This is a genomic window from Marinomonas sp. GJ51-14 (assembly GCF_055808695.1).
In genome coordinates this window covers 3,666,173-3,723,843 of sequence record NZ_CM147879.1, presented here as the reverse complement: position 1 = coordinate 3,723,843, position 57,671 = coordinate 3,666,173, and the positions used below count along the sequence as shown (strand labels likewise).

General features: G+C 39.6%; 52 protein-coding genes and 2 pseudogenes (2 of these 54 running past the window's edge). 27 read left to right on the top strand and 27 right to left on the bottom strand.

Annotated features, from left to right (window positions below; translation table 11 throughout):
• The 18 genes from sufB to AC0L3Y_RS17870 form a co-directional block, all read left to right on the top strand.
• On the top strand, nucleotides 1-229 hold the 3' end of the coding sequence (sufB, locus tag AC0L3Y_RS17955; RefSeq protein ID WP_473467193.1) for a Fe-S cluster assembly protein SufB. Its footprint begins 1,208 nt before the window's first position; only the last 229 of its 1,437 coding nucleotides appear in the window; its start codon lies beyond the left edge, outside the window; its stop codon occupies nucleotides 227-229.
• Nucleotides 230-243: 14 nt separating this feature from the next.
• Nucleotides 244-1,029, top strand: a complete 786-nt coding sequence (gene sufC / locus AC0L3Y_RS17950; RefSeq protein ID WP_473467190.1) for a Fe-S cluster assembly ATPase SufC — start codon at nucleotides 244-246, stop codon at nucleotides 1,027-1,029.
• Nucleotides 1,030-1,032: 3 nt separating this feature from the next.
• The gene (gene sufD, locus AC0L3Y_RS17945) at nucleotides 1,033-2,292 is read left to right on the top strand and encodes a Fe-S cluster assembly protein SufD (RefSeq protein ID WP_473467187.1); all 1,260 of its coding nucleotides are present in this window, start codon (nucleotides 1,033-1,035) and stop codon (nucleotides 2,290-2,292) included.
• 11 nt (nucleotides 2,293-2,303) lie between these two features.
• A complete protein-coding gene (locus tag AC0L3Y_RS17940) occupies nucleotides 2,304-3,521 on the top strand; it encodes an aminotransferase class V-fold PLP-dependent enzyme (protein ID WP_473467184.1) in 1,218 nt (405 codons plus the stop codon).
• Between the two features lie 9 nt (nucleotides 3,522-3,530).
• On the top strand, nucleotides 3,531-3,881 hold the full coding sequence (locus tag AC0L3Y_RS17935) for a HesB/IscA family protein (protein WP_473467182.1): 351 nt from the start codon (nucleotides 3,531-3,533) through the stop codon (nucleotides 3,879-3,881).
• Nucleotides 3,882-3,887: 6 nt separating this feature from the next.
• Nucleotides 3,888-4,418, top strand: coding sequence for a putative Fe-S cluster assembly protein SufT (sufT, locus tag AC0L3Y_RS17930; protein WP_473467179.1), 531 nt, complete (start codon nucleotides 3,888-3,890; stop codon nucleotides 4,416-4,418).
• Between the two features lie 119 nt (nucleotides 4,419-4,537).
• A complete protein-coding gene (locus AC0L3Y_RS17925; RefSeq protein ID WP_473467177.1) occupies nucleotides 4,538-4,963 on the top strand; it encodes a SufE family protein in 426 nt (141 codons plus the stop codon).
• Nucleotides 4,964-5,080: 117 nt separating this feature from the next.
• Nucleotides 5,081-6,235: an IscS subfamily cysteine desulfurase gene (locus AC0L3Y_RS17920; RefSeq protein ID WP_473467175.1), complete on the top strand. Its 1,155-nt coding sequence runs from the start codon at nucleotides 5,081-5,083 to the stop codon at nucleotides 6,233-6,235.
• A 175-nt stretch (nucleotides 6,236-6,410) separates the two neighbouring features.
• Complete coding sequence (ndk, locus tag AC0L3Y_RS17915; protein WP_012069066.1) at nucleotides 6,411-6,818, top strand: nucleoside-diphosphate kinase; 408 nt, start codon at nucleotides 6,411-6,413, stop codon at nucleotides 6,816-6,818.
• 144 nt (nucleotides 6,819-6,962) lie between these two features.
• The gene (gene rlmN / locus AC0L3Y_RS17910; protein WP_473467173.1) at nucleotides 6,963-8,078 is read left to right on the top strand and encodes a dual-specificity RNA methyltransferase RlmN; all 1,116 of its coding nucleotides are present in this window, start codon (nucleotides 6,963-6,965) and stop codon (nucleotides 8,076-8,078) included.
• Between the two features lie 39 nt (nucleotides 8,079-8,117).
• Nucleotides 8,118-8,837 carry a hypothetical protein gene (locus tag AC0L3Y_RS17905; RefSeq protein WP_473467170.1) on the top strand — a complete coding sequence of 240 codons (720 nt, stop codon included), beginning with the start codon at nucleotides 8,118-8,120 and terminating at the stop codon, nucleotides 8,835-8,837.
• 1 nt (nucleotide 8,838) lies between these two features.
• Complete coding sequence (locus AC0L3Y_RS17900) at nucleotides 8,839-10,107, top strand: RodZ domain-containing protein (RefSeq protein ID WP_473467167.1); 1,269 nt, start codon at nucleotides 8,839-8,841, stop codon at nucleotides 10,105-10,107.
• 8 nt (nucleotides 10,108-10,115) lie between these two features.
• Nucleotides 10,116-11,228, top strand: coding sequence for a flavodoxin-dependent (E)-4-hydroxy-3-methylbut-2-enyl-diphosphate synthase (ispG, locus tag AC0L3Y_RS17895; RefSeq protein ID WP_473467164.1), 1,113 nt, complete (start codon nucleotides 10,116-10,118; stop codon nucleotides 11,226-11,228).
• A 9-nt stretch (nucleotides 11,229-11,237) separates the two neighbouring features.
• Nucleotides 11,238-12,512, top strand: a complete 1,275-nt coding sequence (gene hisS, locus AC0L3Y_RS17890; protein WP_473467160.1) for a histidine--tRNA ligase — start codon at nucleotides 11,238-11,240, stop codon at nucleotides 12,510-12,512.
• Nucleotides 12,513-12,623: 111 nt separating this feature from the next.
• Nucleotides 12,624-13,214: a tetratricopeptide repeat protein gene (locus tag AC0L3Y_RS17885; RefSeq protein WP_473470650.1), complete on the top strand. Its 591-nt coding sequence runs from the start codon at nucleotides 12,624-12,626 to the stop codon at nucleotides 13,212-13,214.
• A 2-nt stretch (nucleotides 13,215-13,216) separates the two neighbouring features.
• On the top strand, nucleotides 13,217-14,350 hold the full coding sequence (gene bamB, locus AC0L3Y_RS17880) for an outer membrane protein assembly factor BamB (RefSeq protein WP_473467158.1): 1,134 nt from the start codon (nucleotides 13,217-13,219) through the stop codon (nucleotides 14,348-14,350).
• 92 nt (nucleotides 14,351-14,442) lie between these two features.
• On the top strand, nucleotides 14,443-15,780 hold the full coding sequence (gene der / locus AC0L3Y_RS17875; RefSeq protein ID WP_473467155.1) for a ribosome biogenesis GTPase Der: 1,338 nt from the start codon (nucleotides 14,443-14,445) through the stop codon (nucleotides 15,778-15,780).
• 263 nt (nucleotides 15,781-16,043) lie between these two features.
• Nucleotides 16,044-16,667: a hypothetical protein gene (locus AC0L3Y_RS17870; protein ID WP_473467152.1), complete on the top strand. Its 624-nt coding sequence runs from the start codon at nucleotides 16,044-16,046 to the stop codon at nucleotides 16,665-16,667.
• Between the two features lie 87 nt (nucleotides 16,668-16,754).
• On the opposite strand, the gene AC0L3Y_RS17865 is transcribed toward AC0L3Y_RS17870, so the two are convergent.
• Both AC0L3Y_RS17865 and AC0L3Y_RS17860 read right to left on the bottom strand, forming a co-directional pair.
• Nucleotides 16,755-19,022, bottom strand: coding sequence for a YgiQ family radical SAM protein (locus AC0L3Y_RS17865; protein WP_473467151.1), 2,268 nt, complete (start codon nucleotides 19,020-19,022; stop codon nucleotides 16,755-16,757).
• A 125-nt stretch (nucleotides 19,023-19,147) separates the two neighbouring features.
• Nucleotides 19,148-19,786, bottom strand: a complete 639-nt coding sequence (locus AC0L3Y_RS17860) for a class I SAM-dependent methyltransferase (protein WP_473467149.1) — start codon at nucleotides 19,784-19,786, stop codon at nucleotides 19,148-19,150.
• A gap of 179 nt (nucleotides 19,787-19,965) precedes the next feature.
• Between AC0L3Y_RS17860 and AC0L3Y_RS17855 the strand changes: the two genes are divergently transcribed.
• Complete coding sequence (locus AC0L3Y_RS17855) at nucleotides 19,966-20,121, top strand: DUF2496 domain-containing protein (RefSeq protein WP_473467147.1); 156 nt, start codon at nucleotides 19,966-19,968, stop codon at nucleotides 20,119-20,121.
• 114 nt (nucleotides 20,122-20,235) lie between these two features.
• Here the strand turns inward: AC0L3Y_RS17855 and AC0L3Y_RS17850 are convergent, their stop codons facing one another.
• The 6 genes from AC0L3Y_RS17850 to AC0L3Y_RS17825 all read right to left on the bottom strand — a co-directional run bounded on the left by AC0L3Y_RS17850 (nucleotide 20,236) and on the right by AC0L3Y_RS17825 (nucleotide 29,677).
• The gene (locus AC0L3Y_RS17850) at nucleotides 20,236-21,732 is read right to left on the bottom strand and encodes a methyl-accepting chemotaxis protein (RefSeq protein WP_473467144.1); all 1,497 of its coding nucleotides are present in this window, start codon (nucleotides 21,730-21,732) and stop codon (nucleotides 20,236-20,238) included.
• Between the two features lie 467 nt (nucleotides 21,733-22,199).
• The gene (locus AC0L3Y_RS17845) at nucleotides 22,200-25,466 is read right to left on the bottom strand and encodes an efflux RND transporter permease subunit (protein WP_473467141.1); all 3,267 of its coding nucleotides are present in this window, start codon (nucleotides 25,464-25,466) and stop codon (nucleotides 22,200-22,202) included.
• The gene (locus AC0L3Y_RS17840) at nucleotides 25,463-26,680 is read right to left on the bottom strand and encodes an efflux RND transporter periplasmic adaptor subunit (protein WP_473467138.1); all 1,218 of its coding nucleotides are present in this window, start codon (nucleotides 26,678-26,680) and stop codon (nucleotides 25,463-25,465) included. Before AC0L3Y_RS17840 ends, AC0L3Y_RS17845 begins: the two co-directional genes overlap by 4 nt.
• A complete protein-coding gene (locus AC0L3Y_RS17835; protein ID WP_473467136.1) occupies nucleotides 26,677-28,056 on the bottom strand; it encodes a TolC family protein in 1,380 nt (459 codons plus the stop codon). The genes AC0L3Y_RS17840 and AC0L3Y_RS17835 overlap by 4 nt, the downstream gene beginning before the upstream one ends.
• A 200-nt stretch (nucleotides 28,057-28,256) precedes the next feature.
• The gene (locus AC0L3Y_RS17830; protein ID WP_473470648.1) at nucleotides 28,257-28,838 is read right to left on the bottom strand and encodes an aminotransferase-like domain-containing protein; all 582 of its coding nucleotides are present in this window, start codon (nucleotides 28,836-28,838) and stop codon (nucleotides 28,257-28,259) included.
• An 8-nt stretch (nucleotides 28,839-28,846) separates the two neighbouring features.
• Nucleotides 28,847-29,677: an aminotransferase-like domain-containing protein gene (locus AC0L3Y_RS17825; RefSeq protein WP_473467133.1), complete on the bottom strand. Its 831-nt coding sequence runs from the start codon at nucleotides 29,675-29,677 to the stop codon at nucleotides 28,847-28,849.
• A gap of 234 nt (nucleotides 29,678-29,911) precedes the next feature.
• On the opposite strand from AC0L3Y_RS17825, the gene AC0L3Y_RS17820 reads away from it, so the two are divergent.
• The 4 genes from AC0L3Y_RS17820 to AC0L3Y_RS17805 all read left to right on the top strand — a co-directional run bounded on the left by AC0L3Y_RS17820 (nucleotide 29,912) and on the right by AC0L3Y_RS17805 (nucleotide 31,792).
• Entirely contained in the window at nucleotides 29,912-30,109 is a 198-nt protein-coding gene (locus AC0L3Y_RS17820) for a DUF1127 domain-containing protein (protein ID WP_473467132.1), read from the top strand.
• A 4-nt stretch (nucleotides 30,110-30,113) separates the two neighbouring features.
• Nucleotides 30,114-30,725 carry a LysE family translocator gene (locus tag AC0L3Y_RS17815; RefSeq protein WP_473467130.1) on the top strand — a complete coding sequence of 204 codons (612 nt, stop codon included), beginning with the start codon at nucleotides 30,114-30,116 and terminating at the stop codon, nucleotides 30,723-30,725.
• Nucleotides 30,726-30,844: 119 nt separating this feature from the next.
• Nucleotides 30,845-31,198, top strand: a complete 354-nt coding sequence (locus AC0L3Y_RS17810) for a GIY-YIG nuclease family protein (protein ID WP_473467126.1) — start codon at nucleotides 30,845-30,847, stop codon at nucleotides 31,196-31,198.
• Between the two features lie 159 nt (nucleotides 31,199-31,357).
• Nucleotides 31,358-31,792, top strand: coding sequence for a VOC family protein (locus AC0L3Y_RS17805; RefSeq protein WP_473467124.1), 435 nt, complete (start codon nucleotides 31,358-31,360; stop codon nucleotides 31,790-31,792).
• Here the strand turns inward: AC0L3Y_RS17805 and AC0L3Y_RS17800 are convergent.
• From AC0L3Y_RS17800 to AC0L3Y_RS17780, 5 genes are all read right to left on the bottom strand, one after another.
• Entirely contained in the window at nucleotides 31,779-33,731 is a 1,953-nt protein-coding gene (locus AC0L3Y_RS17800) for a RecQ family ATP-dependent DNA helicase (protein ID WP_473467121.1), read from the bottom strand. The genes AC0L3Y_RS17805 and AC0L3Y_RS17800 overlap by 14 nt on opposite strands.
• Before the next feature lie 2 nt (nucleotides 33,732-33,733).
• Complete coding sequence (locus AC0L3Y_RS17795) at nucleotides 33,734-34,744, bottom strand: serine/threonine protein kinase (RefSeq protein WP_473467119.1); 1,011 nt, start codon at nucleotides 34,742-34,744, stop codon at nucleotides 33,734-33,736.
• 97 nt (nucleotides 34,745-34,841) lie between these two features.
• The gene (locus AC0L3Y_RS17790; RefSeq protein WP_473467117.1) at nucleotides 34,842-36,104 is read right to left on the bottom strand and encodes a response regulator; all 1,263 of its coding nucleotides are present in this window, start codon (nucleotides 36,102-36,104) and stop codon (nucleotides 34,842-34,844) included.
• A 282-nt stretch (nucleotides 36,105-36,386) separates the two neighbouring features.
• A complete protein-coding gene (locus tag AC0L3Y_RS17785; RefSeq protein WP_473467115.1) occupies nucleotides 36,387-37,151 on the bottom strand; it encodes a hypothetical protein in 765 nt (254 codons plus the stop codon).
• Nucleotides 37,120-37,599 carry a response regulator gene (locus AC0L3Y_RS17780; protein WP_473467112.1) on the bottom strand — a complete coding sequence of 160 codons (480 nt, stop codon included), beginning with the start codon at nucleotides 37,597-37,599 and terminating at the stop codon, nucleotides 37,120-37,122. The genes AC0L3Y_RS17785 and AC0L3Y_RS17780 overlap by 32 nt, the downstream gene beginning before the upstream one ends.
• A 322-nt stretch (nucleotides 37,600-37,921) precedes the next feature.
• Here AC0L3Y_RS17780 and AC0L3Y_RS17775 point away from each other — a divergent pair, with 322 nt between their 5' ends.
• The gene (locus AC0L3Y_RS17775; protein WP_473467109.1) at nucleotides 37,922-39,487 is read left to right on the top strand and encodes a methyl-accepting chemotaxis protein; all 1,566 of its coding nucleotides are present in this window, start codon (nucleotides 37,922-37,924) and stop codon (nucleotides 39,485-39,487) included.
• Between the two features lie 25 nt (nucleotides 39,488-39,512).
• Here AC0L3Y_RS17775 and glgX read toward each other — a convergent pair whose 3' ends face one another.
• From glgX to AC0L3Y_RS17750, 5 genes and pseudogenes are all read right to left on the bottom strand, one after another.
• Nucleotides 39,513-41,537 carry a glycogen debranching protein GlgX gene (glgX, locus tag AC0L3Y_RS17770; protein WP_473467107.1) on the bottom strand — a complete coding sequence of 675 codons (2,025 nt, stop codon included), beginning with the start codon at nucleotides 41,535-41,537 and terminating at the stop codon, nucleotides 39,513-39,515.
• 32 nt (nucleotides 41,538-41,569) lie between these two features.
• Nucleotides 41,570-43,768: a 1,4-alpha-glucan branching protein GlgB gene (gene glgB / locus AC0L3Y_RS17765; RefSeq protein ID WP_473467104.1), complete on the bottom strand. Its 2,199-nt coding sequence runs from the start codon at nucleotides 43,766-43,768 to the stop codon at nucleotides 41,570-41,572.
• A gap of 40 nt (nucleotides 43,769-43,808) precedes the next feature.
• Nucleotides 43,809-44,414, bottom strand: a pseudogene (locus tag AC0L3Y_RS17760) (glycoside hydrolase family 15 protein); the annotation flags it as partial.
• Nucleotides 44,333-46,945: a glycoside hydrolase family 15 protein gene (locus tag AC0L3Y_RS17755; RefSeq protein WP_473467102.1), complete on the bottom strand. Its 2,613-nt coding sequence runs from the start codon at nucleotides 46,943-46,945 to the stop codon at nucleotides 44,333-44,335. The pseudogene AC0L3Y_RS17760 and the gene AC0L3Y_RS17755, both read right to left, overlap by 82 nt.
• A gap of 287 nt (nucleotides 46,946-47,232) precedes the next feature.
• Entirely contained in the window at nucleotides 47,233-48,852 is a 1,620-nt protein-coding gene (locus AC0L3Y_RS17750) for a methyl-accepting chemotaxis protein (RefSeq protein WP_473467099.1), read from the bottom strand.
• 264 nt (nucleotides 48,853-49,116) lie between these two features.
• On the opposite strand from AC0L3Y_RS17750, the gene AC0L3Y_RS17745 reads away from it, so the two are divergent.
• Nucleotides 49,117-49,503 carry a YqaA family protein gene (locus AC0L3Y_RS17745; protein WP_473467095.1) on the top strand — a complete coding sequence of 129 codons (387 nt, stop codon included), beginning with the start codon at nucleotides 49,117-49,119 and terminating at the stop codon, nucleotides 49,501-49,503.
• Nucleotides 49,504-49,539: 36 nt separating this feature from the next.
• Nucleotides 49,540-50,331, top strand: coding sequence for an SPOR domain-containing protein (locus tag AC0L3Y_RS17740; RefSeq protein WP_473467093.1), 792 nt, complete (start codon nucleotides 49,540-49,542; stop codon nucleotides 50,329-50,331).
• Between the two features lie 73 nt (nucleotides 50,332-50,404).
• Here AC0L3Y_RS17740 and AC0L3Y_RS17735 read toward each other — a convergent pair whose 3' ends face one another.
• The 4 genes from AC0L3Y_RS17735 to AC0L3Y_RS17720 all read right to left on the bottom strand — a co-directional run bounded on the left by AC0L3Y_RS17735 (nucleotide 50,405) and on the right by AC0L3Y_RS17720 (nucleotide 51,490).
• Nucleotides 50,405-50,734, bottom strand: coding sequence for a hypothetical protein (locus AC0L3Y_RS17735; RefSeq protein WP_473467090.1), 330 nt, complete (start codon nucleotides 50,732-50,734; stop codon nucleotides 50,405-50,407).
• Nucleotides 50,706-50,984, bottom strand: a complete 279-nt coding sequence (locus AC0L3Y_RS17730; protein WP_473467088.1) for a hypothetical protein — start codon at nucleotides 50,982-50,984, stop codon at nucleotides 50,706-50,708. Before AC0L3Y_RS17730 ends, AC0L3Y_RS17735 begins: the two co-directional genes overlap by 29 nt.
• A 186-nt stretch (nucleotides 50,985-51,170) precedes the next feature.
• Complete coding sequence (locus tag AC0L3Y_RS17725) at nucleotides 51,171-51,329, bottom strand: hypothetical protein (RefSeq protein WP_473467087.1); 159 nt, start codon at nucleotides 51,327-51,329, stop codon at nucleotides 51,171-51,173.
• Complete coding sequence (locus AC0L3Y_RS17720) at nucleotides 51,323-51,490, bottom strand: Lrp/AsnC family transcriptional regulator (protein ID WP_473467084.1); 168 nt, start codon at nucleotides 51,488-51,490, stop codon at nucleotides 51,323-51,325. Before AC0L3Y_RS17720 ends, AC0L3Y_RS17725 begins: the two co-directional genes overlap by 7 nt.
• 275 nt (nucleotides 51,491-51,765) lie before the next feature.
• On the opposite strand from AC0L3Y_RS17720, the gene AC0L3Y_RS17715 reads away from it, so the two are divergent.
• Nucleotides 51,766-53,658, top strand: a complete 1,893-nt coding sequence (locus AC0L3Y_RS17715; RefSeq protein WP_473467081.1) for a methyl-accepting chemotaxis protein — start codon at nucleotides 51,766-51,768, stop codon at nucleotides 53,656-53,658.
• A gap of 114 nt (nucleotides 53,659-53,772) precedes the next feature.
• Here the strand turns inward: AC0L3Y_RS17715 and AC0L3Y_RS17710 are convergent, their stop codons facing one another.
• The 5 genes and pseudogenes from AC0L3Y_RS17710 to AC0L3Y_RS17690 form a co-directional block, all read right to left on the bottom strand.
• Nucleotides 53,773-55,125, bottom strand: coding sequence for a YdgA family protein (locus tag AC0L3Y_RS17710; RefSeq protein ID WP_473467079.1), 1,353 nt, complete (start codon nucleotides 55,123-55,125; stop codon nucleotides 53,773-53,775).
• 247 nt (nucleotides 55,126-55,372) lie between these two features.
• On the bottom strand, nucleotides 55,373-56,083 hold the full coding sequence (locus AC0L3Y_RS17705) for a TRAP transporter large permease subunit (protein ID WP_473467077.1): 711 nt from the start codon (nucleotides 56,081-56,083) through the stop codon (nucleotides 55,373-55,375).
• Between the two features lie 50 nt (nucleotides 56,084-56,133).
• Nucleotides 56,134-56,616: pseudogene (locus AC0L3Y_RS17700) on the bottom strand (TRAP transporter large permease subunit); the annotation flags it as partial.
• 26 nt (nucleotides 56,617-56,642) lie between these two features.
• Complete coding sequence (locus tag AC0L3Y_RS17695; RefSeq protein WP_473467075.1) at nucleotides 56,643-57,176, bottom strand: TRAP transporter small permease; 534 nt, start codon at nucleotides 57,174-57,176, stop codon at nucleotides 56,643-56,645.
• Between the two features lie 96 nt (nucleotides 57,177-57,272).
• A protein-coding gene (locus AC0L3Y_RS17690; RefSeq protein WP_473467072.1) for a TRAP transporter substrate-binding protein crosses the window boundary here: on the bottom strand, nucleotides 57,273-57,671 show its final stretch. The gene runs 591 nt beyond the window's last position; only the last 399 of its 990 coding nucleotides appear in the window; its start codon lies beyond the right edge, outside the window; its stop codon occupies nucleotides 57,273-57,275.

The window sequence follows — 57,671 nt, the reverse complement described above, 5'->3', positions numbered from 1 at the left end:
TTATGTAGAAAGCCGCAACCCATCTGCGATTATTGAACATGAAGCGACGACTTCTAAGGTCAGTGATGAGCAAATGTTTTTGTGCCGTCAGCGTGGTCTAGATCCTGAAAAAGCCGTTTCTATGATAGTGAATGGTTTTTGTAAGGAAGTATTTAAAGAATTACCAATGGAATTTGCTGTTGAAGCGGGCAAGTTACTAGAAATTAGCCTTGAAGGCTCTGTAGGTTAAAGGAATTGTTAAAGATGTCGAATAGCAAAAGTTTACTGACGATAAAAGATTTACACGCAAGCGTAGAAGAAAAGCAGATTCTCAAAGGATTAAGTTTAGATATTAAGCCTGGAGAAGTGCACGCTATTATGGGACCAAATGGTGCCGGTAAAAGTACTTTGGGTTATGTGTTATCTGGCCGTGATGGTTATAGCGTAGAAAGTGGTAGCGTTACGTTGAACGGTGAAGATTTGTTTGAAATGGAAACAGAAGAGCGTGCTCGTGCCGGCTTGTTTCTTGCTTTTCAATATCCCGTAGAAATCCCTGGTGTAAGTAATTTAGAGTTTTTAAAGGCCTCTGTTGATGCTCAACGTGAAGCGCGTGGTGAAGATGCGATTACATCCGCTGATTTCCTAAAAGAGGCAAAAGCAGCTTGTAAGCAAGTTAACTTGCCTATTTCGTTTCTTAAGCGTGGTGTGAATGAAGGTTTCTCTGGCGGCGAGAAAAAACGTAACGAGCTAATGCAGATGCTATTGCTGAAGCCGCAGCTTTGTATTCTTGACGAAACTGATTCAGGTTTGGATATTGATGCTTTGCAGGTCGTAGCAGAAGGCGTAAATAGCCAGCGTTCTGCAGAGCGTAGCTTTATTGTTGTGACTCATTACCAGCGTCTACTTGATTACATTAAACCAGATTTTGTTCATGTTTTGTCTGACGGTAAAATCGTGAAAAGTGGCGACGCGTCTCTTGCTCACGAATTAGAAGCGCAAGGTTATGCTTGGTTACAGAAAGAGCCAGCTGAAGATGAACTTGAGGGGTAATGCATGAGTGAATGGTTAGAAAGCGCCATTACTCGAGCGCAAGGTATTAATGATTGGCTCGCTCCAAAACGAGCGAATGCCGTTGAATTGCTATCAAACACCAACTGGCCAACACGTAAAACAGAAGCATGGCGTTATACACCACTTCGTTCTGTTGAGCGTTCTAGTGCAAAAGCCATTACGGATGTGGCTGGGTTGTCTCCTGTTGACGTGGCTGATTTATCGGCGATTGAGTTGGTTTTTGTAAATGGTAAGTTTGATGCTTCACAATTAAGCACAGTATTGCCTGAAGGTTTGTCTATTTCTTTAGGGCAAGATTTGGGTGATGCGCAAAAAGCACAAGCATTAGACGCATTTTCAAGTATTAAGCCTAAACGTCACTTGTTTGGTTTAGTAAATGATGCACTTGCACAAGATGTGGTTGTTGTTTCGCTTGCTGAAGGTGTTGAAATTACTCAACCTATTCGAATTAGTTCTTTATTAAGTCAAGGTGCAGAGTCTCATACTCGCGTTCAAGTGAGTTTGGCTGAAGGCTCTCGATTGGCTGTTATAGAAGATGTTCAAGCCTCTGGGGATACGTTAAATACCGCCTTTGTAGAATATGAGATAGCTAAAAAAGCACACCTTGAACACTATCGCTTTGCTTTGCAAATAGGTTCAAATGTTGCCATTGGTGGTAGTCATTTTAATCTACACGATCATGCAACGATGCATAGTACTATTGTTGGTTTTGGTAGTGATTTATCTCGTTTGGATACGGATATTATTCACGCTGGTGAATTTGCTGATGCCAAATTGAATGCTATGTACCTGTTAGATGGTAAAGAGCTTTTTGATCTTCATGCGACGGTTGAACATGCAATGCCAAACGGTACAACGGAGGAAAATGTTCGTTGTATTGTGGCTGACCACGCCCGTGCTGTTTTTAATGGTCGTATTCATATTCATCGTGATGCGCAGAAGACATTGGCTGAGCTGAATAACCGCAATTTATTGATGTCGAATACAGCAGAAATTAATACCAAGCCTGAGCTTGAAATTTATGCTGACGATGTGCGTTGTGCTCATGGTGCAACGGTGGCTCAAATTGATAAGCAAGCTTTGTATTATTTACAAACCCGTGGTGTGAGTCGTTCAAAGGCTCAGGTTATGCTCAACTTTGGTTTCATTAATGAGTTGATTGATTTAATGCCAAATGCGGCGTTAGCGGAGTGGATTCGTCCTATTATTCGTGAGCGTTTTGCGCAGATGGAAGTGAAGTAAGCGAGAGTCGAATGAGTTTTGATGTAGTAGCTATCCGTGATCAATTTCCTATTTTGAAACGTGAAATTGATGGTAAACCTTTGGTTTATTTAGACAATGCGGCAACGACACAAAAGCCACAGTGCGTTATTGATGTCTTGGTAGATTATTATACGACGTGTAATTCTAATGTGCATCGTGGGGCTCACCGTCTTGCGGATGAAGCTACTCGCCGTTTTGAAGCTGCGCGCGATATAGTGAAAGAATTTATCAATGCACCAAAGCGCGAAGAAGTTATTTGGACAAGCGGTACAACTGAGGGCATTAATATTGTTGCCAATGGATTGGGCTCATTGTTGTCACCGGGTGACGAAGTGATTGCAACAGGAATGGACCATCACGCTAATTTGGTGACATGGCAGCAAGCCTGCAAAGTATCTGGCGCTACTTTGAGAACGGTTCCTGTGACAGATGAAGGCGAATTAGATCAAGACGCCTATGATGTTATGCTGAATGAAAAAACCAAATTTGTAGCTTTTCCTCATGTATCAAATGCATTGGGAACGATTAATCCCGTTAAAGAAATGACCGCCAAGGCAAAACAGTTTGGCGCTTGGGTTTTAGTCGATGGCGCGCAAGGTGCGGCTCATGGTTGGGCTGATGTGCAAGAAATTGGTTGTGATTTTTATGTGTTTTCAGCTCATAAACTTTATGGACCAATGGGAATTGGCGTGCTTTGGGGGCGTGAATCTGTTCTTGAAAACTGGCCTGTTTGGCGGACTGGTGGAGAGATGATTTCCACGGTAACTTTAGAAGATGCAACTTGGAACGTTTTGCCTTATCGCTTTGAAGCTGGTACGCCTAATGTTGGCGATGCTATCGCAGCAGGAGAGGCTATTCGCTGGTTCAGTGCATTAGATCAAGAAGCGGTTGCAGCACATGAAAAAGCTTTGTTGGATCGTGCAACTGAGTTGGCTGAAGCATTTGAAGGCCTAACTATCATTGGTAGAGCGAAGAATAAAATAGGTGTTTTGAGTTTTGTTATGGATCACGGACATCCAGCAGATATTGGCTTCTTATTAGATCGTCAAGGAATTGCTGTTCGTACTGGTGACCATTGCGCACAACCGCTAATGGCTCGTTTTAATGTGCCGGGTACGGCGCGTGCGTCTTTTGCTATTTACAATACATTAGAAGAAGTTGACGCTTTGTTTGTTGCACTGAAAAAAGTGCGCACAATGTTGGCTTAGGAGGTTTCAATGACAGCAACAACCTTTGATCCTGTCTCTAGCGTGTCTTTAACCGCTTCTGCGCAGAAATATTTTGCCTCTAAATTGGTTAAGCAGCCAGGGAAATTGATTCGATTGAGTACTAAGGCAAGTGGCTGTACGGGCTTTGCTTATGTATTGGATATCGTAGATGGACCATCAGCAGAAGACACTGTGTTGTCTTTTGATAGCGTGACTTTGGCTGTGGATTCACAGTCGATTGCTATGCTTTCTGGAACAGAAATTGACTTGGTGCGTGAAGGCGTTAACGAAGTTGTGAAGTTTAATAACCCTAACGTTGTAGCTGAATGTGGCTGTGGCGAAAGCTTTAGTGTGAGTTAATCTTTCATGCAAAAAATGGTCGTAACACAGCGTGCTTGTCCTGCACGTCGAGTGCCAAGCGGTGAGCCGGTTAGCATTCCAGAAGGTCAATTTATTACTATTAATCAAAGTCTCGGTGGTAATTACACGGTAACGTGGCAAGGTAATATGCTGCGAATTGATGGTACTGACGCAGAAGCCATTGGTCAGCAGCCGGAAGTGTTGGAGTTTGCGGACTTAGGTTCAAGCGAAATTAATGAAGAGCAAGTTTGGCAAGCAATAGACACGGTTTTTGATCCGGAAATTCCAATTAGTTTGGTGTCTCTTGGTTTGGTATACAAGGTTGAATTAGATCAAGAAACTAAAACGGTATTGATTAACATGACATTGACTGCGCCAGGGTGTGGTATGGGGCCTGTGCTAGTCGGTGATGTGAAATACCGTGTAGCAAAAGTACCAAATGTTAAAAACGTTAAGGTTGAATTGGTGTTTGATCCTCCTTGGTCACGAGAAATGATGAGCGAAGAGGCACAGTTGGAAGCGGGTCTTTTCTTCTAACGCTGTTGTAACTAAGCCTTATGTCGCTAAGTGAAGTGGAATACAATAAGAAACGGCCTTGGTAGCTTGCTAAGTGCCGTTTTTCTATTTTTATGGTTTTAATTCAAAAGAGGGGTGTCATGTCCTTACCTAGTACAGAAGATATCGTAGATGATCTGTTGTTTTTCGATGATTGGGAAGACAAATACAAATACATAATTGATCTGGGTAAGTCTCTGCCTGCCTTCGATGATGACTGGCGTACACCTGAGCGTTTAGTGAAAGGTTGTCAGAGTAGTGTTTGGATTCAGCCTGGCAGTGAACAAGATGATTCTAAAGGTGAAGTTCTGATTTTTTCTGTAGACAGTGATGCCATTATTGTTCGTGGTTTACTGGGGCTTGTCTTGTCCGCTTTGAATCATAAAACACCCGAAGAAATTTTAGCCTTTGATATTTCTAGTTATTTTGCAGAACTGGATCTTGAACGCCACTTGAGCCCGACTCGTGGAAATGGTCTGCGTTCTATAGTTAATCGTATCAAGAGTATTGCGCAGGCTGCGGCTTAATTTGAATGTGCTGTTGATTATTTGAAATGATCTTTGTTGCCACAGATGTTGCTGTGCTTTAGATGTTTTTGTTACCTGATATGTTTTTTGTCTTAGACAGTTGTTGGAGCCTTGTACATGAATACCCCGGTTTATCTAGATAATTCTGCCACTACTGCAGTGGATCCAAGAGTTGCTGAAAAAATGATGGCATGTTTAACGCAAGACGGCAATTTTGGTAATCCAGCCTCTCGCTCACATCTTTTTGGCTGGCGAGCAGAGGAAGCAGTAGAAGAGGCTAGGTTGCAGGTGGCTAGTCTTATTGGTGCCGATTCTCGTGAGATTGTTTGGACGTCAGGAGCAACAGAAGCGAATAATCTCGCATTGAAGGGGGTTGCGCACGCTTATCGTCAAAAAGGTCGTCATATTATTACATCAATGATCGAGCATAAGGCAGTACTTGATCCTTGTAAGCAACTTGAAAAAGAAGGTTTTGAGGTGACTTATCTTCAACCTGATTTTCATGGTGTTATTTCTCCGGCTCAAGTGGCTGAAGCGCTTCGTGATGATACGATTCTTGTGTCTTTGATGCATGGTAATAATGAGTTGGGTGTTTTGACTGACATCGCTGCGATTGGCGAGTTGACATCTTCACGTCGAATTTTTCTACATGTTGATGCGGCGCAGACTACAGGTAAGGTGGCTATTGACGTTAATGCCATGAAAGTCGATTTAATGTCTTTAACAGCACACAAAACCTATGGGCCAAAAGGTATCGGTGCTTTGTATGTTCGGCGTTCTCCGAAAATAAAACTAGAAGCTCAAATCCATGGAGGTGGACATGAGCGTGGAATGCGTTCTGGGACGCTAGCGACACATCAAATTGTCGGTATGGGGGAAGCGTACCGTTTGGCGTCTGAAAATATGGCCACTGATTGTGCTCGTATATTGAAGCTTCGTGAGCGTTTATGGTCATCTTTGAGTGAGTTGTCTGATATTTACTTAAACGGTGATTCGGAATATCGTGTTGCTGGCGTCATTAATGTTGGCTTTGGTAATGTAGATGGTGAAGTGTTGTTGATGTCTTTGAGTGATATTGCGGTATCGTCAGGGTCGGCTTGTACCTCAGCAAGTTTAGAGCCATCTTATGTATTGCGTGCGCTCGGTTTAAAAGATGACTTAGCGCATAGTTCATTGCGTCTTTCAGTTGGACGTTTTACCACGGAAGAAGAGGTAGATTTTGCTGCAGAGACGATTAAGAATGCAGTGACTCGCCTTAGATCGATAGGCTAATAGGGGTAAAATCTTTTTTTATTCTATTCAGTGCAAATAATCTTGCTTGGAGCATACAATTTTTATCAATTGATGCGTATAATCCACGCGCTGAACTTTTATGTACCGGGCCATGGCTTTTATGGTTATTGCTATGCTAGTCATCGCCCTTTTAAATCTAATTTGGAGTTATATCATGGCGTTAGAACGCACTCTATCTATCATCAAACCTGATGCTGTTGCAAAAAACGTAATCGGTGAAATCTACACTCGTTTTGAACGTGCTGGTTTTAAAATTGTTGAAGCAAAAATGATTCAACTAGATGACGAATTGGCTGGCGGTTTCTACGCTGAGCACAAAGAACGTCCATTCTACAAAGACTTGGTTGCCTTCATGACTTCTGGTCCTGTTGTTGTTTCTGTTCTTGAAGGTGAAGGTGCTGTTCTTCGTCATCGTGAACTAATGGGCGCTACTAACCCTAAAGAAGCGGCTGCTGGTACTTTGCGTGCAGATTACGCAACATCTATTGATGCAAATGCTGTTCACGGTTCTGATTCTGTTGAATCTGCAACACGTGAAATTGCTTACTTCTTCGGTAAGTAATTGATCGGTAGGGCTTCTAGTCCATCCGAAATAGAGAAGGCGGGCGTTGGCCCGCTTTTTTGCAGAGGCTTCTGAAAAGACATTATCTTTTCAGAGGCTTTTTTCGTTTAAACTTAATGCTAAGAATAGCAAGCGATCTTGATTATGACAGACACAAAAAAAGTAAACCTGCTGGGCTTATCTCCAGAGAAATTGATTGAGTTCTTTGAGTCGATAGGAGAGAAAAAATTCAGAGCCACTCAGGTGCTTAAATGGATTCATCAAAAGGGCGCGGAGAGTTTTGATGAAATGACAGATGTCAGTAAGGCATTGCGGGCTAAATTAGAAACAATTTGCGAGATCCGTGGGCCAGAGGTTGTCTCCCAGAATATCTCCAAAGATGGCACTCGAAAATGGATTATCCGTACTGATGGCGGTAAAAACGATTGTGTCGAAACAGTCTTAATTCCTGATGGTGACCGTGCCACTTTATGTGTTTCTTCTCAGGTCGGTTGTTCTTTGGATTGCAGTTTTTGTTCAACGGGTAAGCAAGGCTTTAATCGTAACCTGACTCCAGCTGAGATTATTGGTCAAGTATGGATTGCTATTAAGTCGTTTGGTCCCATGGATCCTAATGGTCCTCGTCGCGTGACAAACGTCGTTATGATGGGGATGGGGGAACCATTAATGAACTTTGAACCTGTTGTTGATTCAATGATCCTGATGATGCACGACCATGCGTATGGTTTGTCTAAGCGTCGTGTGACATTGAGCACATCTGGAGTGGTTCCTAAAATCTATGAATTAGTAAAACGTACGGATGTTTCTTTAGCGATTTCTTTGCATGCACCCGATAATGCGTTGCGTGATGTATTGGTGCCAATTAATAAGAAATACCCAATTGCTGAGTTGCTTGAGTCTTGTCAGCATTATTTGGCTAATCTACCAGATAAGCGACACATCACTATCGAATATACGATGATGTCTGGTGTAAACGATAACGAAGATCAAGCGCATCAGCTGGCTGAGTTGCTTAAAGATCTAGAATGTAAGATCAATCTTATTCCATTTAACCCATTCCCACACTCAGGTTATGAGAAACCGTCGAATAATCGCGTTCGTCGTTTCCAGAAAATTTTAGCGGATGCGGGTTATACGGTCACGGTTCGAACGACACGTGGTGATGATATTGATGCAGCGTGTGGTCAGTTGGTTGGGGATTTCCATGATAAGACTCGTCGTAGTCAGAAATACATTGAGTTGAGAGAAGTGAAAAGCTAATTTAGGCTATTGATTTTTGTATGAGACAAGGATGTCCCTATGCGATTGTTGCTTTTTATATTGTGTGGTTTGCTTATAACGTCTTGCGCTTATCAAACTGTTCCATTTCAGTCTTCTGAAATGTCTGTGACTAAGCGATTGTCATTTATTCAGGCGAGACTCTTACTTGGGCAATGGTCGTTGGCTAAGAAGCAGCTTGATCAAATTAGTGAATTAGATCAAGGGCGAGAATATTGGCGGTTGTTAAGTTTATATTGGCTGAGTGCTGGTCAATATGATGAAGCAATTTCTGCTCATAAAAAAGCCCTATATCATTATCCTAACGATGACTTTATTTTGAATAATTACGGTGTCCTATTAGGTACGCAAAAACGTTGGGATGATGCTTGTGCAGCTTTTAAAAAAGCGGACGAAAATAGTTTGCCGCAGCGTCAAACGGTACAAATTAACCTTGCCAGATGTGCAATACGTCAAAATGACGTAAATTTAGCAACATTCTACCTAAAACAAGCAAAAGAAATTGCTGATTTGCCTCTGATTGGTTTGATGACAGAGCTCAATCTTGTTTTAATACAAGGTAGTAATGATAAAGCTCGCTTAATTCTTAATAATATCCAGGCTGGTAAAAAAATTGCGCGAGGATCTGTGCATTTTGATGAGTACAATTGTCTGTCGTGGCATTTAACTGCACGCGAGACTGACCCTACATTGCATTCATCTGCGAGTAATTTTATATGCCTGAATGGCTCAAGGTATTAACATGACAACTGAATTTCAAACTGATGCTTCTTTAAATAAAACTAGTACGAATACTAATGATAGCAATGAAGATCATATCGCCGATGATACTAGTGTAGACAGTGTTTCTAACGATACCAATACAGATAGTGTGAATGACGTGAGTATAAATGACGTCAATGTTGCGAGTGATATCTCTGACGCCGATCTAGGTGATGGCATTGCAGATGTTGGTTTAGTTGATGTTGTGACAAATGACATTGATACGGACAGCATTGATACAGATGCTACTGATGAGAATCTATCTGAAACAGAAACGATTGATATCGGCAGTAAATTAAAAGAAAAAAGAATAGAATTAGGGTTTGACGAAAGACATGTAGCCACTGAGCTAAAACTTCCAATTGATCAAGTGCGTGCTTTGGAAGCTAATAATTTTAGTTATTTCCGCTCGATCACTTTTGCACGTGGCTTTTTGAAAAGTTATTGTCGATTATTAGATCTAGATTATGTTGCCATGGTTGCTGCATTTGATAGTAAACGAGCCGATGCTGAGACAACCATTAAACCAGTTGATAAAGTTCATAAGCAAACGCACCTAGGTGATCCAATTGTTATCTTTATTTCAGTGGTTATTATTGCTGTTTTAGTCTTTTTGGTTTTCTGGTGGCCAACAACTCCTAGCGTAGCAACTTCAGAGGATGTTACTAATGACGTCGTTGAGACGGTTGTTGCAGCTGAAACAGCTGTAGAACCTGTAGTGGCTAATACAACACTAGAAGCGGAAAAAACTGTTCCATTAGAACCAGTGGATAGTGAAGTATCTGATACCCAAGAAGCAACCTCTTCTGCAGTTGCTATTGTTCCTTCTACAAAGGTTACTGAAGCTGATAATAAACCAGCAGAACAAAGTAAAGTAGTAACAGGTTTGTCTGCTGAAACAGTAGCTATTTTAAAAGAAGCTGGCGTAAGCCCTGATGAAGTAGTAAGAGCCACAAAAGTTGTGCCAGCTTCCGACTCTCCAGTTGAAGTGCCACAAACAGTGTCCTACCTAGATGAGGTTGAAATTGATTTTATCGAAGATTGTTGGGCTGAGATACGAGATGCATCTGGAACTATTTTGTTTTCAGGTGTGAAATCAGCTGGTAGCACCTTAGCGCTAACAGGTGATGCGCCATACCGCGTGGTATTAGGTTACGCCAGAGGTGTTTCATCTTTGAAATACAAGGGCGAGCAATTCGATTTTTCTCCTTTCACACGTAAAGATTTGGCTCGATTTGAGCTCAAGTAGAGACTCTTATGCATTTTGAATCACCTATTAAACGTCGTCATTCTCGTCAAATTATGGTCGGGAATGTTCCTGTTGGCGGTGGTGCGCCAATTAGTGTTCAGAGTATGACGAACACAGAAACTTGTGATGTGGATGCCACTGTTGCACAAATTCGTGCAATCGCTGACGCTGGAGCAGACATTGTTCGCGTTTCTATCCCGTCAATGGATGCTGCTGAAGCGTTTAAAAAAATACGAGAATCTGTTTCTATCCCCTTAGTGGCGGACATACATTTTGACTATAAAATTGCGCTTAAAGTAGCAGAGTACGGTGTTGATTGCTTGCGTATTAACCCTGGCAATATCGGTAATAAAGACCGTGTTCGTGCTGTAGTCGATTGTGCCCGAGATAAAAATATTCCAATTCGAATTGGTGTTAATGCTGGTTCACTGGAAAAAGATCTACAGAAAAAATACGGTGAGCCAACGCCTGACGCATTAGTTGAATCGGCTTTCCGTCAGATTCAATATTTTGATGAATTAGACTTTCATGAATACAAATTAAGTTTAAAAGCATCTGATATTTTTATGACTGTGGAAGCGTATCGAAAAATAGCCAGCCAAATAGATAACCCGTTGCATTTGGGGATCACAGAAGCAGGTGGTTTGCGTTCTGGTACGGTTAAATCTTCGATCGGCCTTGGCTTGTTATTGATGGATGGTATTGGTGACACCTTGCGCGTGTCGTTGGCAGCAGATCCAGTTCAAGAAATTAAAGTCGGTTGGGATATGCTGCGCAGCTTAAAGCTTCGTAATCGTGGGATTAACTTTATTGCTTGTCCAAGTTGTTCTCGTCAAAACTTTGATGTCATCAAGACTATGAATGAATTAGAAGAGCGTCTTGAGGATATTGTTATTCCAATGGACGTTGCTGTTATCGGCTGTATTGTTAATGGCCCTGGTGAAGCGAAAGAAGCTGACATAGGCTTGGCTGGTGGATCACCTAATAACCTTATTTATCAAGACGGCAAGCCAAACAGCAAAACGAAAAACGAAACGCTGGTTGATGATTTAGAAAAAATGATTCGTGATAAGGCTTCCCTAAAAGAACGGGAATTGGCCAATATCATTGTAAAAAATTAAGGATCCATTGTGGCTCGAAAAATTCAAGCGATTAGAGGAATGAATGACATTCTGCCTGATCAGTCTTCTGTTTGGTTATATCTCGAAAAAACAGTAGCAGATGTTGTTAAGTCTTATGGATATCAACAAATCCGCTTTCCTATCGTTGAAAGTACAGACTTGTTTAAACGTGGTGTTGGTGAAACAACCGATATCGTTGAAAAAGAAATGTATACCTTTGATGATCGTAATGGTGAGTCTTTAACCTTACGTCCAGAAGGAACAGCTAGTTGTGTGCGTGCAGCTGATCAAGCTGGGTTGTTATTCAATCAAGTCCAGCGTTTGTGGTATACCGGACCAATGTTTCGTTATGAACGTCCACAAAAAGGTCGTTATCGTCAATTTCATCAAATTGGTGTTGAATCCTTTGGTATTAGTTCTGCTGATATTGATGCTGAGCTGATTATTCTATCTGCCCGTCTGTGGAAACAGTTGGGGTTGTTAGATCATGTTGAATTGCAACTAAATACAATTGGTTTAGCATCTGAGCGTGAAGCCTTCAAAGCGGCGTTAGTTGAGTATTTAACAGAGTTTAAAGACCAATTAGATGAAGATAGTAAACGTCGTCTGACAACGAACCCATTACGTATATTAGATTCCAAAGATGAATCGACTCAGTCTGTATTAAAGGCGGCACCGAGTCTTGACGATTTTATTGGTGAGGAGTCTAAAGCCCATTTTGATCTTTTACAGGCGATTCTTAAAGCCAACAATGTTCCATATGTAATCAATCATCGCCTAGTTCGCGGTTTAGATTATTATGGAAAAACCGTATTCGAATGGGTGACAAGTCATCTAGGTTCTCAAGCGACAGTTTGTGCTGGTGGTCGATACGATGGTTTGGTTGAGCAGCTGGGTGGTAAAGCAACACCTGGAGTTGGCTTTGCGATGGGAATAGAACGTTTAGTACTTCTTCTTGAAACATTGGATTTGATTCCAAATAATGCAAAATTTTCCACTGATGTTTTTATCGTTAGTATGGGGGACGCAGCTGAACTTACTTCATTTGTCTTGGCTGAAAGTATCCGAGAGATTAATTCTGATCGTGTTGTATTGCGTCACTGTGGCGGTGGAAACTTTAAGAATCAAATGAAAAAAGCCGATAAGTCAGAAGCTCGATTTACTATTATTCTAGGCCAAGATGAAATTGATCAAGGTGTATGTCAGGTTAAAGATATGTCAACAGGTGAACAGCAAACTTGCTCTTTGGTTGATGTTCCTACTTATATCGATGAAAAACTATAATTTGATTTAATAGAGCGATGTTTTTAAATAATAAAACATTGCCTTGAACGAGGAAGTAAAAGTGTCTGAATTAAAGACTGAAGAAGAACAAATTGAAGCCTTTAAAGCTTGGTGGAAAAAAACGGCGTTAAGTTAATTATCGCTGTTGCTGTTGTTGCTGGTGGTTATTTTGGTTTTCAAGCATGGCAAACAAACCAGGCCAATCACATAAGTAGTGCGTCGGCGCTCTATCAAGATCTTGTTCAAGCTGCAGCAGATTTAAGTGATGAAGATAATCAAAAAACGGTTGTTTATAACGCTAATCTACTTACTGATGAATATAGTGATACAGGTTACGCCGTGTTTGGCCAACTATTTTTGGCTCGTGTAGATGCTGAAAAAGGCAATTACGATGAAGCGATCAAAGCATTAGATATTGCTATTCAAAAGACAGAAGACTCGGCTTTTATTGCAATTGCAAATTTGCGTGTTGCACGTTTAATGCTTCAAAAGGAAGACTATGAAGGTGCGATGACTCGTGTGGAGAAAGTTTCTGAAGAAGAGTTTATTTCACAACAACAAGAGCTAGTTGGAGACATTCTGTTAGCACAAGGTAAACGTGACGATGCTCGTATTGCTTATGAAAAAGCAAGTGAAGCATTAGGTGCAGGTGTTAATCATCCTTTACTCGATATTAAACTTAAAGACTTGGTGAAAGGCTAACTATGAGTAAGTCTCTTTTTGTTGTCGTATTATTTACTGTATTGATGATTCAAGGTTGTTCTAATGCTCGACCATCATTACCTAGCCCTCCTTCTATAGACAGTAAGGTTGACTTACATACGTCATGGAGGAAAGGTGTTGATGGTAATTTCGGTGAGTCTAGCGAACGCTTTAATTTAGTAGCAGAAAATGGTTCTTTATTTTTTGTGACAGAAGAAGGGACACTTTATGAGCTTGACCAAGAAAATGGAAAAGAAAAAAGAACACTTTCTACAGACTACAGACCAAGTGCCGGTGTAACTCGTAATGGCGATATTTTGTACTTTGGTACCTATGATGCTCAATTAGTTGCAGTATCTTTAGAAAGTCAGTCTGTATTGTGGGAAAAAACATTAAGCTCTGAAATATTGGCGGAAGCCTCTTATGCCGCCGGTAAATTAGCAGTACAAACTGCAGATGGATGGTTAAGAGTGCTCGATGCTGAAACGGGTGAAACCCTATGGCGAGCTAAAGAAGATTTGCCATCATTAACTGTACGTGGTACAAGCGCCCCCATTATTTCAAATGGTAAAGTTATCTCAGGTTCTGCTGATGGGCAGCTGAAAGCTTTTTCTTTACAAGATGGCAGTTTGTTGTGGTCTTATGAGGTAGGTAAACCTGAAGGTAGATATGAAATAGAGCGATTAAGTGATATTGATGGTCGTTTAGTTGCTAAAGACGGTGTTGTTTATTCTGTTGCTTATAATGGTACTCTGGCTGCGATTTCAATCGAAAGTGGTCGTCTATTATGGCAGCGTAATATATCAAGTTCAGTTGGAGTTGCTGTGAAAGGTGAGTTTTTGGCTGCTGTTGATATGAAAAGCAAAGTGATTCTTCTGAATGCCAAAAATGGCGCAGAAATATGGGAAAACGAAACACTTGTTGAGCGTGATTTAATTACGCCTGAGTTTTTCCGAGATTATGTGGCGGTTATAGACCGTGCTGGTTATGTTCATTTACTTGATTTAACCACTGGTGAAGTTGCGGCGCATAAAGTAGCTGATGACGAAGTTCCACCAGGTAGTCGTATGGTGACGAACGATAAGCAGTTGTTTATTCTTACGCCGAAATCTAATGTGACGGCATTAAGCTATTAAAGTCAGTTTTTGATTTCTTTTTAGCGATTTTTAGGGGCTGCCACTTCTTTAAGAGAGGTGGCAGCCGCTTTGTATTTTTTATAGGTAAAAAAATGATTCCAGTTATTGCATTGGTAGGTAGACCCAATGTTGGTAAATCAACACTTTTCAATCAATTTACGCGTTCTCGTGATGCTTTGGTAGCAGATTATCCAGGCCTTACTCGAGACCGAAAATATGGTGATGGAAAAATTGGTGAGCATGAATTTATCGTTATTGATACCGGTGGTATTAGTGGTGATGAGCAGGGTATTGATGAAAAAATGGCGCGCCAATCTTTGCTTGCTATTGAGGAAGCAGACTCTGTTTTATTCTTGGTAGACGGTCGACATGGCTTAAACCCAGCGGATGAAATGATTGCGAATCATTTACGTCGTGCTAATAAACCTGTTGCTCTTGTGGTAAATAAAACCGACGGTATTAATGAAGATATTGCATTGGCGGATTTTTATTCATTGGGGCTTGGTGAATTACATCCAATCGCCGCATCTCATGGTAAGGGCGTTCATGTCTTAATTGATAAGGTCATGTTGCCATTTGCTGAGCGAGTGGAAGAAGCTAAAAATCAAATTAGCTTAGAATCTCGAGGTATTCGAATTGGTGTTGTTGGTCGTCCAAATGTAGGTAAATCTACTTTGGTAAACCGTATGTTGGGTGAAGACCGCGTTGTAGTTTACGACATGCCAGGTACAACCCGTGATAGTGTTTATATTCCTTATGTACGTAATGACAAAGAATATACCTTGATTGATACTGCTGGTGTACGTCGTCGTAAACATGTTAAAGAGGCCGTTGAGAAATTCTCGATTGTCAAAACACTGCAAGCGATTCAAGATGCTAACGTGGTTATTGTAGTTATTGATTCCCATGAAGACTTGGTAGAGCAAGACCTTCATATGATTGGCTATGTGTTAGATGCTGGTCGTGGTGTAATTCTTGCGATTAATAAGTGGGATGGGCTGCAAAAGGATGAGCGTGAACACATTAAAAGCGAAGTTGAGCGTCGTTTAGGCTTTGTGCCTTACGCGAAAGTACATTACATTTCAGCTTTGCATGGTACAGGTGTTGGTGATCTATATGATACGATTCAAAGCACTTATGAGTCTTGTTACTCTAAATGGTCGACGAATCGTCTTACTCGCATACTGGAAGATTCTGTTTCGGAGCATCAACCACCAATGGTGAATAGTCGTCGAATCAAACTAAGATACGCACACCAGGGGGGATCGAATCCGCCGCGTATTGTGGTTCATGGTAATCAGACTGATGCTTTACCTGGTAGCTATAAACGTTATCTTGAGAATAAATTCAGAACGGTACTTAACATTACAGGTACACCAATTATTTTCGAATTCAAATCTTCTGAAAACCCATACGCACCGAAGAAATAGTCTTTTTTGTAAGGTTTTTAAGAATCAAGATCCCCAAACACCTTCTTTATTAGAAGTTTTCTGGGGATTTTTTTTGTTTTGGGTTTATGTCTTTTCCTATTGTTTGAAGAATAAACAATGGTTAAATTGCAATTAATGACACTTTAATTATATGTAGGATGCTTTCAGGACGAAGTAAGTAACAACCGTGTCATTACTCTGCGCTGTATCGTTTTTTTACTTTTTTTTCACTAAAATCTCGGCTTCATTAGTTGAGGTTCTTCATGTTTATTCTTCGTGGTCTGATTTATCTTTTTGCAGTAGCAGGTATTGCACAGCTTGTTTCTCTGGAAGGCTATCGTTCATTGACTCTTTCTGAATATAGTGAACATTCATTAACTGAGTATATGCAAGATGTAATGTCATTTTTAAGCTGTATGTTATTTCTGTATGCCGCTCATTTAGACGCTAAACTAAAAATAGCCTCAACTTTACTTGCTGCTTTATTGGGTATGATGTTTGTTCGTGAATCGGATTCTTTATTAGATCATTATGTATTTGATGGTGCGTGGCAAACTATTGTTTTATTGATTTTTTCCTGTGTTATGGTTTTTTTGATAGGTCGGTTTTCTAAGATTTATGCTTCTTTAAAAGAGTACTCTTTAGAGGTTAGCTTTGGGGTCTTCTTGGCTGGTTTTGTTACTTTGTTGGCCTTCTCAAGATTAATGGGAAGATCATCTTTTTGGCAAGCGGTTATGGGGGACTCTTATATGCGTATTGTAAAAAATATAGTAGAAGAGAGTATTGAGACCTTTGGCTATAGTTTGATTTTAATTGCAGCAATAGAATTGGTATTGGTTTGTCTAAAACGAAAAAAACAGGCCAACTTACTTGCCACAGATTGTTGATATTTTGCTTTAGATGAACAAAAAAACACTTCACGTTGTGAAAGCGCGAAGTGTTTTTTTATCTAGTCAGTATGTGATAACAGGTATTTAGCGAGATTTGATTTTTTGCTTACGGCGTTTAGCTGTGTTGCTATTCATTGGTGTGCCTGATGCTCTACCTGTTGCCGTTGTTGCACCATTATTTTTTTTCGCACGTGCTTTATCATTGGCTGTATTTTTAGCCATTGTCGGGCGATTTGATGTATGGGATGCACCTGTAGCTTGTCCCGGTTTAGCATTTTTAGGGCGTCGAGGTATTTGAATATCTTTGTCAGCAGATGGCACCAATTTATTTTCACCATTACCAATCAAGTCTGCGCGTCCCATTTGAATTAGAGTATTTCGTAGATCCTTCCAGTTACTTGCATCGTGATAACGTAAGAAGCCTTTTTGCACTGTACGCTGCTTTGCATCTTTTGGTGTATAGACATCTTCACTTTTATAGGTGACCGGCTTTAGTGGATTTTTACCTGAGTGATACATGGCCGTTGCAAGTGACATTGGTGATGGGTAAAAGGTTTGTACCTGATCAGGTTTAAAGTCGTTTGTTTTCAACCAAAGGGCAAGGTTCATCATATCTTCGTCAGAGCTGCCAGGGTGCGCAGCTATGAAATAGGGAATCAAATGCTGTTTTTTACCGGCTTCCTTGGAGTATTTATCAAACATACGTTTAAAGCGATCGTATGTCCCCATCCCAGGCTTCATCATTTTTGACAATGTACCTTGTTCAGAATGCTCAGGAGCGATTTTTAGTAACCCACCAACGTGATGGGTTACAAGCTCACGAACATACTCAGGATCTTCAACAGCAAGGTCATAGCGCAGTCCTGATGCGATAGAAACAGTATGAATACCTTCTACCGCTCGTGTTTTGCGATACAGTTGCGTTGTTGGGCTATGATCTGTGTTTAAGTTTGAGCAAATAGTTGGGTATACACAGGATAATTTACGGCATGAGGCTTGAACTTCATCGTCATTACAATTCAATGTATACATGTTTGACGTCGGCCCACCAAGATCAGAAATATGTCCTGTAAAACCCGGAACTTTTGCTTTTATATCTTCGATTTCACTCAAAATAGATTCATGGGAACGAGATTGAATGACTCTACCTTCATGCTCCGTGATCGAGCAAAAAGTACAGCCACCAAAACAACCACGCATGATATTTATCGATGTCTTGATCATGTCATAAGCCGGAATACGTGCTTTTTTGTATTTTGGGTGTGGCACTCGAGCATAAGGTAAATCGAATACGCCATCCATTTCTGGTGTTTCCAATGGAATTGGCGGTGGATTTACCCATATCTCTTTTTTACCGTGTTTTTGAATTAAAGCACGAGCGTTATGTGGGTTTGATTCAAGATGTAAAATACGTGAAGTGTGGGCGTATAAAACAGGATCTTTTGATACTTTTTCAAAAGATGGAAGACGGATGTAAGTTTTTTCTGGATCGAGCTTTTCACCACGACGCAATGGCGCAGGAATCACTCGAATCGGCATTGTGTCTGAATCTTCTTCGTCTTTCGTTTGGCACTTCCCTTCAGGGATGTACTCATAGGGACTGTAGATTTTTTCGACCTTGCCTGGCCAATCTACTCGTGTTGAATCTATTTCAGTGTAGCCACCTGGAGGTGTATCTCTGACAATAGTGGTACCACGAATATTTGTTAATTCGTTTAGGGTTTTACCCATTGCCATTTCATGAGTGACTTCAATAATCGCACGCTCAGCGTTGCCATAGAGAAGAATGTCTGCGGTAGAGTCGATCAGAACCGAACGACGTACTTCGTCACTCCAATAATCATATTGAGCGATACGACGTAAGCTGGCTTCGATACCACCAATCATCACCGGAATATCATGAAAGGCTTCTTTACAGCGTTGAGAGTAGACAATGACTGCACGGTCTGGGCGTTTTCCGCCAACACCATAAGGTGTATAAGCGTCATCATTACGTACTTTTAAATCAGCAGTGTAACGGTTAATTAGAGAATCCATATTCCCGGCTGTCACACCGAAGTACAGATTAGGACGACCAAGACGCATAAAATCGTCTGTGTTGCGCCAATCTGGTTGGTCAATAATACCCACGCGATAGCCTTGCGCTTCTAATAAGCGACCTAATACCGCCATACCAAAACTTGGGTGATCTACATAAGCATCACCCGAAACAATAATGACATCACAACTGTCCCAGCCAAGTGCGTCCATTTCTTCCCTAGTGGTTGGGAGAAAGGGTGAAACACCATAACATTCGGCCCAATACAGTGGATAAGAAAAGAGCTGTTTGGCGGTTTTATGTCGTTTGATCATTGTCTACTCTTGGTATCGTCATCACTACTGAACTTATATAAGCAGCAGATGATGGTGATACATGGTTTATCGATAAAAAATTGTGGCGCATTATCCCAGAAAAGCGTCTAGGTAGACAGTCTAATCTAGGGTTTGATATGCCAGACACTTTCTTCAAATATTGTATGTCCGCGTTCTTTATATCTAGGTATGGTTTGTGTAAGGTTTTCAGAGGCGATTTTTTGAATACTCTCTCCCCATAAAGAAGTTACCGCTTGCTCATCGACAGAGAAGGGCGGAGTTTGGTTCTCGCCATCGTGATAAAGTGAAATCAATAATACTGCAGCTGAAGGGGTTAAGCGTTCCAGTGTATGAGAAACATAAGTTGCACGTTTAGAGTCTGGCATAGCCACCATGGCAGCCCTATCATAACAGGCATCAAAATCGTTTTCGGTGAATTGAAAGTAATCACCTTCAATAATGCGAAGAGGTAAGCCTTTGACAGTATGGATTTTCAACTCATCTTCCTTATGGGTATCATAAGCCAAGTCGTTATCACCTAAGAATTGAATAACGGCTAAAGAAGAGAGCTCAATACCTGTTACTTGATAACCTTGTTCAGCTAACCAAATCATGTCATTTGATTTTCCGCATAAGGGAACCAGTACGCGGCTATTTTTCGGTAGCGTGGGCCAGAACTCAATAAGCTTAGGGTCGACACCTTCTTGATGAAAACCAATTCGTCCTGTTTGCCAGCGATCCAACCAAAATTCATTTGTAATCACGTTCACCTCGGTTTTTAAAAGTCGATTTAGTGCGCCATAATAATGATCAGTAATGTTAAGCCTAATATAGGGAGTCTTTTTATACTACCTAAGCCAGTATAGACTTGGGTAAAGCATTTTGAATGACTCTTATAACTAATTTTACACATTTATTACTTCATTTTTAGTACGGAATTATTATGTCTTTAGAGAATGCCCCCCAACATGTTCAGCTTGCAGTTGATCTGATTGAACTGCTTGAAACCAACAATATAAAGAGTAAGGTCGCGGTAGCCGCTTTGGAATTAGTATTAGCAGATTTTAAACTGAAACTTAAAACTGAAGAAGAGGGCTAATACCTAAGTTGATATATGTAAGTAAAAAATCGACCAGACTTCAAATAGGCTAGAGAAATATGGTCGATTTTATAATAGCCACGCAGCTACTATTTTAGAGGCATGGTAAGGTAGCTAAATTTTGAAAGAAGCGGCTTTTTCTTCATATTCTTGAGTGACTTTGTAGATGTCATCACTGCTTCGTATTAAATCTTCCATCAGTTCTGATAGTAGCTGAATAGCTTGAGCGTTTTGGCTAACCTTTTCACTGATGGAGAAAATAACTTGTTCTTGTTCGATAGTGTCTTGAGCTATACCTTGGCTGGACTCAGTGATCTTGCTAACGTCTTTTGCTCTTTTGAGTAAGCCATTAGAGATCTCTAAAGTATGCTCAACACTGACATTTGTTCTTTCTTTACCTGACTCCATAGAGCTAACGGTTTTACTTACGCTATCATTCAAATTTGCTAAGACTTTCTCTATCTCATCTGTAGATTGGCTTGAGCGCTGTGCCAATGTTCTAACTTCATCTGCTACAACTGCAAATCCTCGACCTGTTTCACCTGCTCTTGCTGCTTCGATTGCGGCATTTAAGGCAAGTAAGTTAGTTTGCTCTGAAATACTTCTAATAGAATGTAGGAGTTGAGTAATCGCCTCCACATCTGAAGTTAATGCTTGTAGAGAGTCTGAAATAGACGTGGTGTCTTTTGCTAGTAACTCCATGTCTTTCATAATGGTCAATGCTTGTTGGCTGTCTTGAATCGTATCCTGTTCTAATATGCGAACAATATCAGCAGACTGAGAGCTGTTTTCAGAGACCAATTTCATTGATGCAGATACTTTTTCAGATGCAGCAGCAGCATCTTGGGAACGGTGTTTACTTGCTTCTACGCTAGTACTGGCGTCTTTGGTGATATTGCTGATTTGATTACTATTATTAACCAATACTGTTGCGATATTTTGATAATCTGAAAATAAGCCAGACAATCGATCTAGTAAATTATTTAATGCAATTTCCCCATCGGAAATTGGCTTTTCTACACGAATAGACAAGTCGTTATTTTTGGATATTTCTTCAATGGCTGTGGCAATTTTTAGGTTAGACGAAGACTCTTTTATCATAAGACGTGACATATAAATCAATACAACGGCTTCTGAAATAGCAAAGGCACAATGTACTATCATCACGCCCATGTGATGAGGGCCTGCAAAAATCATAATCGGCATGTCACCAAGGTGTACGCCTGCCATCTGGACATACATAAAACCAATATGATAAATCGCAGTTGTCACAAGAGCCGCAATAATGGGTTGCCACTTTTGATAAAGTAAGAAAATTACCATAGAAGCAAAGATGTGAAAATGCATTTCAATCATGCCTAATTGGCTTTGTATTAGGGATGATGAAACAAGCATCATTAAAATGCCAGCTAAGATGGAGAAAACGATACTTCCTTTAAATAGGCTATAAGCCAATTGTGTCGCAACAAGTAAAATAGCCGAAGCAATGATAGTAAAAGAAAGTAACTGAGCGCCTATTAATCCACTGATTAATAGAACAGGTATTTGAGCGAGTAAAAAACGATAAATGAATAGGTCGTTTTTTAAATCGTGTTGCTTTGATAATGTCATTTTTGTTTCCATTTTTTAGCCATTAAGCGTCTTACAAAATAACTTTTAATTAAATGATTTTTACAGATCTATAGAGCCTAGTATTACGCACAAGTTCATTAATTGGATCAATTATATTGACCATTTTATCCATTCTTCAAGGACAATTTTCGGGAGTAATCATACGAATTGTAAGGGTATTGGCTGTGAAGTACCTAAATCATTGACCGTATGGTTAAAAAATTGAATAAAGTTTTTATGATGAATAAGGGCTTTATGTTTAAAAAAATATGTTTTGCTGCTTAAAATGAAAAGTGTCGCACTTTAAACTAGAATGCAAGGGTGAGGGGGGATACTGTAAAGAGGCTTAAGTTTAAATAAAAAAGCCTTTAGTGCATTTTAAAAATGAAATGACCCCCAATATTGATTGTCCAACTATTGCAGGTCATTTCGAAGAAATTAAAGGTTTTTTTTCATTTGATACTTTATTAATCCAAGTTTAGGTTCGTTAAATTTTGCTCTGTTTTTTTATTTTTAAGTTGACCTAAAAGGTTATGTACATCTTCTTTGATCATCAATAAAACAGGGATCAGTACTAGGGTGATCACTGTGGCAAACATGATCCCATAGGCTAAAGATACTGCTGCAGGAATCAGCATTTGTGCCTGCCTTGAGGTTTCCCAAAGAATAGGAATTAGACCCGCAAAGGTTGTAAAAGACGTCAACAAGACTGCACGCAATCGGCTACGGCAGGCAATACTGATAGCTTTTTTAACATGACTTGTTTCATGACGTAGGTCGTTAAATCGTGAAACCAATAATAAACTGTCATTTACGACAACACCGCTGAGGGCCAAAATACCATTTAACGAGAAAATACCTAGCGTTAAATCATTCATCCAATGGCCAAGCAAAGCACCGATAATACCGAATGGTATTGCCATCATGATGATCAGAGGTTGAGTATAAGACTTCAGTGGAATGGCTAATAGGCCATAAATAATCAATAGAGCGATCAGGAACATTTCAGACATAGAAGACTGAGTTTCAGCTCTTTGCTCTGCCTCACCAGAGAAGTACACTGACACGCCAGAAAATTGACGTTTCATTTGTGGTACGACAGCTTTTTCTAAGTATTCGACGACTTCAGTTGAAGACATTTCGTCTTTATCAACCTCAGCAGACAGATATAAAGAACGTTTACCATCAATACGAACAATGGTCGTTTCCGCTTCTTCTTGAGACAAAGTCGCAACTGAGGACAAAGGAATACGTGTACCATCGTCTAGCGAAATCTTGGTATTCATCACCGCAGAAGGGGATTCTTGTTGATCGTTAGGGTAACCTAAGCGAACTTCCACCTCTGCGTTATCTCTTTGGTATTCCTGTACAACTTGACCATCAAAGTTAGTCGATACTTGAGATGCAAGATCACTGGTTGAAAGTCCTAGTAAACGGCCTTGTTCACTAAGCTTCAATACCAAGCGAGATTCTGTTGGATCTGTGTTTTGCTCAATTCCTGTTACTGCAGGTAGTGTTTCCAGTTGTTTTAGTAACTCCAACATGGCGCCATTTAAAACACTAGAGTCATTACCTCTTAGTTCGATTCTTAATGCATCAACACTTTCTCTGGCACTTCGAATTCTTAGATTTTTGACTCCTTCAGGCATACCAGATAATTGCTGCCATTTAGTCGCAAATTGCGCTGATGTATATGGACGATCTGTAATTAACTCAATTCGAATATTGCCAGACTGATCATTACTTGACGTTACTTGAATGTTTTTAATTGCCACATCGCCTTTTGGTTGAGGCGCTTTTTTTATCGACGGACGGTCTGTTGATGCAGTTTTTGAACCTGCTGTATTGTTTTCATCAGCAGAAGCTGGTCTTTGTGGACGGCGACGTTCCCCAGTATCACTTCTTAGAGCGATATCAGCTTGGTAAGCAGCTTCTTCTAGTGTTAATAAAACACGACTGGTTTGACCATAGCTGACATCGTTGTTCATTGTCAGACTGCCTCGAACTGTGTCTCCTGGAATCTGTGGGAAAAAACTTATACGAATAGCGCCAGTAAAAGGCATAGACATAACAAGCAAAAATATTGCGATAAAGAATAAGCAAATTGCGTATCTATGATTAAGTGCAATGTCGATACTAGGTTTATAAATACGATCACTAAACCACTGTAATCCCTTATCTGCACCATGTTGAATCCAAGCCCAGCCTTTTGCTATAGGGTTTGTTCGAGTTGATTTGCGAGTATTAATATGTGCCAAGTGAGCTGGTAAAATGATCTTAGATTCGATCACCGATAAAACAAGACAAATGGCAACAACAATGGCAAATTGGGAATAAAGCTGCCCTAAGCGACCTTCAATATTGGATAATGCCCAAAAGGCTGCAACTGTAGTGAAGACACCAAATAATGTTGGAATCGCAACAATCATGGTGCCTTTTATAGTACTGCCTAAAGTATCTCCTTCTTTAGACCGTACTGTATAGATACTTTCCCCGACTACCACAGCGTCATCCACTACTATTCCTAAGGCCATAATAAAGCCAAAGGTGGTAAACATGTTTAAGGTTAGGCCAACGCTCTCTGTACCCATGAAAAATAGTGTGCCAAAGAAAATAAACGGCAAGCCCATGGCAACCCAAAACGCGACAGTAATGTTTAAGAAAATTGCCAGCAAAACAAACACTAAAAACACGCCAGTAATTGCGTTCTCGATCATTAATTCTAGGCGTTCATTAATTGATTCACTGCGATCATACCAAGTGCCTAAGGTGACATTTGGTGGCAATCGGTTACTGTCTTGCCATTCTTGAATCACTTCTTTCGCAGCAATAACTGAGTTGGAGATATCACTGGTGCCTTTGGTGAGAACTTGAATGGCTAAACTGTTCTGACGATTAAAGCGTGATAATACAAACTCATCCTCATCAAAGACATCTCGTATGTTAGCTATATCGCTAAGTAAAAGTTTGCCACCGTTCTCGTTCACCCTAATTGGGATTTGCAAAAATTGGCTTTTTATATAAGCCTGCTCAGACGCACTAATGCTGAGGTAAATATCTTCATTACGAAGTGTGGCAACCTTTGATGTAGAAGATTCTGCATTAATGGCACTAGCTATATCTGTTAATGTTAGGTCATAGGATTCCAACTTGTTTTTATCAACTTCAACCATCATGGTTGGATCTAACCAACCTGTAATGGACGTTGCGCTAATATTTTCATTAGCAAGAAGGTCTGACTCTAATTCGTCAGTTAATTTTTGCAAAGTTCGACGGTCTGCTTCCCCGTACAACTGAATCCAGATTGAATGTTCTTCTCGAACTGCTTTACTAACAACGGCAGGATCCGCATCGTCAGGGAATGAGGTGATTTGATCGACTTCATCTTTGACATCATCCATTAAAGTATCAATGTCATAACCGTCAATCATTTCTATACTAACACTGGTTGAGCTTGCGCTTGACGATGTCGTGATGTTCTTAATACCAGATGTTCCCTGTAATGCCTGCTCAATAGGTATGGCTATACCTTCTTCATTTTCTTTGGCTGAACCACTGTCGTTACTGACTGAAATGGCAACTCGATTCGGTGATAGGCTTGGAAAAGCTTCTTTATTAATCGATCCCATATTGACCACACCGAGGGTGATCATAAGTATTAATAATAAGTTTGCAGCAACTGGGTTATTCGCAAACCAAGGAATGATGCCTTTGTATTGATCGATAGGGCTCATGGATTATTGCCCTTTTTTACAGTGTCTGTAGCTTGATTTGTAGTTTCCTGTGTTATGGCTTTTATTGGAGCAACGAGAGTGCCTTTTATATAGCTGTTATAAGGTTGAACAACCACTTGGTAACTACCTTCTCTCATGTTTTCTGGTACCTGAATATAAACGTAATTTGAATCCACAAAGCGTGGCGTTGTTTCAAAGGTATTTAAACGCTTATCTTCGTCGATGTACCATATTTCACTTTTTTGACTTAGTGCGGTATTTGGTAAACGCCATAAGTTATCAAGCAGTTTACCTTTTAGACTAATGCCAACAAATGAGCCTGGAATAAGTTGAGGTGTTTGTTCTAATGGCTTATCTAAACCTATAGTAAGACTGCGCATTCGGGTGGATTCATCAATATGAAGTCCGACACTGAGGATTTTTCCTTGCCATGTAGCATTATCATCAACGCTGCTTATAGTGACTGGCCAGTTAGAGGTGAGTAGTGTTTTTGTGTCAGGTAGTTTTAACCAATCCGTGTTCGATAGGTCTATTTGTATCTCAGCACGCTCAACGCTGTAAAGTGTGCCAACATCACCTCCTGTACTTAGATAAGAGCCAGGAGAGATCATACGTTCCACGACTAATGCATCAAAAGGGGCAATCAGTTTTGTATTTTTTAAATCATTTTGTGCATTTTCTAATTCCGCTTTTGCTGCATCGAATTCAGCTTGCGCAGCGACAAGTTGTGGTTCACGTAGAACAAGGTCAGAATCGGGTTCTTCCTCAAAACCTGATGCTTCCCATTCAGCTCTTGCTTGTTCTCCTTGGCGTTTTTCTTCTTTCAGTGCAAGTTCTGCACTGGCTAACGTATCCTTTGCATTGGCCACAAGGCTGTTAAGTTCTGTGTTCTTTAAAGTCGCTAGAATATGACCTTTTTTAACTATTTGACCAGATTCGAATTGATTAGATATTTGTGTTACTTCACCGCTTACTTGATTGGTTAATGTTAGTGAGTATCTTGGTTCCACTAGCCCAGAGGCCTTTATTGATGCCGCATAAGTGCCTACTTGGGCCTCCATAACCGTAATCTGTAAGGCTTGCTCTGCCGCTTCTGGACGAGCCTTTTTTACTTTATTGTTTTGGGCTTCAATGGCGCTAGTGATGTAAAAATACACACAAATAATAGAGATGAGAGCCAATATTAAGGTAATCCATAGTGAGCGGCGTTTCATTGTTCGTTTACTCCAAGCCCTAATGCGAGTCCTAAATCGACTCGGTTTGATAGATGTTGATAAATAATGTCGTCGAGCTGTGCTTCTAAATCGAAGGTGGTCGTTTGTACATCAATCAGATCACTAATTTCGATGAGCCCAGTACGGTATTTTTTCTCATACTGGCTGAGATTTTTCTTTGAACTATTTAGGGCATCACGGATGTGTTGCTTTTGTAAGGACAATACTTTTTCTTGTCCTAATGTATTTTCTACTTCATTTACTGCTGTTAGCAGAGTGTCACGATAGGCTTGATAGGCTTGCGCTGTTTCTAATTTGGCAACTTCGACTGCGGCTTTTAATTGCCCACCTTGATAAAGTGGCTGAGTTAATTGCGCTAATAATGACCAAATTGGCGAGCCAAATAATGCCCCACTTGGTGACTCCGCCGTCTCGCTTAATGTAGCGCTAAGACTAATGCTCGGTAACATGTCTTTATAGGCGACAGAAGTATTTAAATCTGCCGCTTCAATGTCTAAATAAGCAGCTTTTAAATCTGGGCGACGTTGTAACGCTTGTTCAGGTAAATCACTAAAAGATAAGTTGACGTTAGGGTAGTCTGTATTGGCAATAAAGCTGAGGGGATCGGTACTGCCTAAGTAAAGTTGTAGGGTACGCATTTCAATCGCAAGGTCTTCTTGGAACTCAATTAAATCTGACTTGGATTGAGATGTTGATGTGCGAGCCGCATCGAGTTCTTCTAAATCACCAAGACCATTTTTAAAACGTTTTTGAATAAGTTTTTCATTTGCTTCTAATAACGTTAAACGTTTTTGTTCAATATCAATGGCATGTTGCTTGGCGGTGATTGCGAGCCAAGACTTTATGACATTAGCAACGAGAGTGTCGCGACTTGCTTGATAAAGGGCTTCGTCACTAGCTAGTGATTTAGCTGATGCTTGTTCTGAATTAGCAAGTTTTCGCCATAAATCGAGCTCCCAACTGATGCTTAAATCAGCATCGTAGCTAATAGTGTTATCTTCAGTTTTATCAGCAGAAAATCCAGCTTCTACGCTAGGTAAGGAGTCACCATGTTGACTTTTGATACTCCATAAACTTGCCTGCAAGGTAAGTTGAGTTTGTTGCAAACTGGGGTTTGCTTTAAGAGCTTGTTGAATGATTTTCTCTAACTGAGAATCTTGAATTAAATCTGTTAAGTAGCTAACCGGAGCGACTTTATCAAGATCGTCCCATTGAGCTGATTTTTTCTCACTGACTGTATTGAATTCACTTTGTGCTAAGTCAGCATAATTTTCGCGTTCTTGTGTACTGGTACAGGCTGCTAATAATAAGCTTAAGCCAAACAATCCTACGTTCCGTAACGGCTTGTTTATCATTCAATACGTCCTAATGAAAAAATGTTGAGTAACCATATCGCGCGTTGTGTGATTGTAGTCAGTCAAACATCACGTCTTACATATTTTCTACATATTTCAAAGTATCATTTCTTTTACACTCTTATATAAAGTTTATTTTCATTTCTTTACAAATGAAAAATAAACATGATCATCTTATGTTTAACATGTTTTTTCTAGGTTCATTTTTTTCTTTCCGTATTAAAATCTTTGATAACTTTTGCCAATATTTTAATGGCCCATTCTCTTTTTTCTATACTCTGTTCACTAAAGTTGAGTCTAAAGCAATTTCGATATTTTCCTGTCGCAGAAAATAATGGGCCGGGGGCAAAACTGGCGCCTTCAGCGCGACACCTTTCTAATAACTTCATGCTATCAATGTTTGGGTTGAGTTCTACCCATAATATAAAGCCACCGTCGGGAAAGCTTACTCGAGTATCGCTAGGTAAATAGGTTTTTATAGCATTTAGAAAATGATCTCTTTGTTTTTCATAATGCTGTCTAATTTGACGAATATGCTTAGTGTAACCCCCTAAGCGAATGAATTTAGCAATGGCAAGTTGAGGGAAAACAGGGCACATGGAGCTGCTAACATATTTTATGTGAGTGACTTTGTCTCGATAACGCCCAGGAGCAATCCAACCAACTCTCATGCCAGGGGCGATGGTTTTTGAAAATGAAGAGCACAAAAGTACTCGACCGTCATTATCAAAAGATTTGATGGTTTTAGGGCGAGGAAATTGAAAGGAAATATCGCCGTAAATATCGTCTTCTATAATGGCGATATCATAGCTTTGTGCCAGTTTATAAAGTCGCTCTTTTTTTCCTCTGGCATGGTATAGCCCATTGGATTATTGCAGGTTGGTGTAACAAAAATAGCTTTAATTGGCCATTGGTCTAGCGCTAGTTCCAGAGCTTCTATGCTCATGCCTGTTTCTGGGTGAGTGGGTATTTCCATTGCTTTAAGGTTGGCTGCCTTGATGGCTTGCATAGAGCCATAAAAACTTGGCGATTCGATGGCGATAATATCACCTGGTTCAGTGACAGCTCGAAGGCAAACAGAAATGGCTTCTTGGCAACCAGAGGTGACAACGAGATCATCTGGGTGTAACTGACAACCTGAAGCAACGGTTAAGCGACAAAGTTGCGTACGTAATTCTTCTCTGCCTCGAATGTCGGAATAGCTTAGTCCTAATTCTGGTTTTTGTTTAGCAAGGTCGGACAAAGTTTTTAATAAAGGCTTAAGTGTTGGCGCTTTCATATCTGGCATGGCATGTTGCAACTGCACACCTTTTTGGTTGCTACGGTTCATTAGCATGTTGAGAACTTCTTCCCATTGAGACACTTCTAATGGGCGTTGTGGTGGTCGAGAAACACTCGGTAAGTTGTCTTTCTTGCGTTGGCAAACAAAATAGCCTGATTTTGGTTTTGCTTCGACAAGAAGTTCTTGTTCTAACTGTCGGTAAGCTTCTTGTACTGTAGATATGCTCACTCCATGTTCTTGTGCAAGTTGACGAACCGACGGCAACTTGTCTCCCGGCTTATAAAAGTCGTGTTGTATGTGCTCTCGCAGTCGTTTGGCTAGATTTTGATAGAGTGTCATCGTGGTTCTCCTGCGAATACATGGTGTGTATTTGATTGTAGTGCTTTTTTTGTCTATTGGTGACCATACAGATTACAGTTTGTTACGCCATACAGATATAATTCACGGTGTTCTGTATGCTTGATAAAGCTTTTTTCTGAATCTGTATTGTCTTTATTGCTTCCTCTAAAGTGGTTATTCATACACATGGCATTATTAACACCTTTAATAGTGCGACCTAAAGAGGGGAAGGGCATGTTAGTTGTTAGTTTATTTGTACATATTCAGCATTGCGTAGAGCGTTACCAAACTCGTAAAGCCTTAGCGCGATTAACGACTCAGCAAATGTTAGATATTGGCATGACAAAAGACCGTCAGAGATCTGAATTATTACAAGCATCTGTGTTTGGTTTTGTTCGAGATCTTACGGATAGAATGAAGAAGGGTCGCTAGAACTATGATAGAGCTGTCTTTCTTCGTTGCCCTGGCGATGTTTTCATTCGTTATGTCTGTTACACCGGGACCAAATAACATTATGTTGTTGGCGTCTGGTGCACAATTCGGCTTTCGTCGCTCCTTGCCTCATATTATAGGAATTGGCATTGGTATGGCGGCTCTTATATCGTCTTCTCTTTTGGGATTAGGGGCAATATTTATTTTATTTCCGCCTTTGTATATCGTACTTAAATGGGTCGGTGGTAGTTATTTATTGTGGCTGGCGTGGAAAATTGCCAATGCGCCTGTTAATGGCTTATCGACAGACTCGGCTGAAAAAGCAAGGCCTATGCGTTGGTGGCAAGCCTCTCTGTTTCAGTTTATTAATCCAAAAGCGTGGATGATGGCGATCAGTAGTGTAGGTACATTCACCATACAAGGCGACTTGTATGTCCAGTCTGGTTTGTGGATGTTGTTGATTTTTGCCTGTGTAAATGCACCAACGATTTCTCTTTGGGCGTGGTTAGGAGGCAGTATTCGTCGTTGGCTAACAAGTACTAAGCAGCAGCGATGCTTCAATATAGGCATGGGCGTTGCGACGGCATCGACCTTGCTTATGATTGTAAGTGGTTAAATTGGATGTTGATAAGAATGTTACTCCTAAATTCAGAGAGTAAGGCGGATGGATCGCGTTTATAAAGACTTAACTTCATAGCATAAGATGGCTGTGTTTGACTGGGGAGTATAAGCGTAATGGCGGGACTTGAAATGACAGATAGTGAGACCATACCGATAACGTCAAAAAAACAGTGGAGTATTTATATGATTAAAACCCGTATGAATACTCTTTATACTGGAATTAGTATTGATGTTGAACGTCGTTTCAAAGAGCACTCAGGAGACAGTAAAAGAGGAGCTCGTTATCTAAAAGGTAAAGGTCCATTAGAATTAATGTGGCAAGAGTGTGTCGGTTCGAAAGGTGATGCTTTATCGTTGGAATATCGTGTAAAGAAGCTGAATCGTCGACAAAAACAAAGCTTGATTGACGGAAAATTTGAACTTCAGTCGTTAGCGAAAAAAACTAATATTGATTGCAATTCAGAGTAAATTTTCTTGTTTTTTTAGACTTAATATATGGCTTGAGATTTGTATTAAATATTAGAAGTGAGTTGATTAATAAGGTGTTTTCAAAGCTTGTTTTTCTTGCGAATCATTCGTAGCATGTCATCTATTCTTTAATGGCTTATAAGATGGAGACAGGGCGCTATGATTAGTCATTTTGACCACATTGTATTGACTGTGGCAAATATAGACAGGGCGGTGTCTTTTTATGAAACCGTACTGCATATGGAAGAGATTACCTTTGGTGAAGGGCGAAAGGCAGTGAGGTTTGGTCAGCAGAAAATTAACTTTCAGTTGCTAGGTGAAGAGCTTCGGAATCACGCTATGGAAGGCTCAGGTGATTTTTGTCTAATTACGAACTGGTCGATGGATGATCTAATTGATCATCTAAAAGAATGTAATGTATCTATTCTGGAAGGCCCTGTTACTAAATCTGGTGCTCAAGGCCTAATTGAGTCTGTGTATTTTAACGATCCAGATAATAACCTTATCGAAGTGAGCGCATATTTAGACTCTACAGAGAGCGAACCAGTTGAACCTTCATCAGACTTTATTGAAACAGATGTTAATGAGAAATAAGCGGAGTAACTGCTTTTAGTACTGCTTGATAGGCTTGCTCTTCATAAATTGCAAACCCGCTTAGTTGTCGAGCTTTTATTTTAGTAAAAATAGGTTGGGTTAAACCGGTTAAAAAGCGTGTGATTAACACTGGTGTAATATCTGTGTTTGGGCTTTTACTTTGTATATGTTGTACAAACTCTTTTACATAGTAAACAAGGTTATCTTGCCAGGCATTAGATTGTTTATCCTCTAAAAAAATAAGTGGCTTGCCACGACAAACAGAACAATGACCGCAATTTTTAGGTGCATTTTGGTCACCAAAATAGCGTGCCAAATTATTATTTAAGCATCTATCTAATTGAAAGAATCGAATCATGGTCGCTATTCTATCTATTTCAGTTGTTTGCTTTTCATTCACATATTTATGTAATTGGTTTGCTAATATTTGATGATGAAACTCCTCTGGATTGACCTGATAAACTTCTGTTAACCCTTTGCTTTCCAAGGTTAAAATGTTGTGGTCAGCTACAAACTCCAATACCTGCAAAACATCACTTCTCGAAAGGCCCATTTCATTAAAAAGTTTATCAAAATCTGGCGTCCCCCAAATTTTCTTATATTGAATGCCTTTTAATATGGCTTGGTAAGCTTGTTGCCACTGTTCCGGGATTTGATGAGAAAAAGCGATTCTATCGCCTTCCCATTTAAGTCGAACATCAGCGTAATAGCTGTATTTCGGGGTAATTGCACCTAACAACTCTAGTTGGACGAGTAAGGTTTTTAATGGCAAAGAACGAATATTTGTTTGGTTTGATAATCCATAAAGTTGTGTTTCCCATTCTTGCACACCATTCGCTTGTTGAACTGTTTGTTCGGTAATATTTCTTAACAGTGTGTCTATATCGTGTGATTCGGGCGTATCGCCATAAACGAAATTTTCTAAGGTATGTAAACCTTCTAAACTGGCCAGTAGCACACATCTGCTTGGCTGGTTATCTCGTCCTGCGCGGCCAATCTCTTGACTGTAGTTTTCGATGGATTTAGGTAAATCAAAGTGAACCACAAGGCGAATATCGGATTTATCTATTCCCATACCAAAAGCAATCGTTGCGACTATGATGCGAGTTTTGCTGTCCATAAATTTGGCTTGGATGTCACTGCGAATATCGTTCCCCAGCCCTGCATGATAAGCCTGTGCCGAATAGCCTTCTGATTGTAATGCGGTGGCGATTTCCTCGGCAGTCTTTTGCTGAGTGACGTAAACAATGCTCGCGCCTTCTGTTTCATCGAGCACAGTTTTTAGCTGCTGGAATTTATGACGGCCTTCCGTTTGAATAAGATCAATGTCTAAATTGTGACGATAAAAACCGGTTTGGATAATGTGCTCTGGGTGTATGGCGAATTTTTTTGCCATGTCCCGTTGTACTCGACGGGTTGCGGTTGCGGTCAAAAGCAACACTAACGGAATGGCGAGTTCCTGTTGATAATGAGGTAGCTTTAAATAATCTGGTCGAAAATTGTGTCCCCATTCAGAAATACAATGAGCTTCGTCCACAACTAACATGGAAATAGGAATTTGCTTGATAAAGCGACGAAAACGTTCGTTTTTGAAACGTTCTACTGAGATCATTAATATCTTGATGGATCCGTTTTGCACACCAAGCATGACGGCTTGGCTTTCCTCCTTAGTCTGACTTGAATCCAAGCTAGCCGCAGAAATACCTTTGGATCGAATGAATTGTAATTGATCATGCATTAACGCAATGAGTGGTGAGATAACTAAGGTTAAATGAGGTAATTGAGTAGCGGTAAATTGATAGCATAATGACTTGCCTGATCCGGTGGGAAAGACCGCAAGAGAAGAGTGGCCAGACAAAAGCTGTTCAATAGTTTGTTTTTGGCCTTCACGAAAGTCTCCAAATCCAAATGTATTCTTGAGTGATTTTTCTAATGACATGATTAAGAAATATTACCCCATTCCAATTCACAATTTTTCAATTCGTTTAAGTGGTTTAACCAGTAATCTTCACTTCCAAACCATGGAAAGGCTTTTACAAACGCAGGGTCGCTCCAGCGGCTTTGTAGCCAAGCCGCGTAATTAATAACTCGCACACTTTTGAATACATCAATTAAACCAAGTTCTCTCGTATCGAAGGGCAAATAGGCTTCATAACCTTCGAGGAGTTCGCTAAGTTGTTGCTTTGGGTTTTCAGTTTGAGTCAGATGAAGCCATAGATCTTGTACAGCAACACCATTTTGGCAATCGTCAAAATCTAATAAATGGAACTGACCTTCGTGTAACATCAAATTGCTTCGATGACTATCACCATGTACAGGACGTAATTGTGTAGGCCAATATATTTGAGTCCGTGCTTCGCTCATTTGGCGTAATTTAGCGATTTGCTTTTTATAAATAGGTTTAAGTTTTTCTGGTAAGAAGGAGTTCGATAAAATTAGCTTTGCCGCTTCGTCTATTTGAGATAAGGGCGATACACTGGTGCGATGAGCAAAAGGTATAGTTGACATTTGTTGATGGACTTGGCCAATAAGTTCACCAAGTTGATATAGCTCGTCTAAGTTATCCGCTTCAGGATGTTGACCTATCAATCGTGGTGATAGACAAAAATAGATTCCTTTGTGACAAAAAAGGCTTTTTCCTTCAAACTCCAATGGTGCAACAACTGGTACACCATTCGCTTTTAGTTTCAATAATGTTGTGTGCTCTTCAATAATTTGCGCTTCGTTCCAACGTTCCGGACGGTAAAACTTAGCAATAACTGGCGTACTGTCTTCAATACCAACTTGATAGACTCTATTCTCATAGCTGTTTAAAGGATAAATACGGGAGTCGCTCCAAAGACCTGTTGATTCAACGGCATCTAAAATAGCGTCAGGTATAAGAAATGAGAAAGCTAGACTGGCCGATGGAATGGCTTTATCTGCTTTTTGAATGTCGTTGTTTGAAAACATGATTTGAACCTTTTAGTTACCCTTGTCTCTAGTGCTATAAAGCTACATTAGCACTAGAGACAGAAAATCAAACGATGAAGATAACGATGAAGGGCCTTTATAGCAAGCCGAGACGTTTTTTAATAACCTTTATTTGCGGTGCTTTTATTGGTGATGCGTATCCCTTTTCAATTTGGCGATTCCATTGTTTCCAGGATTTAATCGCCTCACCTTGATGGTTTCTAGTGAGGTATTGTTGTACTTCTGCACGGTATGAGTTGGAAACAACAATAGGATTTCCTTGTCCTAGAATTCGTAGTCGGGTGACAGATCGCCTAAATTTATCCACTAAGATAGGCGAGTTTTCACCACTTTCTGTCAAATTGGTAATGGTTTTTAGGTAGCTATAATAATGATCTATTTTTTCTTCACTTGTATCACGGGTTAGGCGGATTACTCGTGAGTATGCTCTTTCTGCATTTTTCCAGTCTTTAATTCGTTGACTCAAATCCCCAAGTTTTTTTGATCTTTCTACTGAATAAGGAGAAACTTCAATTGCTTTCATTATTGTAGACTGTGCTGCTTCTAAGTCTCCAAATTGCTCTTGGGCTTCAGCCAAAAGATCATAGGCGGATAAAAAATGACGGCTCAGCTGAATTGTGTATTGAAGTTTTTCAATAGCGTTGGAGATATGGCCTAGCTTCATTTCACATAATGCAACACCATAATGTGCCCAAGCGAAATGCTTATAGCTTTGTGTTACTAAAATATAGTGATTTTTGGCTTCTTCATAACATTTTCGAGCAAACAAGGATTCTCCAATAACCTTCAAACATAAGTTATTAAAATTAGGATACTGAATCATTATTTTTCTAGCTTGTGACTCCATATTAACGAAGTCATCTTTTTTACGACATTGATTAACGCCATCAAAAACTAATTTTTGTTTTTGAACTCGTTCAAATCTACGTTTAAAAGCGGCAGGTGTGAAAGGTTTAACAAGATAACTATCAGGTTGATATTCTAAAATACTAACGACATTTTCATAAGCTGTATCAGCCGTAATCATAATGAAAATTGTAGAGTGATCTAGGGCATAGGTTTTGCGTGTGACTTCTAATATTTGTTGTCCATTAATACCACCACCCAAGTTGTAATCAGAAAGCACAATATCGTAACGAGTGCTTAAGATACGTTTTATAGCAGCTTGTCCAGAAGGTTCAACATCTATTTTTGTATAACCCAAAGAGGCTATAAGTGATTTGAGCATAGAGCGCATTTCATTCATATCTTCAATGATAAGTACACGTTTGTGAGTATCATTTAAAGTGTTTGATAATGCTAAATCCGTTTTTTGCGCAGGGGCTTGTAATTTTTTCACAGTCACTTCCTTTTGACTAGATTCAAAAATTTTGCGCCTAAATACTATAATAACTTGTGTGGTATTTGTATGATTAGTTTTCTTAATTTATTCTTTTTTTATATGTTTTTTTAGATGATGAGGATATAACTTGAAAGCCATTCTATTGTGAAAAAAGTAGGGGGTTGCTAATCAAGGCTCTGATTTAATTAGAAAAAGCGACGTGTGTGAGTTTTACTTAATTTAGTGTCTTGATTTATTTTAATCCAAGACGTTTTTTTAATGTGTATGTTTGAGCTTCACTTAGGGGGAAGCTTGTCCAGATTCAATAAGACGGTTCCACTGTTTCCAAGATTTGATCGCCTCACCCATGTGTTCACGAGTGAGGTATTGTTGAATTTCAATACGAAAAGAGTTGGAAATAGCAGCAGGGTTTGTTTTTCCGAAGGTACGTAAACGTATTAATGTTCGTTTAAATTTATCTGCTAGTTTAGCGCTGTCCTCACCCGATTCCATCAAATGTGTGATGCACTTTAAAAAATCGTAATAGTATTCCACTTTTTCAAATGTCGTTTCACGAGTTAAGCGAATCACACGAGAATAGGCATGTTCAGCGGTTGCCCAATCTTTCATAGCCATACTTATTTGCGCAAGACGTACAGATCGTTCCGTTGCTCGAGGTGATACTTCAATAACTTTTATCATGGCGGTTTGCGCGGCTTCTAAATTTCCTAAGCTTTCCTGAGCATCCGCAAGTAAGTCATAGGCAGATAGAAAATGGCGGCTTAAATTAATAGTGTCTTCTAATTTTTTGATTGCTGCAGCAATAGTGCCAAGTTTTAGCTCACATAAAGCAATACCAAAATGAGCCCAGGCTAGGTTCTTATTTTTTTGAATAATTAACATGTAATGGCTTTTGGCGTCTTTATACCGGCCGCGAGCATAGAGTGATTCACCTATAACTTTTAAGCATTGGCTAGCAAAGTTAGGGTGTTGTGCCATAACCGCTTTTGCTTGAGCTTCCATTAACTCATAGTTATTTTTTTCGAGCGGTGTTAATACCTTCAAAAATCTTTTTCTGTTTTTGTACTCGCTCGAATCTTCTAAAAAAAGCAGCAGGAGGGAAGGGTTTAACTATGTAACTATCCGGTTGGTATTCCAAAACATTAACAACGCTTTCATAGGCTGTATCTGCAGTAACCATAATGAAAATAGTAGAATGATCTTGGGAATAGTTCTTTCGAGCCGTTTCTAATATCTGTTGCCCATCAATGCTACCACCGAGATTGTAATCGGATAACACGACATCATAGTGCTTTTCTAAAATACGTTTAATGGCAAACTGGCCAGATGATTCAACATCAATGTTAGAGTAACCTAAAGACATCATAAAAGATTTTAGCATGATGCGCATTTCACCAATGTCTTCGATAATCAAAACACGTTTGTTTGAAATGTCGATGAATTCTTGGTGAATCTCATTGCTTTCCGTGCTGCGAAGAGTTACATCTGTCAAAATATTACCTGATTATTTACGTCTTAAATAAATCTAATATCTATTTACTTATACCATGGGATTGAAAGAAATACTAAATGTAATTTTTAAGTTACTTAAAGTTAAGCTTTTTTACTTTATTTTAAGTTGTTTAATGGTGATGTTTATTGATGACTTTAAAGAGGCGTTTTTTTGTTTTTAACCTAGTGCTCGTGGGCTTTTATATGGATTGAAGTATTTCAATTATAGGTACTACTTTAGTCGTAGGTTTCTTGTTTTACATTGACCTTCTATAGCCTGCGTTAAACACTAGAAAAAATAACAATTAAAAGGGAAGGGATATATGATGTTGTATTTCCAGTTTTGCAGTGTTTTAGCTATATTTACGCTGTTTATTTGCGGCTATTTTTTGAATGCTATGTCGTTGCCTTATGTTGTTATAGGCTCATTATTAAGTATATTCTTAATGCTATTAAACTTTCCTCGTAAAACACAGTCGTTACAAAAATCTGCTTCGATAACAGAACAAGAGCAGGCCTCTTTATACTCTGATATGAGTAAAACTGTCACTGATGCGACCTCAAAAATGGCTATGGGGGCAGCAGAGGTTTCTTATTTTGTTGATACGTTAAGTAAAGACATACACTTAACTCATGATGATACAGAGCAAATCACTCAGGCAGTAGAAACCCTTTCAGATACTGGTTTAGCTCTATCTAATAATTTAGGGCAATTAGCCCATACTATGAACGGTACGGCGCAATCGAGTCGAACGGCACAAGATGCCCTCACTCAAAGTGCAAACCAGATAAACGAGTTAACAAAAAAGGTTCAGATGGCCAGCGAGCAGCTTGCTTTATTAACCAAAAGTGCAGATGACATAGATAGTATTACCGATGTCATTAAAGCGGTTTCTGAACAGACCAACTTACTTGCTCTTAACGCTGCAATTGAGGCGGCTCGTGCAGGAGAACAAGGCCGAGGCTTTGCTGTTGTTGCTGATGAAGTGCGTTCATTGGCTGGTAAGAGTGCGGACGCTTCTGAGCAAATATCGAACTTGTTAGCTGATGTGCGTCGTAATAGTGAATTAACAAATAATGAAATGTCTTCTTTGAAAGAGTTGACTGAATCCCTTTCCAGTACCCTTTTAGGTGAAACCCAACGCTTTATATCATTAACTGAAGAAGTACAAAACGCCTCTATGGTTTTGTCTGAAGTAGAAAGTGCGGGTGAAGCATTAGGTGCAACCAGTACTCAGATTAATGGTTCAATATCCCGTATTAGCTCATCATTACAAGACATTTCACAGCGCAGTGATCTTTTGTCTACGGAAGCATCTAGTTTGAGCAATGGAGCTGAAATTGTATTCAGAGAATTGGATAAAGTTGATAAATCGTTGTTTTTTTCTGAATTAGTGAGTCGGGCAAAGTCTTGTGCTAATGATATAGGAAAATTATTTGAAGAGGCAATTGAAAAAGGCGAACTGACGCAAGAAGATGTATTTTCAACTGACTATCGTCCGATCAGTCAAACTAACCCACAAAAATTTAGCACAGCATATGATGACTTCAGTGATCGCTTTTTTCCTGCGATTCAAGAAGCTGTTTTAGAACAACATGAAGAGGTTATGTTTGCGGGTGCTGTCGATATTAATGGTTATTTTCCAACCCATAACAAAAAATTCAGTCAGCCTTTGAGCGGTGATTATGAGAAAGATTTGATTAATAATCGAACTAAGCGAATCTTTAATGATCCAACAGGAGGGCGATGTGGTTCTCATACCGATAGTTTTCTATTGCAAACTTATAAGCGTGATACAGGTGAAATTTTACATGATTTGTCGGTACCTATTTATGTTAATGGAAAACATTGGGGTGGCTTTCGTATGGGATTTAAAACAATCCATTAAAGTGTTTTTTAACGATTTTTGTAAATTAAATTATGCCAATAAATACGCCACGATAAGTACAAGAGAGTGAAGAGTTAGAAAGTGAGAAACTGGGTGTATGGTATAAGACTTCTACTGAGGAGGTATCCGATGGGAAAGGAATCTCTAACGGCGTATCTTGATTATAAAAGATGATCCAGAAGCGCGTCGCTAAATCAGCTGTAGTAAGGGTTAACGCAATGTAATGGCGATTTGAGTCTGACCAATCGTTATATGTCATTGGTGTGCTTCGCTCATTAAGCCATTGGATGTGATCTGGGGAAGTGTATTGATAAAGTGGATCATCCTCTAAATGCATCTCTGCCAATATTGGATAGGCTTTACGTAATGAGGTGAGCTTTGCTATCACGTCTTGTAGTGCTGACCTCGCTTTACTCTCTTGCCAGTCCAGCCAAGTTAGTTGATTGTCTTGGCAGTAAGCGTTGTTGTTGCCTTTTTGTGAATGAGATAACTCATCACCACCTAAAATATGGGGAGTTCCCTGGCTTAATAGGAGTGTTGCTATAAAACATAATTGTTGATTAAGTCGCTTTTCTTGAATATCTGTATTGTCTGTTTCACCTTCTTGGCCAAAATTCTGACTAATATTGTCTCCATGTCCATCACGGTTGTTTTCCATGTTCGCCAGATTGTGACGTTGGTGATAAGACACCAAGTCATGCAAGGTGTAGCCATCATGATAGGTAATATAGTTAACAGAATTTAGTGCACTTTTATGGCCTTTGTGGAAGCAATCTCTTGATCCCATGAATCGAGTGGCGAACTCAGGAACTGAGCCTGCATCTCCACGCCAAAAGCGACGAACAGTATCACGGTACTTGTCATTGCATTCTAGAAAACCGACTGGAAAATGCCCAACTTGATAGCCGTTTGGACCTATGTCCCAAGGCTCCATAACTAGACAGGTTTCATTTAATATTGGATCTTGAAGAATAGCCTGTAAGAGCGGCGCGTTTGGTGTGAAGTCATGATCGGTTCGTCCAAGGTCCACACCTAAGTCAAAACGAAAACCGTCAACGCCCATGATTTCTACCCAATAGCGCATACTGTCACAAATTAAGCGAATGCTATTCTTCTGGTAAGTATCAATACAGTTCCCACAACCTGTGTAATTCAAATATTGCCCATTTTGATGTCGATAGTAACGAGCATTGTCTAAACCTCGAAAGCAGATGCTAGATTGGTCTAGTTCGCTTTCTGCTGTGTGGTTGTACACCACATCGAGGATAACTTCGAACCCAGCTTCTCGTAAACCATCGATCATTTCTTGAAATTCCACAATGGCATCTTTTTGAGCATAAGAGGGTTCTGGTACGAAGAAGCTTGTAGGGTTGTAACCCCAATAATTATTGAGTTCTAGTTGTTGTAAATGACGTTCTGTCATAAAACTAAAACAGGGCATTAATTGAATCGTGGTGATATTGAGGTGTTTTAAATGATTTATGCCAGCTGCAGAAATAACACCGAGATATGTACCTTTCAATTCGTTATCGATTGGTAGATTTTGACTAAAGCCTTTTACATGCAATTCGTATAGAACACGATTTGAAGGCGTTACTTTATTTCTTGCTGGACGATTTGAGTTTGCATTGACACGGCGAACAATGGACTTTGGCACACAGAAAGCCGAATCTGTGATGCTTACTTGTCCTTTTTCTGTCATAGCTGATTGGTCTTGATGCCATGCAAGCTTGGAAGTGAGATCTCGAGCATAGGGATCGATTAATAACTTATGTTCGTTAAACATTTGCTGTTTGGCTGGATTGAAGTCGCCAGAAGCTCGTAAACCATAGAGCTGACCTTCTGTGATACCTAATACTTCCATATACCAAATACCTTGGTACTTACTTCTGAAAGGCAGTTTGGCTTGCTCATTACCCTCCTTATCAAACAAGCATAAATACAGCTGTGTAGCGTCTTCAGAAGCAATAGCAAAATTAACGCCATTGTCTGTTATCGTTGCACCAAGAGGAAAGTTAGTACCTTTGGAAACTTGGTGTGCTGGATTCATGAAAACCTCTAGTTGTTGGCTGTTTATTTTGTTTAGGCTTTAAACTTTGCCCATTTTAATAAAACACCACAAAGAGGTGGTATTTGTAACTCAATACTTTGCTCTCGACCATGACTACTGATATTTTGGGTCAGATATTCTTTAGTTTCAGTATAGTTGCTGCCCGTATATTTTGGATCATCCGTATTCATTATTAATTCATAATGTCCTGTTCGAGGAACACCAATTCGATAACTCTCATGTGGTGTAGGTGTAAAGTTAATAACCGCGATGGTGTGTTCTTCACTACCTTTAGCTTTTCGAGCAAAGGCTAAAATGCTATTGGCACTATCATCGTAGCTGATCCATTCAAACCCCTGATGAGAGTGATCGAAGTGCAAGCTTTTTTCATTTTTATAAAGGTGATTAAGATCCTTTGATAAATCATGTTGTGACTTGTGGAAATTGATGTCTAATAAATGCCAATCTAAAGAGCGCTGGTGACTCCATTCTTGTCCTTGTGCAAATTCATTGCCCATGAAATTAAGTTTTTTACCAGGGTGGAAATACATATAAGCAGAAAAAGCCCGTAAGTTCGCAAATTTCTGCCAGGTATCACCGGGCATTTTACCGATTAACGAACCTTTACCATGGACAACTTCATCATGAGAAATCGGTAAAACGAATTGCTCGTCGAAGGCATATACCATGCTAAAGCTGAGTTCGCCTTGATGATGTTGTCGATAGATTGGATCTCGTTTCATATAGGCTAAAGAGTCGTTCATCCAGCCCATATTCCACTTAAAACCAAATCCTAAGCCATTCATATAGGTGGGTTTAGAAACTCCTGGAAAAGCAGTAGACTCTTCTGCAACAGTGAAACAACGTGGGTGATTTAAATATACGGTTTCATTGAGTCTGCGTAAAAAATCAATGGCTTCATAGTTATGGTTGCCACCGTCTTGGTTTGGTACCCACTCGCCTTCTTCTCGTGCGTAATCGAGATACAACATGGAAGCAACGGCATCCACTCGTAGGCCATCAATATGAAATTCTTCCAACCAATAAACTGCGTTACTGATCAGATAATTAACAACGTGCTCTTTACCAAAATCATAAATTAGTGAGTTCCATTCAGGGTGCCAACCTTTTTTCGGATCAGAATATTCATACTGTTTGGTACCGTCAAAATTACCTAAACCGTGACTATCAGCTGGAAAATGTGCAGGCACCCAGTCCATAATGACACCAATGTTTGCCTGATGAAGAGCATCGACTAGAGCCTTAAAATTTTCTGGTGTACCGAATCGAGAAGTGACTGCGTATAAGCCAACTGGTTGATAACCCCAAGAGCCATCAAATGGGTATTCTGTTACTGGTAAAAGCTCTACATGGGTGTAACCCATTTCAACAACATAGGGGACGAGCTGATCTTTTATTTCGAGAAATGTAAGTGGTTGATTATCTGATTTACGACGCCAAGAACCTATGTGTAACTCATAAATGCTCATGGGGTTTTCATAGAGATCTTCAACTTTTCGGTTGGTCCAGCTTTCATCTTTCCATACGTGTTTGTCATCGAAGCAAGTCACGCTAGCAAAAGATGGAAACTGCTCTATACGCTGTGCATAAGGATCACTTCGATGAGGAAGTATTTCTCCACCGGCAGATCGAATTTCGAATTTATAACGAGCACCATGATTAACATCAGGTATGAATAGTCGCCAAATGCCATCACCATTACTGGACATTGGGTGTGTTCGACCATCCCATGAGTTGAAGTCACCGACCACAGACACGGATCGTGCTGCGGGGGCATAAACTGCAAAACGCGTTCCATGGATGGTTAATTCGTCATTGATCTTAGCTCCAGTACGAATTGCACCTTGGCTCTTGTATAGGCTTGCTTGATGGTGTTGAGGATCAACAAAGGTAGTGTTCGGAAATTGATAGGGATCGACAATAGTGTGACTGTTGCCATCGGAATAGGTAACTTCAAGACGGTAATGAAAAGGTGTTTTATCTTTTGGCCACTCTGCATAAAATAAACCCTTAGTTTGAGTTGTTGTCATCTTTGACAAAACAGAACTTGAATCTATTGCTAATACTCGAATAGATACGGCTTCAGGTTGCCAAACAACTAAAGATAAACCTTTTTTGGATGGTGATTCTTGCAATCCTAAACAGCCAAACGGGTCTGAACAGCGAGTGTTCATAACGTCGTCTATTAGGGCGTTTTTGATTAAATTCATTCACTTCTCCGGCTGAGTGAGTCTTAATTCAATAAGCATATTAATTTGATGATGGTTGACTCGACGAATGCTGGTATTGATGGCTGTGTAGTTTGCTTACAGCCCAGCGTAAATATTGGTTCACTTTATTAGGCGTGATTTGCGCGAACTCATCCAGTGCAGCTTCAGCCCAACTGTCTTCAGGGTGTTTCACTTGATGTTGTTGTGTATGGTCTAATGCGGCCTGTGAAACAAGTACTGGTAAGTTAATTTCTTGGTCAAATTTGCAATTTTTGTGTTGTTGGCAGAACTGGATAAAAGCATATAAACCTTCAAAAATGAGACTTTTGTACCAGCTTGGGTGAATATCTGATGTTAATGACTCAATCAAAAGGGCGAATGTATCTTCCCCCGGTGTCATTGAATTCAAAGCACGTTTGCAATCTAGCGCCGTGTTACTTTGTACATCCCCAAATACAATGGTGTTCGCATGGCTTAAGCTTTCCCAAAGTTGTAGCAGCATAGATTCAGGTAATTTAGTAATCATGCCTTGTTCAGATCGCCAATCAAACCAATCTACATCTTTCATCTTACTTTGCGAGTCTGTGCTGTTATGGTAACGCATATTGTTTGCAACATGAGTGAACTCATCGTGTTTTTGTTGTAACGCTTGTGTGAGTGCTTCATATAGTTTACTTGGAGATACCTTGGCCAATGTATCAAATACCGGCTGACTTTCTTCAGGATCAAACTGTCGAGCACAGAGTAACGCCAAATTATGAATACGAATGGTGCGGATACCGGAAAAAAATCTGGTCGTACTTTAATCAAAGTACCGGCAATAGCGATTAATTCATGACAAATGACTAATCCAATTGGTGATGACGATACGCTTCTTAGCATTTCTAAAATAACGTCTTGGTGTAATGGAGTACTGATATCAACTTCTGTATCTGGCGTTTCCCCAATCACCAGTAAGCGCTGGCGTACTGTGATATCAGCAATATAGGTGGCAAGGTCGGTCGATGGAGTTAAAATTAAAGAATACAGCAAGCGTGCAGAGCGCCAGTTTTCATCTAATAACGCTTGATAATAGACGCTATTTAATACTTTATAGGCCGTCACTGCTGGTACAGAGTCTGGGATGGTATTGGTTAAGGCGCGGCGAGCACCTAATTCCATTAAACAATCTACAGCCTCATTGAAATCCGGTTGTTTACATAGTTGGGCTAAAAGGGTGTTTGTATCTGAGTTTTTAATAGCTTGGGCATTGTATTCTTTTGGCTCCATAGATAAAGGCCAAGGCGTATCATGAATCGGTAGTTTTGTTTCTAGCTTATAGTTTTGTGGACGAATAATAATGGATCGTCGATTACCTGACTTAAATGAATTTTTAGCGGATTGGGGAATAACTCGAAATTCTTCATGTTCACGTTTTTGTAGCAAACGAATAAACTCAAACAATTCATCAGAGCCTTTCATATCACTCATCGCTTCGTCGATTAAAATACTAAATACGGCATTGGCTTGGTAGTACCAATGATCAGCGATGTGCTTTAATTCGTTACGAATGTGAGCTTGAAAAAGAGATGGATCAATTTTGCGATAATCTTTGTCTTCGTTCTGAATCCAAGATAAGCACAGGTAGTGTTCATCATTGATACTAAATGCCTGAGATGTGGCTAAGCTGTTTAATGCTCGATTAGGACGACCAGTTAACCCCAATGATTCCGATGCACCAAGATGACGATAGGTTTCCACTAACTGATCTGCACTAATTGCTTTAAGTGGCGCAATGTCTTCCAGTGTTTGGCATAAACAGCCTGCATCCAGTAACTTTTGTTTTACCTTGTCGTTTTGTGCCAAGATAACCATAGAAGTGGTGACTTGGTTCGGCCTGTGTTGAATACGATGTAAACCTAATGGATCAAGATCATCCGTTTTAATTAGCTCTTCATCTAGCATCTTACCAACCAAGTATAGACTTTGAGCCCAGACTAAGGGCAGGTTGTCATTAGGAAGGCGTTTTTGAGAGCCAGGCTTTTCTTTCTCTGCCAAAATACTTTCTTGTGGCACATAATAGAGTTCAGGTAGTAGCATTTCCCCGTCTTTTTCAACCATCAAAGACTCTAGTTTATGGCGATAAAAATTGGCATTTTCCCAGTCTCTAGCGAATAAGCGATCAATATAAAGGTAGGTGAAAAAAAGTGGCCATTCAGATTCAATATGTTCGAAGTTGATCAACTCGTCATATTCATAATAAATTCGACTTTGGTCTTCCAGTTCGGATTGGTGGCCATCTAATAAAAAACGTTTACAACCATATTCCCCACCGAGCTTACTAATAATTTCTTTGCGAGTTCGTGTTGTCAGAGCTTCGTCATTTACAGCAAAAGCCGGAAAGCCAATAATACTGAGAACTGCACTGTCTACTTCTTTAGATCGGGATTCTTTTGGTAACAAGGATTGCAGTACAGAGCCAGCGCGAGAAACCGCATCAGCGAAAGAATGGACAACAGCCCACTCTGGACCATCCTCCCCAAATAGGTTTAATCCGTCCATGCCTTCCATAGCAGCTTTTGCCATACCAACTGAACTGGCATTTATTTCGGCCTTGCCATTATTGACCTTATTTCCACGTTCCCAAATGCCATAATCTGGTGTGCGATAAGTACGTGAAATGTAATAAATGAGATTTTGTATAAAGTTAAATTCATCCCGTGAAAAGATTAGCTTACTACCTGCTTTAGTCATTTGAGCGAGCATCAATAAATAAAAGCTGGTGGCATCAATTTGTAAATGGCCCCAAGCATCATCTGCAACAGCTTCTAGTCCTGTTTTGGTATCGTACTTTGCGTGGAGGGCGTCTTTGGGATCCAGACTGTGTTTAAAGGCTTCAACTTTGTGGGATTGTCGCATCATGGCAAACAATAAACCGCGCATCATTTTTATACAGGCAAACTCAAGTTCGTGAGCACGTTTATGAGGGTTTGATGCACGTTTATAAGCTAGATGCAGGGCCCAAACTGCCTGGATACTGTAGACATTATCACGTACCCAAGCATCAGTGTAATTACCATGATTGTTAATGCTGGTACTCGCAGGAAAGAGCCCGGTCACTGGATGCTGTCGGGATAATATTACCGCTTGAATATGTTGATAAAGAGAATCTAGCTTATCTTGTGTATCAGACGCCATGTTCGATCCTTTATAAAACGCAACTGTTATACCCAAATTCACACATATAGTTTGTGATCTTTATAAACTATATGTGTGAATGGAACTAAAAACCACTATACCCCAGCATTAATTAGGTTAAGCAATGAATTCATGTCGTAAAATGATATTTGAGTCACATGCCTTTAAATTAGAGACTTTACGCTGGTGTCGTTTAAAGCTAGAAAAATAGGATGGGATAGAGATTAATAAGCAGTAGGGTAACATCCTGTACTGCTTTGGAGGGGCTAGAGGTCCGCTTATTTAGGTTAAGTACTAAATTGATGAACCAATTGACGAAGTTGACTAGCGCATTTTTGAAGGTTATCCACCGACGTTTGAATTTGCGTCGAATTATGATCGGTTTCTTCGCAAATCTCTGCAATATTTTCGAGTGTTTTATGGACAGTTTGAGATGATTCGTACTGTCTATCTGCTGATTGACTAATATTGCTGTTTAATTCAGAAATTGATAATACGCCATTGGCGATATCTGAAAATGCTTGGCCAGCTTGAGACGTTTGTTCTGCCCCTTGGTTTGCCGTATTACGAGCCAATTCCATGACATCTACAGTGGTTAATGTTTGTTGAGTTAATTGTTCGATCAAGCCACCTATCTCTGTAGCAGCCAATTGAGATCGCTGAGCAAGGTGTCGGACTTCATCTGCCACAACGGCGAACCCACGACCTTGCTCGCCAGCACGGGCCGCTTCAATAGCAGCATTTAAGGCTAATAGATTCGTTTGGTCTGCCACTTCTGCAATAATGCCCAAGCGCTCATTAATGTGAGAAACGTCTTGACGAAGTTGTTGAATTTGTACAGCAGCATCACCAACTTCATGAGAAAGTTGTTGGATGTCTTGATTGGCTTTACCCATTACACCAAGACCTTGCTTTGAATGCTGTCCAAGTTCCTGAGCCGTATTATTTGCTTGCTCAGCAATTGCTAATGTACTTTCGACTGAGGTCATCACACTTTGCATTAGCGTGGTTGCTTGATTGACGTTAGAAAGTTGTTTTTCTACGCCTTGTACTGTTTTATTCGTAGCATTGTTTGTTTGATCAACAATGCTGTCTAAGGTTTCGCTGGAGTGGCTGACATTGCGTACGATAGATTGGAAATCATTCATCATGCTATTAAATGCATGAGCCATTTCGCCCATTTCGTCCAACCCTGAAAATTCAACACGTTGAGTTAAGTCACCAGAGTGCTGTACTGATGTCATGGTTTTACAGAGAGACGTCACTCTGCTTGTCACCAAATGGATAATATAAAGTGCTGTTCCACCAACGAGCACGGTTAAGACACTCACTAAAATGGCATAGTCCACTAAGGCATTTAAGAAAAAACTCACCACAGCGTCCATCGGAGTGGTTGCAACTATTGTCATATTCCATTGCGTAAAACGTGTCGCACTGGCGATCATATGATGACTAGCTTTATTTTCATCGTCATATTCGAATTCAATTGTTAGGTATGTGGAATCAGAAGAGGGGACAAGTTTAGCTTCTTTAAGTGCTTGAATAAGAGAGTTTGGTGGTGTGGTGTTGTTATAGGAAGATGGCGAATTGAGGAGAGCATTATTACCCGAGTCTAAAATCCAAAGGCTTTGTTTATCGCCATAATGGAGTTCAGATAATAGTGTAAGGGCTTCTTGTTTGGCTTGCTCTAGCGTCAATATGCCAGATTGTTGATGTTCGTAAATCGGCGAGAATAGTGAATGAGCAATGTCTAATATGTCTTGTGTTCGATCTTTTCTCGCTTCTACATGACTGTTAAATAGAGACGTAAGCGATACTAGAATAAGCGCGGCAGTGCCCATGGACATTAGCCCTATAATTGCCCATAACTTATAACGAATCTTTATGTCATTGATGCGGTCCAGCATGTACTCTCCGTTAGGTTTGATTTGTTTTTTGACGAATAGTGTGGATTAGTAAATTCGGGCTAGTCAATATGGGCTAGTAAGTCGATCCTTAACCCAATATATTCCTAGAAGAAGGTTAAATGTTTTCTGAAATACTGCCTAGCCGAAATATATGAGCTAAATCATTGTTTTATTAATTAGTTACTTATTTTTATAAAAAATGACGAGAGTAATGCGTTGACTTATTGTTTTGTATTTTTGATATCTTTCTTATCGGCAACCATTTTGCCTTTAGGATCAGAAGGCGCATTGCTTTACTATGCGAGTGATACGACACTTTCAGTGTTTTGGTTATGGTTATGGGCAAGTATTGGTAATACCTTAGGTAGTCTTACTAATTGGTTACTAGGTTTATATTTACTTCGCTACGAAGACAGAAAATGGTTTCCAGTCCAAGCTGAAACTCGTCAAAAAGCGGAGCAGCTTTTCAATCGCTATGGCGTCTTTAGCTTGTTATTTACTTGGTTACCTGTTGTTGGTGATGGGATTGCTTTAGTATCAGGTATATTGCGTACATCTATTTGGTATTTTTTACCTTTGGTTTTAGTTGGTAAAGCTGTGCGTTATGCTTTAATTTTATGGGGACAACATTTACTATTTTCAGGCTGGTAAGTGAAAGCTTTAATGATGTAGATAAGGAATTAAACAATGAAAATATCCCAAAAACTGGTCTTGGTTGTGGCTGGACTATCATTAGGTGCTTGCTCATCTACTGGTGAAAAAAATACCTTTTTGACCTATGACGAATTGCAGAACAAAGTGCTTTCACATGATGAACAATGGCAAAGCGTACAAGAAAGACTAGATAAAATTGATGCGTTAGAGGCCGAAGTTGCTGCATTGAAACAAGACAAAATGGTAGATTCGGACTCTGATAGCATGATGACTGACATGGACAGCAAGGCTTCCTCTATGGAAAGTAATGAAACCATTATGTTAGTTGATGAAACTATACCTTCTGATAACATGTCTTCGGAAAATATGGTTACTGCTGCACCTCTTTTATCTGAAAATACAACATCTGAAAATGGTTTAGTAGAAAGCGATACGACTGCAGGTAATGCTATAGCTACTGCTCCGATGGCTAATATGTCAGAAGAGCCTATTAATGCGGCTTCTATTGCTGAAGCTCCTATAGCTACGAAAAATAAAGTAGCGGATGTCAAAAAATATGAATACGGTGTTCAGGTCGCATCTTATTCTAATCGAGATGAAGCAATTCGTGGCTGGGCTGTATTGAACAAAAAAGACCCAACATCTTTTAAAGGTTTGGAACCCTTAGTGAACCAGAAAGATGTTAATGGCCGCACTATGTATCAATTAAAAGTAGGCCCATTTTTAAGCAAATCTTTTAGCAGTGACTTTTGTAAAATGCTGAAAGAGAAGGGCAAAGACTGTTATGTAAGTCAGTATAACGGTGATGCCTTTACTGCAAACTAGATTTATTACAATTCCTTATATCTGAAGCCCCAAAAAATAAGGCGCACCCATTCGGATGCGCCTTATTTTTCGTTTATCTTACCTCGCCCTGAAATAGGAAACCTTGCTGTGCGAAACAGTTTATAATAATTTGAGCTTGTTGCTTAACATCAGGTGAGTCTATGGTTGTGCGCATTTGATTAGCAAGAAAACGCTCTGCAAGATTATTAATTAGAGCGTCATCAGCTTCAATATTTATCTTGGCGAGGGTGTAATATAACCAAAACTCTGGGACTAACATTTCTTCCAATGTTGGTGTTTCAATGTCTGTTAGTTTACTTGTTAGATTGGCCTTAAAACTACCTTCAGGAAAGGAAGCGTTAAAGTCGGTAATGTTATTCTGGTTGATGAGAAAGTAGTTCATCAAGATTATCTTGAAGAAAAACGAACTGTTCCATAATAAAGTCTGCAGAGGTAAGGTTTTGCTCTACCAGTCCTTCATTAAAGCTCGCGAAATCCATAAAGAATAGATTACTAAACTTATCCAACTCAGTCATGAAGGTAAGATCACTGACTTTATATTCGTTATAATTAAATTCTTCTGCAAGATAGCCCATTTTTAAAGTACCAAGCTGGGTTTCTTCATCCAATGTCATCTCGATTAATATAGGCAAGTTAGATGCTGTAATGTCTGTCCTGATGGTTACCGTTGTGGCGCACTGGGGCAGCGCTCTCTAAACCTTCCTTTACTGTCATTCTTTAGAGTCTTTTTCTTTAAAAAGGTCTTGAACCAATATAAAGCGTTTAAGGTCATTAAACTCAGTGTTAAAAGGTTGTTTTTGAATTGCGTATTGGCCTTCTTAGCGCCGCTGAATAATTTTCAATGTTTCCGCTAAATAGTTATTTTTACTGCCTGGGTTTTTACTGCCTAGATCATCATTTTCTAGATTACGATCTTCTTTGGTTTTCACCTGTACAAAAACGGATACGCCAAGCCTTAATTTATCCGCGTCTAACAAAGGACGTGACGTTTAATAAAGCCAGCTTTTTCAAGTTTTTGAATACATCTCCAACAAGGCGTTTTAGATAACCGAACTTGGTAAGCTATTGCTTCTGTTGAAATATTATCATTACTTTGAAATAAGCTGAGTAGTTGTAAGTCTATGTCGTCTAAGTGCATTTTTTACTTAATTTTTTGGACGTTATGAAATATTTTTCATGTTGTTACCTTTTTATCTGTTTGCTGTCACTTGATTCCTCGTTTGGAAAAAGAGGAATGGCAGTTTTGAAAAAGTGTTAAAAAAACATTAAGAAACATTAAAAAACATTTATTTTTCAAATAAGTCTTATATTTATTCAAGGGAGTTATCTGTTAAAATCCAATTTTGACCGATAGGTCAGTATTTATTTTCAGAGCTTTAATAAACCAAGCCATCAAGAAAGGGATTCAAACAAGTGTCTTTAAAATTACGTCTTATTTACGCCTTCGTAATTGTTGTTTTAATAACAACAATTTCTATGGGGGTGCTGAGTTTTTATCAAGCTAGGTCTGTGATGTTAGATCGTACTACTAACACCGAGTTGCCTGCACAACTTACTCAAGTGAAAAATGAAGTCGAAAACCAAATTGAAACCTTAGCAACTAATGCTGAGATTTTAGCAAATAACCCACTAATTCTAGATTGGGCTAAAAATGGTTACTCCGAGTCTGGTGAAGAAAGTGTTATTGAATTATTAAAAAATATTAAAACGCAATTAAGTCTAGATACCGCTTCTTGGGCAGATAGAGAAACAGCAAAGTATTGGAATCAGGATGGTTTTTTACGCACCATGGATCCTGAACGAGATGGTTGGTTTTATAAATTCACTAAGTCCTCTAGCAGTCAAAATGTAAGTGTTTACCGCAGTAAGACCAGTGGGGAAGTGAGTCTGTTTGTAAACTACCAAAATATAAATGGTCGTGGTTTAGCTGGCTTCGGAATGGATCTAGGACGAATGACGGAATATCTAAACAACTTCACTTTTAATGGTAGTGGCTTTGTTTATTTAATATCTCAAGATGGCACATTGAAAGTGCATCGTGATGAAGAGTTGTTAGAAAAAACCAATGTAGTAGATTTATACGGTAAAAAAGTAGGTGAAACGCTTTTGAAACAAGACGACTTAAACATAGTCATGTCTGAAAATTCCGTTTTAGCGAGTCAGTATATTCCTGCAATGGGCTGGATATTAGTAGCAGAGATTCCAAATGAAGCGGTGTTTGGTGGTGTTTCATCTATGGGGCGTTCATTGCTCTTAATGGGCGTGTTATTAAGTATAGTGACTATTGTTGCCGCTTTTTTAATTGGCACAACACTTGTTAAGCAATTAAGTGTGGTAGCGAATAACCTAAAAGAAATTGGTGAAGGTGAAGGTGATTTAAGTCATCGATTACGTGATGATGGCCCTGTTGAATTAGCTAATATCGGTAATGGTTTTAATAAGTTTGTCAGCATTATTCATAATTTAGTGAAGCAAGTTACCCAAACAAGTCGCCAACTAAACCAAGCCTCCGGACAAATGTTAAGTTCAGCCGATATTATGCTGAGCGACGCTAGGCAGCAAAGTGAACGTACTTCTATGGTAGCCTCTGCGATACATGAGGTTGAAGCGTCTGTAAGAGAAGTTTCAGCAAATGCAACAGAAGCGGCTAATATTGCAAATGAAGTAGAGCGGGAAGTGAGCGATGGCCTGAATGTGGTTTCTTCAGCGAAAAGAACCGTAGAAAACTTAGCTCAAGAGAGTGAAAAAACGGCGAAAATCATCGAAGATCTTGCTCAAAACTCAGAACAGATTGGTGGTATTCTCGAAGTGATTCGTAATATTTCCGAGCAAACTAACTTACTTGCTTTAAACGCAGCAATTGAATCTGCACGTGCTGGTGAACAGGGTCGTGGCTTTGCAGTAGTGGCCGATGAGGTTCGTAATCTTGCTAAACGTACAGCTCAATCAACAGACGAAATTCAAGTTATGATTGATAAGCTGCAGACTGAATCTAGAAAAGCATTAACAGCATCAAAATCTGGCCAAGAAATAGCTGTTGAAGGTGTTGGCTCAATGAAGGTTGCAGAGCAATCTTTGAATAGTATTGCTCAACAAGTTAATGCAATGAATAAAACGAACCAACAAGTTGCGTTAGCTACTGAACAGCAATTATTGGCGATTGAAGATGTGGCTAAAAATGTAACAGGTATTCAGAACTCGGTGGAAACAAGTGTGACTACTGCGAATGATTTATCTGGAAACAGTAAAGCACTGAGAGACTTGTCTTCAACCTTAGATAAGCTAGTTGCAGGCTTTAAAGTATAAAGTGTATGAAAGGATAAGCAGTTAGTTTTTAGATAAACTGGGTGTTAATCAATTTTCTAGCTATAGAAAATGAATTCATTGGATGGAGGTGAAAACCCCCATCCAATGAATTTTTTACATTAATGGGAAAGGTCGTCCATTAATATCTCCTTGCCCATCTTGAATGGTGATTTTACTGCGATATTGGTTGCCGTCATGGAATAGGAAACCTTGCTGTGCGAAGTTGTTGATAATAATTTGAGCTTGTTGCTTAACATCAGGTGAGTCTATGGTTGTACGCATTTGATTAGCAAGAAAACGCTCTGCGAGATTATTAATTAGAGCATCATCAGCTTCAATATTGATCTTGGCTAGGGTGTAATATAACCAAAACTCTGGGACTAACATTTCTTCCAATGTTGGTGTTTCAATGTCTGCTAGTTTACTTGTTAGATTGGCCTTAAAACTACCTTCAGGAAAGGAAGCGCTAAAGTCGGTAATGTTAAATTCTGGTTGATGAGAAAGTAGTTCATCAAGATTATCTTGAAGAAAAACGAACTGTTCCATAATAAAGTCTGCAGAGGTAAGGTTTTGCTCTACCAGTCCTTCATTAAAGCTCGCGAAATCCATAAAGAATAGATTACTAAACTTATCCAACTCAGTCATGAAGGTAAGATCACTGATTTTATATTCGTTATAATTAAATTCTTCTGCAAGATAGCCCATTTTTAAAGTACCAAGCTGGGTTTCTTCATCCAATATCATCTCGATTAACATAGACAAGTTAGATGCTGTAATGTCTGTTCCGATGGTTAGCGAGTCAATAGAAAAATCCGAAGTACTATTATAGAAGCCACCTTTTAGTATTGTTTCTAAGCCTGCTTCCATTTGCATTGATAGTGCGATGTTTTCTGCTTTGACTGGCTGATAAGAGTCATCTACATTTACTAGTGCTAACAAACCTTCATACGAAAATGAGTCGCTAGTAATCTTTCCTGCGCCATTGTAACCACTAAAAGTTAGGTTTTTTTCAGTATTTGAAAAAGCAGGAATAGTGTCTTCTATTTTGATGGCACCATCAAACTCACCAACGGCAGATAATTGATACAGAGGTTGAGCATCATCCCATGTAAGGATATGGCGTTGTTTATCACCTGCAATCTTAAGCTTGGCTTCGTATAAACCTATGACTCCTTGGCTTGAGAATAAAAGCGGGCCGTACTGTGCATCTAACACAAGTTCCACTTCGATATTTTCATTTTGGAGTGTTGGTTCATACATACCAAGGTCAAAGCCAAACGAGATAACATATGTGGAACCAAACCAAGAAGATTCAGTTGATTCAATATCGGCTATATAACCTGGAGTTTTATTGATTTTATTAACAAGTGTCGTCACTTGATCTTGAAATTTAGGGGCGATGAATTTAGGTGTGACAAGACAAACAGCGACGAGCGCGAAAGCAATCACAGCAAGGATTTTTTTCACTGGAAGTTCCTTTTCATGGGATGAATTTGATGGGCGGATAATACAGGTTAATAAAGATAAAATACAAAGAAGATGTATGGTTTTGACCTTGTTTCATATTATTTGTGCAAATGCCTTTTATAAAATTCTTGTTATTATAAAAATAAAATATATGGCTTTTGAGCAATCCTTAGGGGAAGAATATTAAAAATAATTTCATCATCCAGTCACTGAACCCAGTGGCTGGATGATGATTAAATGCCTAAATTTAAAGATAAAAGGGGACGTAGAGTGCGATGGCGGGGAAGAAATAAACGGCCAACAAACAACCCAACATAATGAGAATAAAAGGCCAAACACCTTGCATTATCTCTGATGATTTTCCACCAGACACAGATTGGATGACAAATAAATTGAGTCCAACCGGAGGTGTAATTAAGGCACATTCAATCATGATAACAAAAATGATAGCAAACCAAATTGGATCTATGCCCATCATACTTAAAGAGGGGTATAGCACTGGCATCATAATTAGTAGCATGGATATAGATTCTAGGAAAAATCCCATGATGAGTAAGACAAAACATATGACAGCAATGAATAAACCTACTTCAGATATATTTTCACTTACTAACATCGAAATATCTTGAGGGATTTGATACAGGGTAATGGCTTTCCCAAAGACTTTTGCACCAGCAATGATGAGAAAGATAGTGACAGTATTCTTCATCGTGCTCATGGCGGCAGCCTTGAATTTTTCAACGCTAAAGGTTCCCATCAAGATAACAATAATGAGTGAAACTGCAACGCCTACGCCAGCTGATTCTGTTGGTGTGAAGACGCCAGTGTAAATTCCACCAATGATAATGGCAGCAAGTGCAATAGTAGGTAATGCCCGTAAGCTGGCACTTTTACGTTCCGCACCAGAAGCTTTTTCACTTGGAGTGTATTCTTTACTAAAGCCGCGAAAAAGAAGCAATAAACAATGAAACTACCAGCCATTAATAAACCAGGTACTATACCTGCTAAAAACAGATCAATAATGGATTCTTCAGTAATAACACCATAGACAATCATAGGTATTGAGGGTGGGATTAATATACCTAATGTGCCACCGGCAGCAATTAATCCATAAACAAAAGGTTTGTTGTAGCCCCGGTCTGTCATTTCTTTGATGGCAACATTACCTATAGTCGCAGCCGTGGCAACGGAAGATCCAGAAATTGCCGAAAAAATGGTACATGACGCTATGGTTGCAATACCTAGGCCACCAGGCCAATGACCAACCCAAGACTGTACAGCTCTAAATAAGTCCTTCCCTATGCCACCCTGTAATAAGATATTAGACATTAGCAAAAATAATGGGACTGATAAGAGAATAAAACTATCAAAAGATGAATAAAGAGCTAGAGGCGCCATGATCGGTGAAAAACCGCCCAATAGCAGCATGCTTAAACCTAATCCGCCAAGCGCAAAAGCAACAGGGACACCAATTAGTAAAGCGAGAATCATAATAACCAGTAATAGGATAATCGTCATTATAGTGAAACCTCTTCGTGTTCTTGGTAGTCACTGCTAAACAACAGAAATATTTCCATGATAGCTTGGAGTGTAAGTAAGCCGAAGCCAATGGGAATGGCTGATTTTGTTGCCCATAACGGAAGTCCTAGCATACTAGCCGAAGATGCTCCCATCTCAATGGATTCTTTTAATAGACCAAAACCATGGAAAGTAATAAAACCAGAAAAGAAAATGATGGATAATAATGCGACGAAGTCAGACAATTTTTTTGCCTTTTCTCCTAGTGTATTGGTTAAAAAATCAATTCGAATTAAGGCTTTATGGTGCAATACCCAACTTGCTCCTAAGCATGTTGCCCAAATTTGGCAAAGTAATGAAAGGTCTTCTGACCAAATAGTTGGAGCAGTAAATACATAACGAGCAACCACTTCATAAGTGATAATAGCTGCGATGATAACGAATAGCGCCGCAGATAACTGACCACAGAATTTAATTAATGCATGATTAATGCGAACCCAAGGAGCATGATGCTGCGCCCTGTAAGTGGACAAGTCTTTTTCTTTTTTTCATGTTTGGACATAGCCAATACTCCAAAAAACAACGAAACATCGCGGAACACTTAGTGTTACCGCGATGTAATTTAACGCTTAAAGGTCTTCTGCGGCTTGGATAACTTGAAATCCTAAAGGACCAGCGTTATCTAAGAATGTTTCTTTTACAGAAACTGTCGCTTTACGCCAAGCGAGAATGTCGTCTTTATCGAGGTGGATAACCTTCATGTTCTTTTCAGCGTTTGCAATGGCATCACTTTCAATAGTTTTGATTTTATCCCTTAATTGCTTCTCTACTTTACGTGCAGCGTCTGTCAGTACTTTCTGATTAGCTGGCGTTAAAGATGCCCAAACTTTTTCATTGATTACTGTTAGGAACTCAATGTCAGCATGGTTTGTTAGGGTAAGGTAATCCATAACTTGGTAAAGTTTACGTGGTCCAACGGCAGAAACCCCCGTCATACCAGCATCTACTGTACCGCGTTGGTAAGCTAA

Bases quoted from the DNA above. Each gene is read 5' to 3' on its own strand.
- sufC (WP_473467190.1), top strand. From the start codon at position 244: ATGTCGAATAGCAAAAGTTTACTGACGATAAAAGATTTACACGCAAGC.
- sufD (WP_473467187.1), top strand. From the start codon at position 1,033: ATGAGTGAATGGTTAGAAAGCGCCATTACTCGAGCGCAAGGTATTAAT.
- AC0L3Y_RS17940 (WP_473467184.1), top strand. From the start codon at position 2,304: ATGAGTTTTGATGTAGTAGCTATCCGTGATCAATTTCCTATTTTGAAA.
- AC0L3Y_RS17935 (WP_473467182.1), top strand. From the start codon at position 3,531: ATGACAGCAACAACCTTTGATCCTGTCTCTAGCGTGTCTTTAACCGCT.
- sufT (WP_473467179.1), top strand. From the start codon at position 3,888: ATGCAAAAAATGGTCGTAACACAGCGTGCTTGTCCTGCACGTCGAGTG.
- AC0L3Y_RS17925 (WP_473467177.1), top strand. From the start codon at position 4,538: ATGTCCTTACCTAGTACAGAAGATATCGTAGATGATCTGTTGTTTTTC.
- AC0L3Y_RS17920 (WP_473467175.1), top strand. From the start codon at position 5,081: ATGAATACCCCGGTTTATCTAGATAATTCTGCCACTACTGCAGTGGAT.
- ndk (WP_012069066.1), top strand. From the start codon at position 6,411: ATGGCGTTAGAACGCACTCTATCTATCATCAAACCTGATGCTGTTGCA.
- rlmN (WP_473467173.1), top strand. From the start codon at position 6,963: ATGACAGACACAAAAAAAGTAAACCTGCTGGGCTTATCTCCAGAGAAA.
- AC0L3Y_RS17905 (WP_473467170.1), top strand. From the start codon at position 8,118: ATGCGATTGTTGCTTTTTATATTGTGTGGTTTGCTTATAACGTCTTGC.
- AC0L3Y_RS17900 (WP_473467167.1), top strand. From the start codon at position 8,839: ATGACAACTGAATTTCAAACTGATGCTTCTTTAAATAAAACTAGTACG.
- ispG (WP_473467164.1), top strand. From the start codon at position 10,116: ATGCATTTTGAATCACCTATTAAACGTCGTCATTCTCGTCAAATTATG.
- bamB (WP_473467158.1), top strand. From the start codon at position 13,217: ATGAGTAAGTCTCTTTTTGTTGTCGTATTATTTACTGTATTGATGATT.
- der (WP_473467155.1), top strand. From the start codon at position 14,443: ATGATTCCAGTTATTGCATTGGTAGGTAGACCCAATGTTGGTAAATCA.
- AC0L3Y_RS17870 (WP_473467152.1), top strand. From the start codon at position 16,044: ATGTTTATTCTTCGTGGTCTGATTTATCTTTTTGCAGTAGCAGGTATT.
- AC0L3Y_RS17865 (WP_473467151.1), bottom strand. From the start codon at position 19,022: ATGATCAAACGACATAAAACCGCCAAACAGCTCTTTTCTTATCCACTG.
- AC0L3Y_RS17855 (WP_473467147.1), top strand. From the start codon at position 19,966: ATGTCTTTAGAGAATGCCCCCCAACATGTTCAGCTTGCAGTTGATCTG.
- AC0L3Y_RS17850 (WP_473467144.1), bottom strand. From the start codon at position 21,732: ATGACATTATCAAAGCAACACGATTTAAAAAACGACCTATTCATTTAT.
- AC0L3Y_RS17845 (WP_473467141.1), bottom strand. From the start codon at position 25,466: ATGAGCCCTATCGATCAATACAAAGGCATCATTCCTTGGTTTGCGAAT.
- AC0L3Y_RS17840 (WP_473467138.1), bottom strand. From the start codon at position 26,680: ATGAAACGCCGCTCACTATGGATTACCTTAATATTGGCTCTCATCTCT.
- AC0L3Y_RS17835 (WP_473467136.1), bottom strand. From the start codon at position 28,056: ATGATAAACAAGCCGTTACGGAACGTAGGATTGTTTGGCTTAAGCTTA.
- AC0L3Y_RS17825 (WP_473467133.1), bottom strand. From the start codon at position 29,677: ATGACACTCTATCAAAATCTAGCCAAACGACTGCGAGAGCACATACAA.
- AC0L3Y_RS17820 (WP_473467132.1), top strand. From the start codon at position 29,912: ATGTTAGTTGTTAGTTTATTTGTACATATTCAGCATTGCGTAGAGCGT.
- AC0L3Y_RS17815 (WP_473467130.1), top strand. From the start codon at position 30,114: ATGATAGAGCTGTCTTTCTTCGTTGCCCTGGCGATGTTTTCATTCGTT.
- AC0L3Y_RS17810 (WP_473467126.1), top strand. From the start codon at position 30,845: ATGGCGGGACTTGAAATGACAGATAGTGAGACCATACCGATAACGTCA.
- AC0L3Y_RS17805 (WP_473467124.1), top strand. From the start codon at position 31,358: ATGATTAGTCATTTTGACCACATTGTATTGACTGTGGCAAATATAGAC.
- AC0L3Y_RS17800 (WP_473467121.1), bottom strand. From the start codon at position 33,731: ATGTCATTAGAAAAATCACTCAAGAATACATTTGGATTTGGAGACTTT.
- AC0L3Y_RS17795 (WP_473467119.1), bottom strand. From the start codon at position 34,744: ATGTTTTCAAACAACGACATTCAAAAAGCAGATAAAGCCATTCCATCG.
- AC0L3Y_RS17775 (WP_473467109.1), top strand. From the start codon at position 37,922: ATGATGTTGTATTTCCAGTTTTGCAGTGTTTTAGCTATATTTACGCTG.
- glgX (WP_473467107.1), bottom strand. From the start codon at position 41,537: ATGAATCCAGCACACCAAGTTTCCAAAGGTACTAACTTTCCTCTTGGT.
- glgB (WP_473467104.1), bottom strand. From the start codon at position 43,768: ATGAATTTAATCAAAAACGCCCTAATAGACGACGTTATGAACACTCGC.
- AC0L3Y_RS17755 (WP_473467102.1), bottom strand. From the start codon at position 46,945: ATGGCGTCTGATACACAAGATAAGCTAGATTCTCTTTATCAACATATT.
- AC0L3Y_RS17750 (WP_473467099.1), bottom strand. From the start codon at position 48,852: ATGCTGGACCGCATCAATGACATAAAGATTCGTTATAAGTTATGGGCA.
- AC0L3Y_RS17740 (WP_473467093.1), top strand. From the start codon at position 49,540: ATGAAAATATCCCAAAAACTGGTCTTGGTTGTGGCTGGACTATCATTA.
- AC0L3Y_RS17735 (WP_473467090.1), bottom strand. From the start codon at position 50,734: ATGAACTACTTTCTCATCAACCAGAATAACATTACCGACTTTAACGCT.
- AC0L3Y_RS17720 (WP_473467084.1), bottom strand. From the start codon at position 51,490: ATGCACTTAGACGACATAGACTTACAACTACTCAGCTTATTTCAAAGT.